Here is a 57,671-nt window from a genome sequence, read left to right as displayed (position 1 = left end):
AATACCATCTCTGCCCATAATATGCAAAAGCCGCGAGGCACTGGCATGGGTAGCAAGGCCGGAAGCAAAGGTATTCATAATCTGCCCACACAGGAAAACCGACTGAAAAAAGGCTCCACCTACATAAAGCACAATTTCTGGCAGGGCTTCACTCGGATTATTGAAACGGACATTGCTGGGAAAATAAAGCTGGATAAACCAAGATGCACTAATAAAGATCAAACCGCCAATAAGGGTGGTCATCAGTACCGCACGCGGGATATTCCGCTTCGGGTCTTTGGTTTCAGCAGATAATGTCGTGACTGCATCAAACCCTAAGAATGAAAAACACAAAATTGATGCGCCAGCGATAAGTGGTAAAAGCTCATGATCTCCATTCCATAAGGGCGTAAGAGTCAGAACATGCTCATAACCCTGAGAAGAGCCTATACCCTGAATTACCAGATAAACAAATATAACCATGAGAATAATAGGCGCAAAAACAAAAACCAGACTTAAGTTGGCTAATATGTTGATACGAAAACAATTCACCAGAGTGACAACACTTGCAGAAATCATGACCCAAGCCCAATAAGGAACATCTGGAATCAGGGCAGTGAGGTAAATGGAAGCGAGTAATACATTAATGAGCGGAAGCAGGAGATAATCCAGCAGCGCGCACCAGCCAACAAAAAAGCCGTATTGTGGACCACAGCTTTCAGCAGTATAGGTATATGCTGAACCTGCTTTTTCAGATTCACGACTAAAACGCGCATAACTCCATGCAGTTAGCACCATTGCAATTAATGCCAGTATATAAGCTAAAGGTACGTGTCCATCGGTAACACCCGAAACGATGCCAAAGGTATCAAATACCGTCATCGGAGTCATGTAGGCAATACCAATAATAATGACTTGCCAGAGGGTCAGTTTTTTTAAATTTACAGTAGTTTTTTCCATATTATAAAAGCCCTTATATTTCTGTTTGCTACCCTGCAATTTTTAAGCCAGTCAATGATATGTTGCTGATATAAATAAAATAAGCATAAAGAATATGTGCCCAAACTTTTAAGTTCAGGTTCTTGTAATTTATAAGGTGGCTTGGCTTCTAATCAGAGGCTTAATTTAAAGCCTTTACCCATAACTGGTTTAAAGCTATAAAACCAGTAGCTGCAAGGGCTGGGATGACCGCACAATTGTACTAGCCATAGGCGTATGTCTCACCAGAGTACCCGTGCGAAAACCTTTTGTGTTGGAGGTAATTACACGGGCTGTATCATTAATAATCACAGCAGCCTGCTTGATTTTGCGGAGGCCAGGCAGAAAAACCTTTTCAAGTGAAGAGACCAGTAAGTCAATAGCAATTACCCCTACAAACTGGCTTTGTACCATTACGGGATAGGCTGTGGTAATCGTGTAGGCACCGTTACAGATATAGTCGACATAAGGCCCCTGAATATAGGGCTGCTTGCTGCATGCTGGCTGTTGAAACCAGTCAAAGGAGCGGAAATCGAGAAAACGCTGGGCATTCTGGTAGTTTTCAAGTTTAGCCTGTTGCAGTTCATCACCTTTTTTAAACCACCATTCCAGTGTCCAGTAATCTTTTTCTTCCTGGTTTTCGGGAGTATATCCTGCAAAACCAATCCCATGTGTATAAGTCGATTTTCCTAATGCAGCCTTAATTTCATATTGTAAAGCTTGACGCTCCTCAGTCGACAGTTTAATACCGCGACCCGGATCTATCATACGTCGAGATAAAATATGGCTGGTCTGCTGGGCCAATTGCTGTGCAGTTGAAGTGGTCTCACTTATAACCTGCTCGAGTAACATCTGGAGCTGTTCTATATATAATTCTGTTTTCATTCCTTTATATCCTTGTCCTTGTTATTTCACCGTCTGGATAGGAACATGCAACGTTCCGGTATATCTATTCTTGTTATGCGATGGACAGTTTGTACTCGAGCATCTGGTCAGTCAGCATCGAGATAATTTTTTTGGTGTGCAGTGCTGCCTGAGCTTCATCTGCCTGATCTAGCAATGGCAATAATTGCTGATATTGCTCAACTACATCTGTATGAAAGTCTGTATCCTGATAAAGTATCGCAACCAGAGGGGCCCACTCTGCCTGAATGGAAAGCTCCTGATTGGCTAGTCTTGAAGACTGTGCAAACGAAGCTAGAGTTAACAGACAGCGCATATCGGTTTGTGCGCGGGTATCCGGTTGTGTAGCCTGTGCAAATAGATGGATCAGTTCCCTCATTTTTGAAAGATCTTGTGTTGTCGTGCGCTGGGCAGCCAGATATACACTATGGCCAAGAATGGCGCTATGGTATTCGCCCAGATCTGCCAGATAATCACTACTGGCCTGCCGCAAGGGATGCTGCTCTAGCAACAGATCAGGAGAAATTTCACAGATAAAACTTCCACCGTTACGTCCACGTCGCGTATCAATCAGGCCTTTTACTCTCAAGGTGTTTAATGCTTCACGAACCGTAATGGGTGATACCCCCATAAGGCGGGCCAAATCGGCCTCATTTGGAAGCTGTTCATTACTTTTGAGCAGACCAGAAATGATTGCATTTTCTAGCCGTCCTACCACCTGTTCCGAGCGCGTGGCCTGCTCGATAGGCGCAAATATAATGGTATGTGCTGTCATGGCTAACTCTCTTTAAAGCCAGGCATAAAATACCCGGCTCAGGAAGCGGCTAATCTTTAAAATACGCCATAGCGATGTACAGCCTGGTCATCTTGGGGAACTGGAGCAATTGCATCCCAGAGTTCAACGATTTTACCGTCTTCTACACGCCATAATTCAAAATAGGCATGACGTGTACCTGCAATACTTCCTTCAGAGTGGGTCAAGACAAACTGGCCATCGGCAATGGTGCGATGAATTTTCGAGTATAGCAAACCTTGACCTTCGTTACGGATTTTGTTGAGGAAATCGATCACTGCCACAGTACCGTCACCAATATCAGGGCTATGCTGCTGAAATAATTCGCCGTTAGCATAATCTCTGAAGCCTTCATAATCACCTTCGATCAGCGTACGGGTAAAAAATTCTTTTACCAGTGACCGGTTATGTTCTTCCTGACCAGTCTTTGCTACCTCAGTGGGCCCGTCAAGCTGGGTACGGCCACTAAGATTGGCTGCTGCTTCAGGGACTAATCCGTCCCAGTGTTCTACAATTTTGCCATCTTTAACCCGGTAAATATCAAAACCGACCAGTGGCTGTTCATCTAGCCCTTCAAAGCGTCCATGAATAGCGACCAGATCGCCATCGGCCAAGATGCGAACAGCTTCATGTTTAAGATTTGGACAGTCTTGTACCAGTTGACGCAAACCAGAAAGCCCATCTGCGACCAGAGGCGAGTGTTCAATAAAGTCTGCCGAGAAGTAACGTTCAAGCGCACTGGTGTCATGCAGGCTGAACAGTTCATGATGCGCAGTTCCGACCAGTGCTTTAATTTCCTGTTGATTCATGTTTGGCTCCAGCCTGACTAGTCATTTGAACTCATTACGTGCTTGATACGGGTATATTCTTCAAAACCGTAACCTGACAGGTCTTTACCATAACCTGATTTTTTGAAGCCGCCGTGTGGCATTTCAGCAGTCAGCGGAATATGCGTGTTGACCCATACTGTACCAAAATCAAGTTCGCGGCTGAGACGTGTAGCACGCCCGTGATCTCTGGTCCATACACTTGAAGCCAAGCCATATTCAACGTCATTGGCTTTATAAATGGCATCCGTTTCATCACTAAATTTTTGTACGGTAATCACTGGACCAAAAATTTCATTTTGAATTACTTCATCCTGCTGTTGCAGACCAGTAATAACTGTAGGTTCAAAATAATAGCCTGGACGGTCAGCATGACGACCACCAGTTTCAATTTTGGCATGTGAGGGCAGACGTTCAATAAAGCCTGTCACATGTTTAAGCTGGTTGGCATTATTGAGTGGGCCATATAAGGCATTTTCATCATCTGGTTCACCGAACCGAGTGTTCTTTGCAGCAGCCACCAGTTTCTGCACAAATTCGTCATGTACTGCTTCAGATACAATTACTCGGGTTGCGGCGGTACAGTCTTGCCCGGCATTAAAAAAGCCGGTCATGGCTATCATCTCAGCCGCTTTTTCGAGGTCGGCATCTTCAAAAACCAGAACCGGAGCTTTACCTCCAAGTTCCAGGTGAGCCTTGGCAAGATTGGCCGCAGCAGAGGCTGCCACCTGTAAACCGGCACGCACTGAACCGGTAATCGATACTAAGGCTGGAACTTTATGTGAAACCACCTTGGAGCCTACATCTGCCTTGCCTAACACCACGTTAAAAGCGCCTTTTGGAAAGAATGGTGCTGCAATTTCTGCCAGCAGTAAAGTGCTTTCCGGTGTGGTATCGCTAGGTTTAAGCACAACGGTATTGCCTGCAGCCAGTGCAGGTGCAATTTTCCAGACAGCCATCATGAGTGGATAGTTCCAGGGTGTTACCTGACCGACTACACCCACTGGCTCACGGCGGATACTGGACGTTAAGCCTTCCAGATATTCAGATGTTGCTGTCCCTTCCAGTAAACGTGCTGCGCCTGCAAAAAAGCGGATCTGGTCCGCACATATTGCTACTTCTTCAGAAGCGATCAGATGCTTAAGCTGTCCAGTATTACGGCTCTGTGCTTCAATTAGGCGGTCTGCATTGGTTTCAATAGCATCGGCCAGGCTTAGTAAAGCTTTCTGGCGTGCAGAGGGCGTAGTCCGTCCCCAGGTTTTAAATGCTTCTTTAGCAGCAGCATAAGCGGCATCTACTTCTGCTTCAGTTGCATTAGGCGACTGTGCATATAGTTCTCCAGTTACCGGACTGATCAGATCAAAATAATTATTGTCTTGCGGTTCAGAATATTCACTATTAATAAAATGTTTTAGTTTTACAGTCGTCATTTTTTACTCTTCCTTGGTTATAAAATATTACATATAAAACTATATGTATTATGTTTTATTTAAACTGTCAAATTATTTTTTTAAAAAGAAATAAAAGCAGGAGTAAGCAAAAAAATTTATCTAATTATTTTAGTAATTAGTAAGTAACTAAAAAGATTAACTTAATTTTTAAAAACCTAACATAACCTTGAAGGGAAAATAATTTTTTTATCTAACCTATTAAGATTCTCTATTTTTTATAGCAAAACAGATTGGCTCCTAAAGAAGAACAAGAAATGGCTCTCGTCAGAATGGGGTAAAAGGGTGAGATTAAAGCAGTCATCAGTCGTCAGACAAGCCTAGAGCAGGAACTGACGGTGCTTAAATAAAAATGAGGTACAAAAAATGGATTCTAAACATACTGATATTAACAGCCGCAAGCAGCAGGCCACTCCACGCGGTGTAGGCATTATGTGCTCATGGTATGTAGAACGTGCAGAGAACGCCACTCTGTGGGACATGGATGGGCGTGAATATACTGACTTTGCAGGCGGGATTGCCGTACTGAACACTGGTCATCGCCATCCGAAAGTGATTGCAGCAGTAACTGAACAGCTCGGAAAATTTACTCATACGGCATACCAGGTTGCGCCTTATGAAAGTTATGTATCTTTAGCTGAGCGTATTAACCAGCGTGCGCCTATTGAAGGGCCGGCAAAAACAGCTTTCTTTACCACAGGTGCAGAAGCTGTAGAAAATGCAGTCAAAATTGCCCGGGCTGCCACTGGTCGTTATGGCATTATCACATTTAGTGGCGGTTTTCATGGCCGTACTTTTATGACTATGGCAATGACGGGTAAAACAGCACCTTATAAACGTGATTTTGGTGTCATGCCGGCAGGTGTATTCCATGGCCGCTATCCATCGCAGTCACAGGGAATCAGTGTGGACGATGCAATGGAAAGCATTGAAAATATTTTCAGTACTGACATGGTACCTCAAGATGTTGCCGCTATTGTACTTGAACCGGTGCAGGGGGAAGGTGGTTTCAATGTCGCACCTCAGGAATTTCTGGTGCGTTTGCGTGAGCTCTGCGACCAGCACGGTATTTTACTGATAGCCGATGAAGTGCAGACCGGTTTTGCCCGTACCGGACAACTGTTTGCTATGCAACATTACAGTATCAAGGCCGATATGATTACTATGGCTAAAAGCCTCGGCGGTGGCTTCCCGATTTCTGGCGTAGTGGGTCGTGCCGAAATAATGGATGCACCGAACCCGGGAGGACTGGGCGGTACTTATGCCGGTAATCCGCTGGCTGTAGCGGCTGCACATGCAGTAATTGATGTGATCGAAGAAGAACAGCTTTGCGAGCGTGCACATGTACTGGGTTCACAGCTCATCAAAACCCTGGAACAGCTTAAAGTTACCAGCTCCATGATTCAGGATATACGTGGTCTGGGTTCTATGGTCGCGGTAGAGCTTGAATATGCTGAGCAGGCAAAAGCGATTCAGGAATATGCCATGAGCCAAGGTCTTTTGCTGCTGACTTGTGGTAAATCAGCGAATGTTATCCGTTTTCTATATCCACTCACTATTCCGGCTGAACAGTTCCAGAAAGCTCTGGATATTCTGAAAGCCGGTTTCACAGCAGTCACCCAGCAAAATCTGGAGCGCTCTGCATGATCCAGCAAAATTTACAGTATTTACTGGACCATCCCGACATCACTTTTACCCAGCCTTCAGCTGATCATTATATCTGTGTACAGGATGCTGCTACAGGAGAACAGCTGGCTTGGGTCAGAACTTATGACCGTGCGGCTATAGAAAATGCTATTCAACGTGCTGAACAGGCACAGGCTGTCTGGAAACAGCAGACTGCCCTGCAAAAAGCTGATCTACTGTGGAACTGGTACCGCCTGATGCTCAAGCATCAGGAGGATCTGGCACAGATCCTGACTGCCGAACAGGGTAAACCGCTGTCAGAAGCACGGGGCGAGATTAGTTATGCTGCATCTTTCATCCGCTGGTTTGCTGAGCAGGCTCGTCGTGTAGATGGAGAGGTTTTGACATCATCTCAGGCACAGCAACGGTTACTGGTAATTAAACAGCCAATCGGAGTAACAGCGGCAATTACACCCTGGAACTTTCCGGCCGCCATGATTACCCGCAAGGTAGGACCAGCACTTGCTGCGGGTTGTTCAATGCTGATTAAGCCAGCAGAACAGACGCCACTTAGTGCTTATGCACTGGAGGTTCTGGCATTACAGGCAGGTATTCCAAAAGATGTCATGATTACACTGAGCGGCGAATCAATTGAAGTTGGCCAGACTTTATGCGAAAGCGACGTTGTCCGCAAGCTGAGCTTTACCGGTTCAACCGAGGTCGGCCGCATTCTCATGAAACAGTGTGCGCCAACAATTAAAAAGCTGTCACTCGAACTTGGGGGGAATGCGCCGGTTATTGTATTTGATGATGCCAATCTGGATCAGGCTGTAAAGGGAATAATGGCTAGCAAATTCCGTAACAGCGGCCAGACCTGTGTATGTGCAAACCGTATTTATATACAGGAAGGTATTTATGATGCAATCAGTGAACGTGTGATTGCTGAAGTTGCCAGGTTAAAAGTGGGTGACGGCCGACAGTCTGAAATAACACAAGGCCCACTGATTGACGAAGCTGCAATTGAGAAGGTCCAGTCGCACATTGAAGATGCCGTTAGCAAAGGTGCAAGCATCCGTACAGGCGGCAAACGGCTAAATCAAACCAGCACATTTTTTGAGCCAACCGTTTTAACTGGTGTCACTCAGGAAATGAAAATTTCTCGTGAAGAAACTTTTGGTCCACTGGCTCCATTATTCAGTTTTAGTACTGAAGAAGAGGTAATCCAGATGGCAAACAACACAGAATTCGGGTTAGCTGCTTACCTGTTTACACAAAGTACAGCCCGGCAGTGGCGTGTGGGGGAAGCGCTGGAATACGGCATGGTAGGCATCAATACTGGCCTGATTTCAACAGAAGTTGCTCCTTTCGGTGGTATAAAACAGTCAGGGCTGGGGCGCGAAGGCTCGCAGCATGGGATTGATGAATACCTGGAAATGAAATATTTATGTGTTGATATAAGTAACTAAAATTCAAAAATATCACATAGCCTGAGTGGTGGAAAATTTTTTCATCTCTCGGGCTATGTTGATATATGTTAAAGGTTCTTCACTTCTATATAGAAGTCCACCACTATAAGAACTTCTCCCATGCACATTAGAATTTCCTGAAGGAAACAGTTATGTCTAATCTTTCTTATATTAATGAAGAGGCAGGCGCCTGGAATACCTATCTGGCCCAGATTGATCGGGTGGCTCCATATCTGCAACATCTTGCTGATTATATTGATACTTTAAAACGTCCCAAACGTGCTCTTATTGTCGATGTGCCCATTGTAATGGATGACGGAACCATTCGGCATTTTGAGGGCTACCGGGTACAACATAATCTGTCCCGCGGTCCGGGGAAAGGAGGTATTCGTTACCATCCAGATGTGGATCTGAATGAAGTCACCGCGCTGGCTGCCTGGATGACCATTAAAACAGCTGTAGTCAATCTGCCTTTTGGTGGTGCCAAAGGCGGGATTCGAGTTGATCCGCGCGCTTTATCAACCCGTGAACTGGAACGGTTAACGCGTCGTTATACCAGTGAAATTGGCCATATTATTGGCCCACAAAAAGATATTCCGGCTCCTGATGTGGGCACTAACCAGAATGTCATGGGCTGGATCATGGATACTTATTCATCAAATAAGGGCTATACAGTGACAGGTGTAGTTACGGGCAAACCGGTCCATTTAGGGGGGTCGCTGGGACGTGTCAAGGCCACTGGCCGTGGCGTGTATATTACCGGACGTGAGGCTGCCAAAAAAAATAATCTGGCGATTGATGGTGCTAAAGTCGCCGTACAGGGGTTTGGTAATGTGGGCAGTGAAGCAGCAAATCTGTTCGCACAGGCAAATGCCAAGGTGGTATGTATTCAGGACCATACCGGTACGATCCTGAATAATAATGGTATTGATCTGGACGCTTTACGAATTTATATGGAAGAGCATCCAGGTGTACTCGGTTTTCCAGGTGCTACGCCTATAACTAATGACGAGTTTTGGGATGCTGAAATGGATATCCTGATTCCGGCAGCGCTTGAGGGACAAATTACTGTTGAACGTGCTGAAAAATTAAAAGCCAAGCTGGTTTTGGAAGGCGCAAACGGTCCGACCTATCCTGAAGCTGATGACGTGTTGCTGCAACGGGGCATTACGGTGGTGCCAGATGTTATCTGTAATGCCGGAGGGGTAACTGTCAGTTATTTTGAATGGGTACAGGATATTTCAAGTTACTTCTGGACTGAAGAAGAAATTAATCAGCGTTTGGATAAACTGCTTATTCAAGCAATTCATGATGTCTGGAATACTGCTGAGGCCAAGAAATGTACTCTGCGTACCGCTGCCTATATTCTGGCATGTGAACGAATTCTGATTGCACGTAAAGGTCGCGGCATCTTCCCGGGTTAACTTTTAACCGGTAGATAAATGCTAAAACCATTGTGAGAAAAACCCAAACAGGATCTATAGATTGATCAGGTTTGGGTATTTAACAGTAAAAAACTATTTGTAAATTAGTATATAAATAAGCAAATAACTTTACCGTTTTAAGATTCAAATTAATTCTCTGTATGCCTGAGCTGACGAATGAGCTGCTCGGCATTAAAGGCACCGGTTAGCCGAAGCTCACGTTTTTCTTGCCCATCCGGCTGTAAAAATAGAACCGTTGGAGGCCCCAGAATTTCCCGTTCAGATAAAATCTCATCCTGAGAAGGCTGATAATGAGACAGGTCAAGTTTGATTCTTTGCCATGATTTTAATGCTCCTTGTACATCTGCACGTGGCGTAATATCGCGCTCGATAGGCTGGCAAGCAACACACCAGTCCGCATACACATCAATCACGATAGGACGCTGAATTTGACGAGCTTTGGCCAGTACTTGATTTAATTCTTCAGCATTTCGTACTATCTGCCATGCATGAAGTTCAGAGGCATGTTGTTCGGCATTTAAAGATGACAGAGCATTTTTTATATTCCATCCACTTACGCCAATCAATAACGCTGCCAACAAGCAGGTCAAAATCTTGGCTTGCCCCTTGTTCTGCTTTCGGGTGATCCAGCCCAGATAAAGTGCGAGGGCCAACAGTAAACCTGCAAACAGAGAATAATATAATGTCAGAGAGAGTAGAGGCCGGATAAAATATACTGCCATCATCAGCATAATAAAGCCAAAGCTGAATTTGAGACGCTCCATCCACAGTCCGGGTCTAGGCAGGAAGCGGGCACCAAATACTGCAGCAATAAATAATGGCAGACCGATACCCAGGCCGAGCATAAACAGGTACAGACCGCCCAATAATGGACTTTGTGTCTGTGAAACAAATAAGAGTGAACCAGCTAAAGGCGCACTCATGCATGGGCCAACAATCAGGGCTGAAAGGACCCCCATCACAGCAGCGCCGTAAATGGTTCCGCCAGTCTGCCGGTTCTGGATACGGTCCAAACGCTGCAAAATACCTTGGGGTAGAGACAGCTGAAACAGGCCAAGCAGATTGAATGCAAATACTACAAATAGCAGTGCAAAGCCAATAATCACCGGTGGACTTTGAAACCAGCGCTGAAAACTGTAACCAACCCCAGCCACCAGCATGCCCATTAATGCATAAACCAATGCCATACTGACAACGAATGCTGTAGCGATAGGAATAGCCCGGTAACCTTTTTTACGCTGCACGATAATGCCTGACAGAATCGGAATTAAAGGTAAAGAACAGGGCAGGAAAGCCAGAAGTATTCCAAAAATAAAAAAGATCAACAGATTAAGTAGCCAGGAATCCTGCGAGAAAAGATTTAAAAATACCTGATCATTATTCCATTGATTTGACCAGAAAAAAGAGCTATCTGAAGTATTTTTAGAACTAATAGATTGATCTGTATTGGTATTTATAACTTCTAGCTGTTGAGCTTTATAAGTTGAGGACTGCCCTGCATCAGAAGATGAATCAATATCCTCACGGCTAACAAGCGTCGGATTTTGTTGTGCCGGTTCGCTACCTGTAAATGAAGCCTGAGTATTACCAAGCTGTAGCAAGCCGTTTTTTTGAGACTGTAACTGCGGAAAAAGTCCATCCTGATCAGTGGTCAAGGTAGTGCGTTGTACCGGATAACACAGCCCGTCTGCCGAGCAGCCCTGCCAGCTGATCTGATAACTGGTCTTTGGCTTCACCTGAATTTTAGCTGCAACCTGATGATAATGAACCTCTGTAATTCCAAAGGTTGGATCATTTTTCTTTGTACCTTTAGGCAGTTCAATGTTTAATGGCTGCTGGCCAACCATAACCTTGAACTGGTTATGATACAAATAATAATGTGGTGCAATATTCCATTGTAGCAGGGCTTCTTTTTGTGAAACTGATTCAGCCTTGAGCTGGAAGGCCTGTGCGGCAGGCAGAAAACTAGCATTTGCCAAAGCGCTAGTACTGACTATGCTCACAAAACAGGAGAGTAAAATTTTTCTAACGTGCACTTCTATTCATAGGGGAGGCTAAATATTTAATTGTATTATGCCTGTCTTAAAAACAAGACGCTATGAACAGTTTTGTTATTCATTTTCAAGCAAACTAGTCATAAAAAACGAATAAACTCATTATAAATTTCTATTTATTCCAAGTTTTATTAAAAAAATAGATATAACAAATATATAGGAAATTATTAAGATTTAATAATTGATTAAAATATATATTTATATTATATAAAAATATATATTGTTATTTGGTGAATCTATGATTCAGGACTATTGGCTTGCCCTACTTGGTGGAGCATTACTTGGCTGTTCGGTGATCGGCTACCTGTGGGTCAATGGCCGGATCGCTGGTATCAGTGGGCTGATTGCACAGGTACTTGATCCCGCTACTTTATGGAAAACACCGGCTCTCTGGTTTTTGCTGGGCCTTATATTAACGCCTTTTCTATATAGCTTATTTGTAGTACCAGAGATTGAATTGAATGCTTCGCCCTGGATGATGATTATCGCCGGGTTATTAGTGGGCTTTGGTACCCGTCTAGGTTCTGGCTGTACTAGTGGTCATGGTATCTGTGGTATTAGCAGGCTTTCCAGACGCTCAATGGTTGCTACATTAAGCTTCATGCTCGCAGGTTTTATCACGGTTTATCTGCTTCGGCACGTTCTGAGAATACAGTCATGAAAAATATTTTGGCCTTTATATTTGGTAGTATTTTTGCGCTTGGGCTGAGTATTTCAGGAATGGCTAATCCTGAAAAAGTACTGGATTTTCTGGATATCACTGGTACATGGGACCCAAGTCTGGCTTTTGTGATGATAGGTGCCATTTTAGTAGCCATTATTCCGTTTCAGAAAGCGCTACGTTCTGCCGAGCCTAAAACTGTATTCCATGAAACAATAGAACTACCCACCAATCAAAAAATTGATTCTAAACTCATCATGGGTGCGCTGATTTTTGGTATGGGCTGGGGTATAGCTGGAATTTGTCCTGCACCAGGACTGACCCTGATCGGTCTTGGCCATTATGAATCACTCTATTTTATTTTAGCGATGCTGGCCGGTGTATTTGTTCATCGCAAATGGTTTGGATAGGAGAGCGAATATCATGACAATAAAACCTCTGGTTAAGGCATTTTTTGATAATGATACCAATACTTTCAGTTATGTAGTTACTGATCCTGTCACAAAGCACTGTGCTGTCATTGACAGTGTGATGAATTATGATGCAGCTTCAGCTTCCATGCATTACCAGCAGGCTGATGAAATTCTGCTTTATATTAAACAGCAGGGCTTAACGGTTGAATGGATCCTTGAAACACATGTGCATGCTGATCACATGACAGCTGCGCCATATATTCAAAGTAGTGCAGGTGGCAAAATTGCCATGAGCAGAAAAATCTCTGTAGTGCAGGAGACTTTTAGCAAAATTTATAATTTTGAGCCTGAATATTTTAAGGTTCATCATCCTTTTGATTATCTGTTTGAAGATGGTGAAAAGTTCAAAATTGGCGAACTTGAAGCCTACAATATTCCGACGCCAGGGCATACACCTGCCTGCCTGAGTTATGTCATCGGTGATGCTGTTTTCGTAGGAGATACCTTATTCATGCCAGACTACGGTACAGCACGTTGCGACTTTCCAAACGGCAGTGCTGAACAGCTGTTTGATTCGGTACAGGCTTTATATCAATTACCTGATCATACCCGGGTATTCTTGTGTCATGACTACAAGCCAGAAGGCCGGGATGAGTTTGTACATGAAACGACCATTGGTGCGCAGAAACATGGCAATGTCCATATTCAGGAAAATACCCGCAAACAGGATTTTGTAACTATGCGCACCCAGCGCGATGCCAAATTATCTATGCCTAAACTAATCTTGCCAGCGATTCAGATCAATATGGATGGAGGACAATTACCAGAACCGGAGGCAAATGGGGTACGTTATCTGAAAATCCCTCTTAACTTCTTTAATTAATTTTGCTCAAGAGCTCTACCTATAACAGGAAGAAACTCGTAAAGAGTAGTAATGCCAGAACTTAAACTCATCTGAAAATTCTGGTTCTGGCCAGGCAGCATTAAAAATTTTTTTATTACATTTCATGTTTTATATTAGCCTTAAAATTCTAAAAATATCTTTTATAAGAAACACATAGTGACTCGATTGAGGTTTGGTACAAAATTTGTCTTAGTTAGTCTAAAAAAAATATTTCTAAAAAAAATTATGAAATAATTGTTAAAACAACCATATTTAAACATTGAAGAGAAACCAAGCCATTAAAAGGTTTAAGCGTTTATCAGGGAGTGTATTAGTGCAATTAAAAAATTCTGGTTTATTTAAACAACAGGTATTTATTGATGGTCAATGGCTAGAAGCAGAGCAGAATAAAAGTTTTGCCGTAATAAACCCGGCTACTGGTGAAACCATTGCTCATGTACCTTCTGTTAGTGAACAGCAGGTAGTAAAAGCAGTACAAGCAGCTGATCAGGCACTACAAAGCTGGAAACAGACCACTGCAAAAGAACGTTCAATCCTGCTAAAAAAATGGTACCAGCTGATGATTGAACATCAGGAAGATCTCGCAATAATTCTAAGCACGGAACAGGGTAAACCAATGACCGAAAGTCGGGGGGAAATTCTGTATGGCGCAAGTTTTATCGAATGGTTTGCTGAAGAGGCTAAACGCACTTACGGTGATGTGATTCCCCATGATAAGCAGGGACGTCGCCTGCTTGTGATTCGTCAGCCAGTTGGCGTAGTAGCTGCAATTACACCTTGGAATTTCCCCAATGCCATGATTACCCGTAAAGTTGGTCCGGCATTGGCGGCAGGCTGTACTGTCGTGATTAAACCAGCTTCTGAAACTCCACTTTCTGCACTAGCTCTGGTCGCTCTGGCTGAAGAAGCCGGAATTCCAAAAGGTGTAATCAATGTAGTGACTGGCAGTGCCCGTGAAATAGGTGGAATCCTGACTCAGCATCCTCTGGTGCGTAAGGTATCTTTTACCGGTTCGACCGCCATTGGTAAATTACTGATGCAGCAATGCTCTTCAACCATGAAAAAAATCAGTATGGAATTAGGTGGTAATGCACCATTTATTGTCTTTGAGGATGCAGATCTGGATAAAGCAGTTGAGGGAGCGATAGCATCAAAATTCCGTAATAGTGGCCAGACCTGTGTATGTACCAACCGTATTCTGGTTCAAAACAGTATTTATGATACTTTTGTTGAAAAGCTTGCCGCTGCTGTAGCAAAACTCAAAGTTGCTCCTGCTTTTGAACCGGGTGCAGAACAAGGCCCGCTGATTAATGAAAAGGCAGTTGAAAAAGTTCAGCAACATATTGATGATGCAACCTCCAAAGGAGCTAAAGTCATTTATGGTGGGCAGCGGCATCAATTAGGTCAGACATTTTTTGAGCCAACCGTCTTAACTGATGTAACCCCAGATATGCAAGTCGCACAAGATGAAACCTTTGGACCACTAGCACCAGTTTTTAGATTTACCGAAGAAGCAGAAGCTATCCGTATGGCGAATGATACTGAATTTGGCTTAGCTTCTTATATTTATACGCAAAATCTAAGTCGGGCCTGGCGTGTAAGCGAAGCTCTTGAATACGGTATGGTCGGTATAAATGAAGGTTTAATTTCTACTGAAGTTGCACCTTTTGGTGGAATAAAGGAGTCGGGTTGTGGCCGTGAAGGTTCTAAATATGGGATCGAAGACTACCAGGAACTTAAATACTTGTGCATGGGTATCTAGTCAGTTTCTGGCAATTTCTTTGAGAATGTAATCGTATAGTTTTATGATAGCCTGATATTTCATGATGAAATCATGAGTATAAGGCCTGTCCAGGAAACTATTTAACGTTACAATAACAGGGAGAAATTAGACTGAACGTTATGAACACAATTAACACAGCCCCTGTTATTGATACTAAAGCCTTTCGCCGGGCACTGGGTAATTTTGCAACCGGTGTCACTGTAATGACTGCTCAGAATAGTCAAGGTGAAAAAGTTGGCGTAACAGCTAACAGTTTTAACTCTGTCTCACTTGACCCAGCATTGATTCTATGGAGTATCGATAAAAACTCTTCAAGTTACCGGATCTTTTCACAAGCCAGTCATTTCGCGGTCAATATTTTATCTGCGGCTCAAATTGAATTTTCCAATAATTTTGCCCGCCGTGCAGAGGACCGTTTTGCTGGAGTCGATTTTGACATGGGTGCCGGTAAAGCACCTTTATTAAAAAACTGTTCCGCTGTGCTGGAGTGTGAAAAATTTGATATTGTTGAAGGGGGTGATCACTGGATCATTCTGGGTAAAGTGGTTAAGTTTCATGACTATGGCCGTTCTCCTTTACTTTATCATCAAGGTGTTTATTCTGCGGTACTGCCTCATCCGAGTTTGAATACGCCTGTTGAGTCCAGAGAAGATAGTTTTCCTGGCCGTTTATATCATAACATGTACTACTTGCTAACTCAGGCAGTGCGAGCCTATGAAAGCGACTATCAACCCAAACAGCAGGCTACAGGTTTTCGGACCAGTGAAGCACGTTTATTACTTGTATTGGACAGTAAAACTGCCAGTAGTAAAAGTGCACTGCAGCATGAAGTCGCTATGCCGATTGCCGAGGTTGAACAGGCAGCCGAGATTTTAGCCCAAAAAGGTTTGCTTATTGAAACCGAGACTACTTATGTACTTACGGAACACGGAAAGAGTGTGGCCAATATGCTCTACCGGATTTCTGAAAGTCATCAACAGGAAGTATTTTCAAAATATACAGAAGAGCAACGCGAACTCTTTAAAGAAATGCTTAAAGACCTGATTGAACTTTAAAAAGTTTTTAATTTTATATTTAACTTGTTCTGTTATTTTGTCTTATCTGAATTATGAACAGTTTAGGTAAGATCTTCACGTCTTTATAATAGCCTAAGCATACTGACCTTATTAAAATTTAATAATTTATTTTAAAATTTAATTACATTATTTATAATAAATTTATGCATAATGTAATAGGTCCAACGCTTAAATAAAAGGTATTTAAATAATAAGATGAATTAATTTAAATCCTAAAATAAGGATATTAAAGCAAAAGTGATTTATTTTGAAATCTGGAAAATTTTTATCAATTCTTAAATTGCTCAATTTAGTAATTTTTATAACACTAACCAGGATGGTAGTATGAATACTCATGTCATTATTAACGGTGAGAATATTCAAGGATCAGCAGAAACTTTTAAAGTGCTGAATCCAGCTAATGAAGAAGTAATCACGGAAATAGCCAGTGCAACCCCAGAGCAGGTCAATCAGGCAGTTCAGGCTGCTACTGAAGCTTTCAAGCAATGGAAAAATATTTCTGATAAGGAAATTAATAACAGTTTTAGTAAAATTGCGAATGATATCCGTCAGGAAAAAAAAGAAATTGCCCGGTTAATTACCTTGGAGCAGGGAAAGCCATTAGGCTTGGCAGAGTTTGAGGTAGAAGCAGGTGCTAGCTGGATTGAATACATCGCCAGTCTTGAAATACCAGTTGAAACTATTCAGGAACCTGGTGGTAAAACTATTCAGGTTTATAACCGCCCACTTGGTGTGGTCGCATCGATTACACCATGGAACTGGCCGTTTATGATTGCAGTCTGGCATCTGTTTCCGGCCTTAAAAACTAAAAACTGTATTGTCAATAAACCCTCAGAATATACTCCTTTAAGTACAGTCAAACTGGTAGAAATTATTAACCGTCATGTACCAAAAGGCGTGTGTAGCGTAGTACTTGGCACAGGTAAAGTCGGGCAGGTTCTCAGTGAGCATCCTGATATCGCCAAAGTTACATTTACCGGTTCGACACGTACCGGGCAGAGTATTTTGAGCCATTCGGTTAATACACTTAAAGGTGTAGTACTGGAATTGGGTGGTAATGATGTAGGAATCGTACTAGACGATATTGACGTAGATAGCACGGCCGAGAAAATTTTTGGCTCGGCGTTTTTAAATGCTGGCCAGACTTGTGCCGCATTAAAGCGCTTATATGTGCATGAAAATATTTATGAGGACTTAATACATAAACTGGTAGAAATAGCTGAACGGCAGGTTGTGGGTAATGGACAAGAAGAAAACACAACTTTTGGTCCGGTACAAAACCGTATGCAGTTTAATAAAGTTAAGGCGCTTATTGAGGATGCGATTGCTCAGGGTGGAGAACTGCTTACTCAGGCACCAGTACTGCCAGAAAACGGCTATTATATTGCACCGACTTTGATTGCAAACCTAAGAGAAGGTGTGGCACTGGTAGATGAAGAGCAATTTGGTCCGGTTTTACCTATTATAAAGTTTAGTGAGATAGATGATGTGATCCAGCGCGCCAATCAAAGCTCTTTCGGGCTCGGCGGTTCAGTCTGGAGCCAAAATATTGAAAAAGCTCAAGAGATTGCCAATCAGCTAGAATGCGGTACGGTGTGGATTAACAGTCATGCTGACCTGTCACCTGCTGCACCATTTGGTGGTTGGAAACTTTCCGGCTTGGGTTATTCATTTGGATTGGATGGCCTACTTTTATTTACCAAGAAACAGGCAATCCATATCAGTCGCTAAAATGTTAAGGTGCCTCTTAGCTGATAAATGAGATAAGAGGCATTTAACAGTCTGTTTTAAACGTGCAAGGTCAGGTTATATTCAAAGAATATAAGTAATTCTATTCTTCAATTATTCATGCCTATAGTTATGTTTAATTCTAAAAATCAAAGCAATAAATTTTAAAATATAAAAAATATTAAGCCTGGTTTTCATATATTAAATCGGTACCTTAACTTGATGATCAGAAATATAAATTGGCTCCTGACAAATTTTAAAAAATGGTACTCGCAGGCTCTGGATAAACACGCCATATTGTTTAGGTCGATAGGGCCAGATGTATTAAAACAAGTGGTGGCGAACGTACCATGTACATGAGTAAAAACTTGTACTTGCAGAGAATATTAAATAATGAATCTAAAAAATAAAGTCAGAAGCAAAGATTGAATGCTGTTTGGCAATATCGAGTATTTTTAGTGTGGTGGCGGCTATAGTTTAAGTGACACGAGCTAAATACCTCTGATTTTTAAAGTAAGTCTCTAACCTGACTATAGTTTCCTTAAACTCTAAAGCTAATGTGTATAAATAAATCTGATTGATCAAGATCATTATTCATTTTAATTGCTGGCTATAAACTCTGGACTCTTCAATTCAAGCAAAACAATTTCGTAAGGTGTAGATATGGCATTTTTATTTCAGGACTAATGTACAGTTTGCTGAATCTTGAAATTTTTTAAGTCGCTATCTATTTGCAACCATTAAAAAATTCATGGAATGAATACAAGATGCAGATAAATAAAAAAGAATCTTCGAATCAGTTAAGTGATTCATTAAAAACCAGACACCTCACCATGATGTCAATTGCCGGTGTTATTGGCGCTGCTTTATTTGTTGGCTCAGGTAGCATTATCGCAGCAGCTGGTCCGGCAGTAATACTGGCTTACTGTGCCGGTGGAGCTCTGGTGGTATTTATTATGCGCATGCTGGGTGAAATGGCGGCCACCTCACCCGATACCGGTTCTTTTTCGACTTATGCAGAACGTGCCATCGGGCGCTGGGCGGGCTTTACGATCGGTTGGCTGTACTGGTGGTTCTGGGTGCTGCTGATGGCGTGGGAAGCTTATGTGGCAGGATTAATCCTGCATGAATGGTTTCCCTTACTCAGTGTAAATGTATTTACCCTGATGATGACGATTACTCTGACTGCCATCAATTTTATGCGGGTGAGTAAATATGGTGAGGTAGAGTTCTGGTTTGCTCTAATTAAAGTGATTGCAATTGTCCTGTTCATTGTTTTGGGTATATTGGCAATTTCCCGGTTATGGCCAGTGGGTGGCGTCAGCGGCTTAAGCAATCTTAGCACTCATGGCGGCTTTATGCCCAATGGTTTGGGGCCGGTCATTGTTGCTTTACTGGGGGTCATGTTTTCATTTTTAGGCGCAGAAATTGTAACGATTGCCGCGTCAGAATCTAAAAATCCGGTAGAACAAACCAAGCGCGCTATTAAATCTGTAGTCTGGCGGATCTGCCTGTTTTATATTGGCTCAATCTTCTTGATTGTCTGTATTGTTCCATGGAATGATCCTTTGCTTAGCCAGACAGGTTATGGAGCATACCGCCGTACTTTTGAAATATTAGGTATTCCTGCAACCAAGTGGATCATGAACTTCGTAGTACTGACATCGGTCAGCAGCTGTTTTGTTTCAGGTCACTATACCGCATCACGCATGTTGTATTCGCTTTCAAAGCGAGGAGATGCACCCACCCTGTTTCAAAAAACCCGTAAAAATGGTACACCAGTATTTGCTGTATTGGCCTCTTGTGTAGTGGCATTTGCTATTGCACTGATGAATTTTTTTGATGCACTTAAACCCAGAGAAATTCTGGATATACTCATGAACACCACGGGTATGATCGCGATGCTGGTTTATCTGGTGATTGCTATTTCTCAGCTCAGACTACGCCGGAAAATGGAACGCGAAGGTCAGGAAATCAAACTCAAAATGTGGTTTTTTCCGTGGTTAAGCTATCTGGTGATTGCTTTTATTGTTGCATCTTTAATTGCCATGACTTTTATAGAGCAATATCGTGTTCTGGTTATTTCTACAGGTGGAGCGGCATTAATCGTTATTTTTATTGGGATTACACTGCAGTTTAAAGCTTACCGGAGAAAACTGGCAGCCCAGCGTCCACTTAAACGAAGTTATTTCTAGTATATCAATTCATCCATGCCTTAAATCTTTTTTAAATTTTTCAGGTTATAGCTACTGTTATAGATGCTATAACCTGATGATTTTTTAATCATACATTTTAATTTAAATACTGTTTTACTAGCTTATAATCTGCTCATTTCTCTCATTGCTTAATATAAAAATTATCTCTTCAGCACATTTTGGTGCAGTTTTTGCATTTTTCCAGATGATCTTATTAAAAGTTTTAAGAAAATGCAGTTTTTGAATGAAGATAAGCCCGATGAATCTGCTCGCTGGTTTGCACGTCTGGAATTGGGTTTTAAAGCAGCACAGGACCGCACTATTTTACAGCATCGTTGGCATTTTGGACCAATTAGGGTGCAAAAAATGTTATGGCCAGAAAAAACTGGAGTGTGTCATGTCATTATTGTGCATCCGCCTGCAGGAATTGCCGGGGGCGATCATCTGACTTTCAAGATTCATGTGGATGAAGAAGCACATGCCTTGGTTACTACTCCTGGTGCCGGAAAATGGTACAAGACCAATGCGAAACAGGCTTTCCAGCATATTCAGATTCAGGTTGAAAATAATGCAATTTTTGAATGGGTTCCTCAAGAAACCATGCTGTTCAATGGAGCATGGGCACACACTGAAACCACAGTTCAACTAAAGAACAATGCCAGCTTTATTGGCTGGGATATGCTGGTGATTGGGCGCCAGGCGCGAGATGAACGGTTTACTGAAGGCCTGTTTCAGAACCGCTTTAAACTGTTAAGAAATGAGCAGTTACTGGTCGCAGATAGCCTGAACTTTAAGGGGAATGACCGCTGGCTTAGCTCGTGTCTGGGAATGAATAATCGTGCAGCTATGGGAAGTTTCTGGGCTATAGCACCTGAAAAATTTAGAACCAGCTTTTATCTGGATCAACACCTTGATCTGATCCGTGAGCTGATGATGCGTATGGATACACCAGTAACTTTAACTCTGCTCAATGATGTGATTTGTGCCCGTTATCTGGGGGATGATGTCCGTCAGTGCCATGATGCCTTTGCGGCAATCCGTGCCCGGCTGCGACTTTACTGGTTTGACCTGAATGAAGAGTTTCCACGAATCTGGAAAACCTGACAGTTAAATAATCTTCAAGCCTGCGCATTCTAAAAAAACTTGCATATATATTGCATGACATTTGTGAAGAATTTTAGGAAAGAGATATGGAACTCAACCCTACTGAAAAAGACAAATTATTGATTTTTACTGCTGGCTTGGTAGCAGAACGTCGTAAGGCACGGGGGGTAAAGCTGAACTATCCTGAAGCAATTGCTTTTATTTCAGCAGCATTACTTGAAGGTGCACGTGACGGTATGACGGTAAGTGACCTGATGCACTATGGCACTACCTTGCTTACACGCGCAGATGTCATGGAAGGTATACCGGAAATGATCGCGGAAGTGCAGGTAGAGGCAACGTTTCCAGATGGCTCCAAGCTTGTGACTGTCCATCAACCGATTGTCTAGGAGAGCAATATGATTCCGGGTGAAATTTTTACCCCTGACCTCGACATTGAAATGAATGTCGGTCGTCAGACCTTGAAAATCACTGTAGCAAATGCCGGAGACCGTCCAGTTCAGGTGGGTTCACATTTTCATTTTTATGAAGCGAATGATGCATTGCAATTTAACCGGGAAGCCACAAAAGGCTACCGGCTCAATATTGCTGCGGGTACAGCAGTGCGTTTTGAACCCGGTCAAAGCCGCTCTATAGAGCTGGTTGCGCTGGCAGGCAAGCGTGAAGTATACGGGTTTGCGGGTCGTGTAATGGGCAAGCTGGAAGAACAGGAACACAAAAAATGAAAATGTCACGCCGTGCCTATGCGGAAATGTTTGGTCCAACACTCGGTGACCGGGTTCGTTTGGCGGATACCGAACTGTTTATTGAAGTCGAACAAGACCTGACTACCTATGGCGAAGAGGTCAAGTTTGGCGGTGGTAAAGTCATTCGTGATGGAATGGGGCAATCGCAGCTGCTAGCAGAGGAGGTGGCCGATACCATAATTACTAATGCGTTAATTGTCGACTGGTGGGGAATTATTAAGGCTGATGTCGGTCTAAAAAATGGCCGGATCTGGAAAATTGGTAAGGCTGGTAACCCGGATATTCAACCCAACATTACTATTCCTTTAGGAGCAGCAACTGAAGTGATCGCAGGTGAAGGGCAGATTCTGACTGCAGGGGGAGTTGATACGCATATTCACTGGATTTGTCCGCAGCAGGTAGAAACTGCACTCATGTCAGGTATAACCACTATGATTGGTGGTGGAACCGGGCCTGCAGCCGGTACTTCGGCAACTACTGTTACTCCAGGGCCATGGCATATCTCGACCATGTTGCAGGCCATTGATGATTTGCCCATGAATATTGGTTTACTGGGTAAAGGTAACTTAAGCAAACCGGAACCAGTTGCCGAGCAGATCCAAGCCGGTGTGGTGGGCTTAAAACTTCATGAGGATTGGGGATCAACGCCAGCGGCCATCGATAACTGTCTAACTGTAGCAGAAAATTATGATGTACAGGTCGCCATACATACCGATACTTTAAATGAAAGCGGATTTCTGGAAGAGACCCTGGCAGCATTTAAAGATCGTACGATTCACACTTACCATACCGAAGGTGCGGGTGGTGGACATGCTCCAGACATTTTAAAAGCAATCGGGCAGCCGAATGTTCTACCATCCTCTACTAACCCGACCCGGCCTTATACGGTAAATACTATTGATGAGCATCTGGACATGCTGATGGTCTGCCATCATCTCGACCCGGCTATTGCTGAAGATGTAGCCTTTGCAGAAAGCCGTATCCGTCGTGAGACCATTGCAGCAGAAGATATTCTGCAAGACTTGGGCGCAATTGCTATGATGTCATCAGACTCGCAAGCCATGGGTCGTGTAGGTGAAGTTATTATCCGTACCTGGCAAACCGCGCACAAAATGAAAGTACAACGCGGTACACTAGAAGGCGATAATGCCAGTCATGACAATAACCGTGTAAAACGCTATATTGCCAAATATACAATTAATCCGGCAATTACACATGGATTAAGCCATGAAATCGGCTCAATAGAAGTCGGTAAGCTGGCTGATCTGGTACTGTGGAAACCGGCATTTTTTGGGGTGAAACCTTCCATGATTATTAAAGGGGGCATGATTGCTGCTGCGCCCATGGGCGATATTAATGCCTCTATTCCAACTCCGCAGCCTGTACATTACCGTCCAATGTTCGGGGCATTTCCACGAGGTGTGCACAATACCTGTATTACCTTCTTGTCACAAGTAGCGATTGAGAGAGGTGTACATAAAAAATTGGGACTAAAAAAGCTCATCAGTCCATGCAAAGAAACACGTAACCTCACTAAAGCGGATATGAAGCTAAATACTTACTGTCCTGTGATGGAAGTAGACCCGGAGATTTACGAGGTACGGGCAGATGGGAAATTACTGACGTGTGAACCTGCGGAAGTGTTACCAATGGCGCAGCGTTACTTCTTGTTCTAAATGATAATTTAGATCAATATGCCATCTTTACTATTAAAATAATTGAGGGTGAAGATGGCTTTTAAATTTGAAAGTCAGGAATTTAAGCTTAAATTTGATCAAGTCGAATCACTGGCAAGGAGCATAATAGAAGATGACACGTACGCAGAAAGTATTAAAAACTTAGCCAACCATTTTCTAACTGCAACCCGCGTTTTTAACACGAATCTTGATTTAAGTGATTATGATCAATATATCGAATATTCGAGGAAACAACCTGTATCTGATTTCGTAAAAGTCATAGATCAAGCCCTCAAGAAATATAAAGATAGTAATTTAGAATCTGATTTAATCTATCTATTCGAAATCAGTTTAAATTTAATTAATATCTATTTTTCTGAACTAACTTTTATTCTAGGCGGATTGAATAATTCAATTTCTTTGGAAGTGGGCAGTGTTATTGACTTTGTTAGTACCAAATATTCCAATGATCCCAATTTTAGACACTATGTTAGATTTGCTGAAAGAGATTTGCCATTCCAAATTTTTAAAGAGTTATTTCATTCAAATGAAATTAAAAATGTAGTGGAATTAAATATTAAGTTAAATGAAGCTAATAATGCTATCAACACTTGGAATAGTACATTCGAAACTAAGCGAGATGAAGTAGAAAATTTAGAAAATAAACTTGAAGAATATAAAATTAAATATGATTTTGTTCTTTTAAATAAGGGGTTTAAGCAACTCTATGAACAGAAAAAAGAGGAGTTGAAAAGTAGGAGAGAAGGATATTCTGCTTTTGGTGCAATGTTATTTTTTACGCCGTTATGCTCAATCGCACTTTTTATATTTTTATATTTCAGTTTAGGTGAGCAAGGACTTAAATTTATTATTTATTTATCATTACCCGTTACTACATTCATGATTATTGTTTTTTATTTTGTGAGAGTAGGACTACAGCATGTTCGTTCGGTTCAATCTCAAATGATGCAACTTGAACTACGAATGGCGCTCTGCCAATTTATTTATAACTATGCAGAAGACTCTGAAAAGTTACATAAGAAAAACTCATCTGGTTTTGAAAAGTTTGAGAACATAATCTTCTCACCACTTGTGTCTTCTGACGATAAAATTCCGACTACATTTGATGGAATGGAACAACTTGCTAAATTAATTGGGGAGTTCAGGAAATAAATGCACCAATAAAAACCTTATTGGCACGAAAAATGCTTAATTTTGAGGCGTAAAACTACTGACAGTTGATATGAGAATCATGAAACATTCAATTGTTAGGGATCTTTGCTTTAAAAAGGATAAGCATGAAAATCTATACCCAGCGATTAGAGACTATTCAACATAACAGTTCCTTTGAAATTGTTGAGCTGACATTTGATACCCGTCAAAAAAGCCGTTTTCGTGCGACCTTAAATTCAGGTATCGATATTGGTGCAGATTTACCTCGTACAGGTATTTTAAGAAGTGGTTCATTTATTGCCACAGAGCAGGGTGATATTTTGCGTATAGATGCCAAACCTGAACATTTGATGCAGGTGATCGCCCAGAGCGACTTTGATTTGGTAAAAGCAGCCTATCACCTAGGTAACCGTCATGTTCCGCTGATGCTCACACCTAGCGCTTTATATTTTGAACCTGACCATGTGCTGGCAGAAATGGTTACAGGACTGGGTCTAACCGTTGCTGAGATCGAGCATCCTTTTGAACCAGAAAGTGGTGCCTATGCACAACACAGTCATGAACATCGTCTAAGTCCAATTAAAGCTTTACATGCTCATGGCCATCACTAATGCCAGCCAGCTTCTCAAACTGCTAACACTCTCTTCTACAGCCTTGCCGGTAGGCGCTTACTGCTATTCGCAGGGGGTGGAAAGTGCGATTGATCAGGGCTTTATTCATGATGAAGTTTCTAGTATTGCCTATTTTGAAGAAGTACTTGAAATGCTGCTAGTACGCTTTGAATTGCCCGTACTTCAACGCCTGATACAGTTTTACGCCAATGAAGAGCAATTTTTATACTGGGCAAACTTATATCGTGCCAGTCGTGAAAGCAGAGAATTGCTGGCGGAGTCACAGCAACTGGCGTTTTCCCTAAATGCCTGGATACGAGATGTTCTAAAACTTCCAGTAACTGTTAAAAAACAGTTTGGTTTTGTTCCGGTATATGCCCAGTTATGTGGCCAACTACAACTAAATATAGCTGATGTCTTAACTGCTTATAGCTTTAGTGTTCTGGAAAATCAGGTACTGGCAGCAGTCAAGACTATTCCACTTGGACAGATGAGTGGCCAGCGCATTCTATGGCAGCTGCATAAACTGATCCCGCAGGCGGTAGAGCAGGCTTTAACACTACAGGATGATGAACTGAGTAGCAGTTTGCCGCAATATGCCATGCTGAGTATGGCACATGAAACCCAATATTCACGTTTATTTAGGTCATGAATGAAGCGCTGGTTTAAAAATTCAAAGTAAGTTGTGAAATTAAAAAGGAAAACAAGATGACAGAACGTAGTCCATTAAGAGTAGGCATTGGCGGACCGGTGGGTTCAGGTAAAACAGCTCTTACCTTGAATCTATGCCGTGTCTTACGGGATAAATACAATATGGCCGTGGTCACTAATGATATCTACACCAAGGAAGATTCAAACTTCCTGACCCGTCATGAGGCTATGAGTCCAGATCGTATTGTCGGGGTAGAGACAGGAGGCTGTCCGCATACCGCTATTCGTGAGGATGCTTCAATTAATCTGGCAGCGATTGATGATTTATGTGAGAAGTTTGATGGACTGGAACTGATCATTATTGAAAGTGGTGGAGATAATCTGGCCGCAACGTTTAGTCCTGAACTTTCTGATCTGACACTATATGTCATCGATGTTGCAGGAGGAGAAAAAATTCCACGTAAAGGCGGGCCGGGAATTACTAAATCTGATCTTCTGATTATCAATAAAACTGATCTGGCGCCAATGGTTGGAGCAAATCTGGACGTTATGGACCAAGACGCCAAACGTATGCGTGGTGAAAAACCATTTTTATTTTCCAACATGAAAACCCAAGATGGTTTAAATGAAATTATAGAATTTATTGAAAAACAAGGACTATTTAAAGCCTGAGGACACTTATATGAAAAATATCATTCAAAGAGCCAGTTTAATAATGCTTGGCCTGATACCGGCAGTCAGTCAGGCACATCCGGGGCATGACCATCACTCAGGTTTTAGCGCGGGTTTCCTGCATCCTTTTACAGGCATGGACCATATGATTATGGCACTGGCGTTGGGCGTTTTACTTTGGTCCGCAGCCAGACAGTGGAAAATACTTGGCATGGCCAGTATGGCTACCGCACTGGTATTTGGTTTCGTGCTGGGTCAGCAACAGTTATTTTCGAGCAGTCTTGCCGAGTATGGCATTATTGCCTCACTGTTGATGGTTACTCTTGCACTATGGTCAAAATCCAGAATAATTTTACCTGTGGCTACAGCATTACTGGTGACTTTTCATGGTATTGCTCATGGTAATGAGCTCGGTCATTCAGGCCATATCGCCGGACTTGTTTCAGGTATGATAATAGCGATGTCTTTGATTTATACCGCAGGCTTGGGCCTTGGAGCATTGATTACACGCTATATTCCTTATGGCAAAAAAATTGTTGGGGCGTGTGCAGCAATTGTGGCCCTGATAGGCCTTGCTTAGTTTTTCTTATTTCCTGCTGTTTAAGAGCTAAATACTTGTTTGGCTCTTAACTCTTCTGAAATTCTATGGATACAGGCAGCTATGCATCTTGCCTTGTATCAAGTTAAGGCATGAGTAATCAGCTTTAGAAAATTAGCATTATCTATATCAAGTTAATTATCGCTATAGTCTAAAGTAGCTGAAGAATTTAATAATAGAGATGTTTAATTATTCAAATATAAGATATTTCATTTTTAATTATCATTAAATTTAAAATAAGAGTGAATTAATTATTTTAAAAGATTAATAATAAATACTTCGAAATAAATTAATCAGTACAAAATATTAATATCTGGCAATAAAAATAGGCTTCTAAATAGAAGCCTGATGTATGATTTTATTATTTTCTTTATTTTTATTCTTGTTCTCTTATATTTATTATTTTTCCATTGTTTTGCACAAAGAACAGATCACTCCACTGTGCCGATGCGAATACATCACATCTGGCCGTTCATAATTTTCATTACATGCTACACAGTGATAGACAGTTGCTACCGGTGTCCCTTCTGTATCGTAGCGTGCCTCTTTCAGGCCATCATTAGTATTTTTAATATAGTATTTGCCCTTGGTCAGTAAACCCATCAGGGGCGTCAGGATAAAAGCTACCAACAGTGCAATCAGAGGGGAATAAGGTGCCAGAAATTCACCAAGCAGGCCAAAGAATGCCGCAATAGATAAACCAGCCGCTACCAGAAATGACACCATGCCTACCGGGTTAATGTTATAAAGCATGTCACGGCGGTATTCAGGCTCTTTAGGAGAAAGCTTTAGTACATATTTATTAATAGCAATATCAGTCGCGACCACCACTACCCAGGCTATTGCAAAGTTAGAGTAAAAACCTAGGATTTTACCTAAAACTGCAAACATATTGCCTTCCATCAGTGCCAGTGCAATGGCCAGATTGACCATCACAAAGATAATCCGACCCGGATAATGCTTGGTAATACGGGTATAAGCACTCGTCCAAGCCAGTGATCCTGAATAGGCATTGGTAACATTGATTTTGATCTGTGAAATTACCACCAGAATGACAGCAAGACTGAGAGCCAGCCAGCCTGGTAACATGTCATGGAATGCTGCATTGAACTGTTGCACAGGTTCAGTACTGTTTACACCTGGAATTTTTGTAAGAAGATAAAAACCTAAAAATGCCCCAATAATTTGCTTGATTGCACCCAAAATGACCCAGCCCGGACCTGCAGAAATTACTGCGATCCACCAGGATTTACTATTTTCCTTAGTTTTAGCGGGCATAAAACGCAGGTAATCAATCTGTTCACCAATTTGCATGATGAGTGAAAGACAGATTCCTGCACCCAGCATGATTGCTGCCATGTCTAATACTGCAAATCCCTCATTTCCGCCATAAGCAGCAAACTGGCTTATCAGATCAGGTTCCTGATAAATCAGATAAGCGACCGGTCCGATCATCAGTATCAGCCAGATTGGGGTAGTCCAGACCTGTAATTTAGTGAGAGCTTTCATACCATAAATAACTAGTGGAATAACCAGCACGGTAGAGACCAGATAGCCTGCCCAGAGGGGAATACCTAAACCCAGTAACAAGCCTTGCGCCATAATTGATCCCTCAAGCGCAAAGAAAATAAAGGTAAAACTGGCAAAGATGATACTGGTTAGCACTGAACCAAAGTAGCCAAATCCAGCTCCACGTGTAATCAGGTCCAGATCAATATTGTAACGTGCTGCATAATAAGCCAGTGGAATACCTGTTAAAAAAATAATGAGCGCCGCAAATAGAATTGAAAACACTGCATTTGTAGTACCATATGCCATGCCGATACTGGCACCAATAGAAAAATCTGCCAGATAAGCAATTCCGCCTAATGCTGTAATGGCTACTACCTTTGGACTCCAGCGTCTAAAACTGTGAGGCGCATAACGTAACGTATAATCCTCTAGGGTTTCATTGGCGGCAGAAGAAGGACTATTCTCTAGTACATCTGTTGCTGATGAGTTATGCATCACAAACACTCCTGTTTTTATTTTGTGTCTGTCTAAATGCTTAGCAAAAGTAGTGCCAGTTTTCTAAATAAAAAATAAAATATATTAATTTGCTGAAAAATATAAATTAATATTTAAATAAAATTCTTGATCTAATTTAAAATTTATGTAAATTTTTAGAAATAGAACTAATTTAAGCCCCAATATAAAGCGGCCTTAGAAAATTATATATATTCGATTGAAATCTATTTTTATATAGTTTTATTATCTTTATGTAAATTAAAATTTATAAATGGTATAAGGTAATATATTTTAATTATTCTATTTTGCTTAAGAAATAAATTTAAAATTTATATTTATAAGAAATTAATAAGTATTAACCTATATTATTTAAATTAACTTAAAGCTAATATCTATACATTTATATCTTTAGTATAAAAGTCTAATAGATTTTATTAAAATTTTAATTATGTAAAAAATTAAACTATGAAGCTGGATCAGGGCCAGATTGATTTAATTCTAATTAAAACCTTCTTGGAGCTAGATTTCAGCAGATAAAAAATGGTAAAACTGAATCAAGATTACTTTCTAAAAACAAAAAATAGGCAACTAATGTAGAAAAATGGTGAATTAAGGTAGTTTGTTATAATAATAAGGCTAGGGATAAAGCTAGAATGTAAGAGAGCCAAGGAGGTTAGGGATTCTAAATGAATAACAATTGTGATGACCACGATACTTACCATATTTTTAATCTGATTGGTCAGCATACTGAACTTCATCTTATTTTAAGCGCGGCAAGTACCTGGCTAGAGTCCCGCATTTCAAATGTTCTTGTAGCAATTATGCTTTATTCTGAACAGGAACAAATTCTGAAATTTACTAGCGGCAAGCAGAATTTTTCTAAACAGTATGGGGAGACCATAGACAATATAAATATTGCACCAGATGAAAGAACATGTGGCAGGGCAGCATATTTGCGTAAAATGGTCGTCAGTGAAAATTTATTGAAAGATATTTACTGGACTCCCTATCAGGCCTCGATCAAGCTCGAAAAGCTTTATACCTGCTGGTCGACGCCTATTCTTAGTGCACGGGGAACTCTTTACGGGACGTTTGCAACTTATTATCGGACATTAAGAAAACCTACTGATCATAATATCAAGTTATTAAAACAGGCTGCGGCCATGGTTGCCTTGGCAATCGAACTTGACCTTGAACGCAAGCAGAGAATTGCAATAAGCGAAAAATATAGTTCTTTTTATACTTATCACCCTGATGCAATTTTTGAAATTGATACGCAAGGTATCATGGTGAGTACAAATATTGCCTCTCGTAAAATTATTGGTTTTTCTGATGAGCAAATCAGGGGAAAGCATTACAGTTCATTTTTACCTGCTGAATATCGTGATATTGCAGATAAAGCGTTTAAAGAGGCAATGCAGGGAAATGCACAATACTATGAAATTCCGGCTTATCATGCTTCTGGTGAAATGATCTGGCTCAATCTGACTAATTTACCGATTAAACAAAATCATCAGGTAACGGGAGTATTCGGTATTGCCCGTGATATTACATTACGGCGTAAAAATCAGGAACACTTGCGGTTATTAAAACGTGGAGTGAATGCCAGTCCTAATGGAATTATAATTACGGATGCTACCGCCGAGCGAAAAATCGTTTATGTTAATCCAGCCTTTTTACATATGACGGGTTATACCGAAGAAGATGTTATGGGCAAGACATGCCACTTTTTGCAAGGGCCGGAGACAGAAGCTGAAAAGATTGCTTTAGTACAGCGGGCTTTAAAGGAACACAAAGAAATACAAGTAACCGTTAAAAATTATCGTAAAGACGGGAGCTGGTTCTGGAACCGTTTAATGTTGGGTCCGGTTTTTGATGAGGCAGGTAGATGTACACATTTTTTGGGAATTCAGGAAGATATTACTCAACAGCGTATTCATGAAGACTATATTACCCATCAGCATAGTCATGATCATTTGACTGGTCTAGCTAACCGGCAGACCTTTGAAACCAACTTACAGCAGGCCTTCAAAACTCAACATCATAGTTCTAAGCCCTTATTCCTTTGTTATATTGACCTAGACGATTTTAAGCCGCTCAATGATAGTCTGGGGCACCTGATTGGTGACCAGATTATTAAAAGTGTAAGCGATCGCCTGCAAGCACTTTTACAAACTGGCGATTTCCTGGGCCGTTTTGCAGGTGATGAGTTTGCGTTATTAATGGTGAATCGAAATAAACGGTCAGAAGTAATTACAACTGCTGAAGAGATTCTAAAACTCTTTACACAACCTTTTCAAATTGATGAGCATAAAATCCATCTGAGTGCCAGTATTGGTATTGTCGCTGATGACTGTTCTATACAGCGTTCGTCAGAACTTTTATATCATGCTGTTTTAGCCATGAAAGAAGCAAAAAGACAAGGTCGTAATACCTGGCACTGGTATGAAGAAGCCAATAAAAAAGTTATGCCAGTAATTGACTACGCGCACTTACGCCTAGAGCTGATGGAAGCTTTAAACGATAATCAATTTAACCTCTTTTACCAACCCTTGATTAATCCTGCAACAGGTCTGGTCAAAGGCGTGGAAGCACTCATCCGCTGGAATCATCCACAGCGGGGATATATTTTTCCTGATATTTTTATTCCTTTAGCTGAAAGAACGGGACAGATTGTTGCAATTGGACAATGGGTGCTCAAAAAAGCCTGTATGGATATTGCTGAATGGAATAAGACTCATCAGAGTCAGCTTACTGTTTCGGTTAATATTTCGCCTTTACAGTTTCGTAGAGCAGGTTTCTTGCAAGAACTGGAACATGCACTGGAAATTAGCAAATTAACACCTGAGCTTCTCAAAATAGAAGTCACTGAGGGTATGGTAATTATTGGCGCTGACCGTGCTATTGAAATTTTAAAATCTATACGAGAGCTAGGGGTACAGGTATCTATAGATGACTTTGGTACAGGTTATTCCAGTTTGAGCTATTTACGACGTTTACCAATTAACCAGATCAAACTGGATCGAAGTTTTATTGAGCATCTTACAGAGAGTGACCAGGATGCTGCGATAGTTCAGTCTATTATCCATCTGGCTCATCAATTAAACCTGGAAGTTGTAGCCGAGGGAGTCGAAACCCTGAAACAGGCGGCCTTTCTCTACCAGCAGGGCTGCGATCTTTTACAAGGTTATTTTTATGCCCGTCCTGCGCCTATAACTGAATTAAAAACTATCTATATTTCATCATTAGGTTAATATGTACTGCAGAAGAATAAGGTCTGAAAAATAAATTACATAATACACCTATGACAAGAGCATCGCTGTTTCTCATGCAGGTCAAACTGTATCAAGAGCTGAATTAGTTAATACCCCATAGTTGCTACTCATGAGTAATGACATTTGTTACAAATAACACCAGCAATAGAATTATTAAATACGGATAAAAATTGGAGTCTATTAAAAGGCATTTGCAGAGTCAGAAAATTCTGGCTGTTGTGGGTTGATATAATTTTTACAGTACTATAACTAAATAAAAAAACTTTTGGCTAAGAATTTGATGAATTCAATCTATTGTTATTAGTTTATTATTTTCTAAACTCTAAGAAGTCATATTTAAATATTCAAATAACAGTTGACTGATAAATAAAGCCCTTTTTGAATTCTATCACTTCACAGGCTGATATATTTTCAATTTAACTTGAGTTTTACTCATTATAGTGTTGTTTTAATCAGCACATATTAATATAAGATTTTGTTTTTTATATTTATAATTTATTTTAAGGTTGTTTTTTGAGCATTCGCTAAAGTGAATAAAATTGTATTTAATGAAAATATATTGAATTTTATTAATATTAAGGCTGATTTATGAGCAATACTTCTCCTCAAGCCCGAAAGCTATATGCTGGCTATAAAGCTGATCATGTGGGCAGTTTCCTACGTCCTTTACGACTAAAAGAAGCACGTCAAGCTGTTGCTGATGCCAAATTGAGCCAAGCTGAACTTACTCAGATCGAAAATGAAGAAATATTAAAGATTATTGCGTTGCAAAAAGAAAATAATATCAAGGCAATTACTGATGGCGAATTACGTCGTGCTTGGTGGCATTATGATTTTATGGAAAACCTGATCGGTGCTGAAGGGTATGAGGATAGTGTCGGTTTAAAGTTTCATGGTATCGAGACCAAGCCCCATAATGTACGTATTGTAGGCAAACTCGATTTTCCAGAAAATCATCCACATCTGGCGCATTATAAATTTTTGCATGATGCGGTAGGCACTAATGGTATGGCCAAAATGACCATTCCAAGTCCAAATATGATGATGCGGCCTAAATTACGTTTTAATAATACGTATGGTGAAGATATTCAGCAATATGTGGTTGACTTGGGACTGGCTTACCGCAAAGCAGTACAAGCATTTCATGACTTGGGCTGCCGATATTTGCAGATTGATGATGTATTCTGGGCGTATTTGATCAGTGAAGAAGACCGTGCGCGTGAGCAAGCCGCCGGGGTCGACTTGGACCAGTTAGCTGACTTTTGTGTTCAGACCCTGAATATTGCCCTTGAAAATAAACCCGAAGATCTGGTGGTTGGTCTGCATATCTGTCGTGGTAATTTTTCTTCTACCTGGCACTACCAGGGTGGATATGAATCCATAGAAGACTATATCTTTAAACATCTTAAAAATATAGACCGCTATTTTCTGGAATATGACACAGAGCGCGCAGGTGGTTTTGAACCTTTAGCTAAACTACAAGGCAGTAATGCAGAAGTTGTTCTCGGTCTGATTACTTCGAAGGTAGAAGAGCTGGAAAATAAACAGGCCATCATCGCACGTATTCATGAAGCTTCCCAATATTTACCACTTGAACAGCTCGCACTTAGTCCACAATGTGGCTTCTCTTCAACCGAAGAAGGAAATAGAGTCCCTTACGACGCACAGTGGCGCAAACTTCAATTAGTGAATGAAATTGTGGCAGAAGTATGGGGAGAGTAATTTTATAATTAACTCTATTGGATAGATATTAAGCATAAAACTGGATAAAAAATCCAGTATTCTAAAAATAATAATAAAAAATTAATTATAAGAGAAACTTTATAAGAAAGTTTTTTAACTTATTACAAGTAGCCAGTTTTATAAAAAAGTTAATTTTAATAAAATTAAAAACTGGGTCATTATTTTTTAATTATAAACTTAAAATAAAGAATTATTCTAACAGCTTTAATATTCTTGCAGCTAAAAACCAAAGCTAAAATATAATTTGAAAATATATTTTAATTTAATAGATTAATTTTTAAAATTCTTTATTTATTTTTGACAGTATAAATATCAGGTGATGTTTTAAATGAAGATTAGAAATACGTTTTTATTCATTTTCGGTCTTGCTACAGTCTCTACAGGCAATATCCTTGCCGAGCCTTTGAAGCTACCGGCAGAATGGACACAAAGTATAGAGCCTTTCAGGATTACTGGCCCTATCTACTATGTGGGTACGCGTGGTTTAGGCTCGTATCTTCTTGTTTCTGGTTCTAAAGCTATATTAATTGACACAGGCCTAACTGAAAATACTGCTTTAATTGAGCAGAATATACTGAAACTTGGGCTAAACCTTTCAGATGTAAAGATTATTTTGGTCAGCCATGCACACTAGGATCATGTTGGAGCTTTAGCACAAATTCAGAAGAATACAGGTGCTAAAGTATTTGCTATGGATAAAGAAGTTACAGCTTTAACAACAGGTAAGCCTACAGGAGACAATATTCTTCAGTCCTTTTCTTATACTCCGGTTAAAGTTGACCATATATTAAGAGATAAAGAAGTCATTAAAATGGGAAAAATACATCTTAAGGCAACCTTAACTCCCGGCCACACTCCTGGGTGTACCACCTGGTCAACCAGTTTAAAAGAACATGGAAAAACCCTGAAAGTAGTATTTCCATGCAGCTTATCTGTTGCCGGAAATGTATTATCGAATAATCAGACTTATCCAGGTATCGTACAGGATTATCAGCTGAGTTTTCGCCGCTTAAGCAAAATGCCTGCTGATATTGTACTGACCAGCCATCCTGAAGCAGCCGATCTTATGAACCGAAAAGCGAAGTCTGAGGCAGGACAGCTTGATGCTTTCACAGATCGGAAACTCCTGGAAAAAATTATTAAAGATGCTGAATTTTCTTTTAATCAGTCTCTTGATAACCAGAAAAAATAATATATTAAAAGAGCCTCTCTCATAAAGACGGCTCTAATTTTTCTTAAATTAATACTAGCCCATTCAAACTATAACCTTACTTTCACTTTATTAAAGGTTGCCCCGAAATAATTAATGATCATGGCTATCTGGTTGCTCAGTCACACGCTCTTTCGATGTGTGATCGGTTTGAGCATCATAGAGAATCTTGCCATTAAACATAGTCATTAGAACCTGTGCATTTTCCAGTTCCTCAGCCTTTTCCAGTTCCTCAGCCTTAAGCTTATATAAATTATGGCTCATTACAACCAGATCAGCAGCCTTACCTACCTCAATTGAACCAGTTTCGTTTTCAGCAAAAATTGCTTCAGCGCCGTTGATTGTATGGCTGGCAAGCATTCTGCTTAAAGGGATGCCAGATTGAACAACGGCAGAGATTCGTGTCATCGGATAGAATTCACGTACTGGATAATCACTAGATGAACTAAGCTGTACATTGGTATCGAAAAATGCTTTAGGTAAGGGATGACCATCTGCACGGATACCTAATGAGAGAAAGCGCGGTATAGTCGGGATAGCCTCATCACTGACGTGTGTAATCATGTGGCGTGCATCGCGCTTGCCATTCTGTTTTTGGGCATACTCCAAAGCATCAAGCATAAGGTTGTAAGTACTGGTTGGCCCTATATCATGAATATAGATGCGGAATTTTTCACGGTCCAATGCAGCTACGGTTTTTTTCAGAACTTTCTGATCCCAGACGACTGAACCATATGTACTGCTTGCACCTGTGCCAAAAATTTTGATTGAATCTGTCTTGAAGAATTTGCCATGATATTTTGCACGGCGTTCTACGAAACCTGGAATCTGTTCAGTACCACGTGTTTCATCTGCCCATTGTAATAAATCATAACGCACGGTTAATTCACCTTCAGTATCTAGAGCTTTTATAGCCTCCAGAAAACTGTCTGTTGGATAATGCAATGGCACAAGAACAGAAGTCACACCACGCTGTGGCGCCAGATTTTTTTTGAAATGAAAGTATGGCAGCTTTATATTCGGCTACTGTAAAGTCAGGTTGGGGAAGTGTACTAATAACCAGATTTTGTGCTCCAAACTCACGGAAGATTCCGGTTGGGGTACCTTGGCTATCGCGGTCAATAAATGCTCCCACCGGGTCTGGAGTAGTTGCATTGATACCTGCATTTTGCATGGCTCGGGTATTTGCCCATACTTCATGGTGTCCATGAGTAATAAATACAGCCAGAATATCTTTACCCACAATTTCATCCAGCAGTTGTGCTGGCGAACGTCCTGCTGCTTTTGCCTGTGCCAGTACATAGTTCAAGTTCCATCCGACACCACGTACCTGCTTGGCTTCAGGCTGCTTTGCAAGAAAATTCTGGGTAGCCGCTTTATAAGAGTCCAAAGAAGGGGCTTCCAGATTTACCCAGTATATATTTTCTGCACGTAAATAAGCATGATTATGCGTATCTACAAAGCCAGGGAGCAATATTTTTCCCTTCAAGTTTATTATTTGGGTGTCCTTGCCACGCCACTCTTTTAGTCCCGTATCATCACCTACATAGACAATTTTACCTTCTTTGACTGCTACCGCTTCTGCTTCTGGCAATTTGGGGTCCATGGTATAAACTGAACCGCTTTCAAAAATCAGATCCGCTGAGCGTATCTGCTCATATTTATCATCACCACAAGCAGCCAAGGTGAGGGCTAAAGTGCTTGCCAGCGTAAGCTAAAAAATATGCGGTGTTTTTGAAACAGAATAGGGTCGTCCTTGTTATTATTTCTGGGTTACTACCTGAAAATAATTTAATAAAAGTTTTCTTGATTAATAGTCTTGATCTGAAATGTTACGCCGCATAACTTAGGAGATAATATGAAATGAGTCAAAAACCTAAGCGGTATATTATTATACCTTTAAAGGTATAATTAAAATATAAAGGTCTAAACTTATAATATAATTAAAAAATATTTTTAATATTTCATTCTAGAGATTTTATAATCAGTTAAATATAGAATATCTTGATTGATTAATCATTTTATTTCGAGAATACAGAACTTAAAGAAATATATTTTATCGAGAGCTGCCTTTAGAATTGAGCAGATGAGATAGAGGGTAGAAAAATTATTATGGTTAAATACTTAATTAGTGCGTGTCTGGTTGGTGAGAATGTGCGCTATAACGGTGGAAACTGCTTGCAGGAAAAGCTGAAATATTTAATTGAATCGCATCAGGCAATCAGTTTCTGTCCAGAAGTAGCAGGAGGGTTAAGTACACCACGATTACCTGCTGAAATTGTAGGTGGTCAGGCACAAGACGTATTTAATCAGCAGGCAGTAGTCTTAGACTCATCTGGTCAGGATGTCACACAGGCTTTTATAAATGGCGCCTATCAAACTTTGAAAATGGTACAACAGCATCATATCAGCCATGTCATTCTAAAAGCAGATAGTCCATCTTGTGGTTCAAAACTGATTTATGATGGCTCATTTACCGGAAAGAAAATTCCAGGCGAAGGAATGACTGCTATTTTACTTAGGCAGCATGGAATCATCGTGATGACTGAAGATGAATTTATGGAACAGCTTAATTAAACTCTTATAGAAAAATTCTGATGCTATGTCAGACCTTATTTATTCTTAATAGAAGAGCCATAAAAAAAGCCTTTATCTCTAAGATAAAGGCTTTTTAAATTTTGGAGCGGGAAACGAGACTCGAACTCGCGACCCCAACCTTGGCAAGGTTGTGCTCTACCAACTGAGCTATTCCCGCAATATGCAGCGTATTATAAGGCCTGTTCCGGGCTTGTCAATTAGCTGTTGTATCAACCGATGGTATTTTAAACTTTTTCACAACTCTATAGAGATATTTTTCAGTGTTATTTCCGAGAAATATACAGTAAAACAGGACAAAAACTAAAAATAGTCTTTGTCCGGCTTGTTTAATCTGCACGTCGCCATAAGGTGCCCTGACGGGTATCTTCAAGAACCACACCTTGGTCCAGCAGATTTTGTCGAATGGAATCTGCTTTGGTAAAGTCTTTCGCTTTTTTCGCATCTACACGCTGCTGAATAAGCTCTTCAATTTCACTTTCAGACAATCCAAGTGCTTCCTGACCAATATCAGATCTCAAAAAGTCATCTACATTATGCTGAACCAGACCTAAAATATTGGTCAGATGACGCAATGTGGAATAAAAAACTTTAGCCTGCTCAGCATTTTCTTCTTTCAGGGCACGGTTGAGTTCCTTTGCAAGTTCAAACAGAACAGCCATTGCTTCCGCGGTGTTAAAGTCATCACACATTGCTGCATTAAAGCGTTCAAGATGTATTTGACTAAAATGATCTGTCAGTTCTTCATTAAACTGCTGCTGGTATGCTTTAAAAGCATGGTAAAACCGGGTAAGGGCTGTTTTAGCTTCTTTAAGTGCTACATCAGAAAAGTTCACCGGACTGCGATAGTGTGAAGACACGATAAAATAGCGAATAACTTCTGGATGGAATTTCTCCATCACGTCACGAATAGTAAAGAAGTTGCCGAGAGATTTTGACATTTTCTCGCCGTCTACATTAATAAAACCGACGTGCATCCAGTAATTTACATATTGTTCACCAGTTGCGGCTTCACTTTGTGCAATCTCATTTTCATGATGTGGAAATAGCAGGTCACTGCCGCCACCGTGGATATCAAAATGATTGCCGAGGCAGCAGGTCGACATGGCCGAGCATTCAATATGCCAGCCTGGACGTCCTTTGCCCCATGGAGAATTCCAGAAAGGCTCATTTTCTTTGGCATGTTTCCAGAGAACAAAGTCAAAAGGATGTTTCTTGTCGACTTCCACATCAACCCGATCAGAGGCTCCGGCTTGCATGTCATCAAGTTTTCGGCCAGAGAGACGGCCATATTTATTGAACTGTTCAACCTGAAAGTAAACGTCACCATTTGTTGCCGGGTAAGCACTACCATTGTCTACCAGCTTGCCAATCATGTTCTGCATCTGGTCGATATATTCAGTTGCGCGTGGTGCTTCATCAGGTTCAAGACAGCCAAGGCGATGCGCATCTTCATTCATGGCCTGAATAAAACGGTCGGTCAGAGCCTGGATTGTTTCGCCATTTTCGTTGGCACGTTTGATAATTTTGTCATCAATATCAGTAATGTTACGTACGTATTTGACTTCCCAACCCTGACTACGCAAAAAACGGATAATATAGTCAAACGCAACCATGACCCGTGCATGCCCAATATGACAGTAGTCATACACGGTCATGCCGCAAACATACATGTCGATATGGCCCGCTTTACGCGGTACAAATTCAACTTTTTTACGTTGCTCCGAGTTGTATAAAACAAATGGCTGCATACAGGTCTTCACATGCTCAAACAAAGGTAGTTCATCATAACTGAAGCGATATATTTCATAAAGTTTTATGCATTAATTTTATAGACTTGTGAAAAGTTCAGATTTAGAAAGCGGACTTTTACAGACCTATGTTAAAATAGTGAAAATTTTTCTCCTGATATTATTCAACTCTTAAAGAGTTAAGGTAAGTTGAGCTTGAATTCATCCAATATGACGCAGCAGATTGATTTTCAAAAAGTTGCTCGAGAAACATTACAGATAGAACAGCAGGCTTTAGAGATTCTGGCTGCACAGATTGATACACGCTTTGAACGCGCCTGTGAAATCATCTTGCAGTGTAAAGGCCGTGTTGTGGTTACAGGTATGGGCAAGTCAGGACATATCGGCCGTAAAATGGCCGCAACTTTTGCTTCAACCGGAACGCCTTCATTCTTTATGCACCCGGGTGAAGCAGGGCATGGTGATCTGGGCATGCTGGTCCGTGGAGATGTACTGATTGCAATCTCTAATTCTGGCAAAAGCGATGAAATCATGATGCTCATGCCTTTGATCAAACATCTGGAAGTGCCTTTAATTACTATCAGTGGTACTGAAAGTGGCCCAATGCCACAGAATGCTGATGTTGCATTAACGCTTGGCGAGTTAACAGAGGCCTGTCCGCTGGGTCTGGCGCCAACCTCAAGCACTACTGCTACATTGGCCCTAGGTGATGCACTTGCGGTCGCGCTGCTAGAAGCACGTGGCTTTACGGCAGATGATTTTGCCCGTTCTCATCCGGCTGGGGCATTAGGCAAACGTTTACTTTTGCATGTAAAACATTTGATGCATAAAGATGATGAGCTGCCAAAAGTCAGTCCCGATACACCGATGAATCAAGTTCTCTATGAAATTTCCAATAAACGCTTGGGTTTAACCACTGTTGTAGATACACAAAATACTTTATTGGGTATTTTTACCGATGGTGATCTGCGTCGTCTGATTGATCGTCAGCAGGGTTTTGATGTAAACCTGCCGGTATCGGAAGTAATGATCAAAGATCCGTATACCATTTCTCAGGAAGCGCGTGCTGTTGAGGCACTTGAATTATTACGTGATAAAAAGATCAATCAGTTTGTGGTCGTAGACCAGTCAAATAAAGTTATTGGTGTTATCAGTATGCATGATCTGATTCAGGCTGGAGTGAATTAAAACTATGGCATCATATGTTTTACTTGAACAGGCTCGACATATGCAGGCCCTGGTTCTGGATGTTGATGGAATTTTAAGTGATGGTTTTGTTACTCTCACCAATAGTGGCGATGAAATCAAGTCTTTTGATATTCGTGATGGTCTGGGAATGAAGCTGGTGCAGCAGGCGGGTATGAAAGTCATCATCATTACCGGTCGCAGCAGTAATATCGTACATACCCGTATGTCCAGTCTGGGTGTTGATCTGGTTTATCAGGGCCGTGAAGACAAAGGGGTAGCATTACGTGAAGCCTGTGCGCAGCTTGGCCTTTTACCAGAGGACTGCCTGTATATGGGAGATGACTGGCCTGATCTCTCTGCTTTTGCGATTGCTGGTATGAAAGTTACTGTACCTAATGGTCATGTGGAAGTACGCCGCCGTGCAGATCTGGTCACCCAGTCAATGGGCGGTCGCGGTGCAGTACGGGAAGTATGCGATATATTATTAAATGCAAAAGGTGTTTACCAAGAACTTCTTGAAAAATATCTTGCTGTACCACATTAATAACAGATGTCCTGATTTAAAGAACTTAGAACCACGCTTATGGATACCCGAGTTTTATACGTTGTTGCGATTTTAATAGCAGCCCTAAGCGGTGGTTATTATTATTTCAGTGGAAAGGGCAAACGGCTTGAGGTGAATTCAGGGCGTAACATGACTTATTCCGCAAAAGGCATTCATCTTACTCAAACAGATGAGCAAGGTAATCTGTATGTAAAAGCCAAGGTTGACCGTCTGGAACAGGATATGCAACAAAAAACGTCCAGGCTTGATAATCTGGATGCTTCTATGTATGAGGACGGGACAGTTAATGCCACTTTCTTTGCACGTCAGGCCAATAGCTTTAATGACAATGAAAAAATTGTCTTATCGCAGGATGTAGTGGCTACCCGTTTAGGCGCACAGGGGCCTATGGAGTTTCGTACCGATAAATTGACAGGTTATCCCAAGCTAAAGCAGCTGGAAACTGACCATCAGGTTATTGTGCAGTCACCTCAGGCAGAATTTGTAAGTCAAGGTTTAAAAGCCGATTTAAATAAAGGTCAATACGAATTCTTTAATATTCGAGGAAAGTATGTCCCAAACACTTAATTATAACCGAACTTCAACTTTCCTGAGACAGGCTGTACTTACTGCATTGCTCGGAGTAACTTCTGTAGCTGCTTTGGCTCTACCTTCTGACCGTAATCAGCCGATATCACTGGTTGCTGACCGCGCAACCTATAATGAAAAAACTGGTATAACCACTTATACCGGTAATGTCATTATCGAACAGGGTACTATGAAGCTTCAAGCCAACTCAATTGTGGCTCAGCTTAATAAAAGGCGCCAGATCAGTACGATTACTGCTACAGGCAAACCTGCCAAGTTCCAGCAGCAGCTCGATACCAATAAAGGTCTGGCTCGTGGCGAAGCCCAAAAGATAGTTTACAATGCTGAAACTGGTATTATTACGCTTTCTGGTGGAGCTTATCTCTATCAGAATGGAGCAAGTATTCGAGGAAATACCCTGCGCTATAGCATGAATAAAGGCGATATTGAGGCTGTTGGCTCATCAAACAGTACAGGTTCATCGACAGGCCGGGTACAGATTATTATTCCACCATCAGCTTCAAAAAATTTCCCGGGAGCACGTGATTAATGGAGCAATCACTAAGCCAGCCACAAACTCTTACTATTAAGCATCTGGCAAAAAACTACAACAAACGCTGGGTTGTGAAAGATGTGTCTTTTTCCATGCAGAGCGGTCAAATTGTTGGTCTCCTGGGTCCAAATGGAGCCGGTAAAACGACCAGTTTTTATATGGTGGTCGGCTTGGTCCGTATGGATAAAGGTGAAATCCATCTGGATCATCTGGATCTTTCAGATCTGGCCATGCATGAGCGTGCGCGTAAGGGAATTGGCTATTTACCTCAGGAAGCATCAATTTTTCGCAAGCTGACAATTGCTGAAAATATCATGGCGATTCTGGAAACCCGTAGAGACCTGAATAAACAGCAACGTCAGCAACGTTTGAATGAACTACTGAATGACTTCAAAATTACTCATATTAAAGATTCATTAGGTATGAGTGTTTCTGGCGGTGAACGCCGTCGGGCCGAGATCGCACGTGCTCTGGCTGCTGATCCGAAATTTATGCTGCTGGATGAACCCTTTGCAGGCGTTGATCCGATTTCAGTAGGCGATATTAAAGATATTATTCGTAATCTGAAAGAACGTGGCATCGGTGTACTCATCACTGATCATAATGTTCGTGAAACACTGGCTATTTGTGAAAAAGCTTATATTGTCAGTGAAGGTGCAGTGATTGCAGAGGGTACACCACAAGAAATCTTGGAAAATGAAACAGTGCGGCAGGTCTATTTAGGTGAGGATTTCACAGTTTAATTAGACAGTCTTTTTTTTGATCCTACTTCTAAACTGCTCATAAGCTCTTTTATTTTACTGAGATTTAAAATAAATCTTGTGAGCTTTTTCCTTAATTACAATTTTAAAAACCAGTAAAACTATTTAACAAAAATTACGGTTCAGTTATTAAAAATATGTAAAATGTAAAAGTTCCAAATTATACCTATAGCAAAGCGTTCAACACTGTAACCCTTTTATGAAGAATAAAGTAATTAATAAAAAAGTTAATGGATTAATACCTGCGGTTCTATATTTAACCCTAGCACCTTTAACTACCTTAAATGCCGCCACTCCTGGTGAAAGTTACCATACTTTAAAAAACAATCTTGTCCAGTTGTTCTCACCTCAGCAGAATGAATCATATCGACAGGTAAATATTGCAGAACTTAGCAATTTTCAGCTGGATCGGTCTGCTATTCAGGAGTTGCCTGTAGTGGGTTCAGCTAGTCCGGCGTCTGTTTCGACTCAAGTCTCCACAGAGCTTTCACTGATTGAAGCGGTGCGACTGGCTGTGCAGCGTAATCCGCAAATTACTCAGAGTATTTCGTCTGTTGCTGCACAAAATGCCAATATTGATGTGGCCAGGGCTGGCTATTATCCACAGCTTTCAGGTGGTTTAAGTACGGGTGATATGACCACAGGAGAGCGGGGCAGACAGTTGCTGAGCCTGAATGCCATTCAGATGCTCTATGATTTTGGTAAGGTCCGCTCCGGTGTGAATACTGAACAAGCCCGATTACAGGCTGAACAGGCCAATGTGCTGGTCAGTATTGATGAGATTGCACTTGAAGTTGCTAATGCCGTGATTAACATTAAGCGGTATCAGGAGCTTAGCCGGATTGCCCAGCAGCAGATCAGCGGTATTCAATATATTCTGGAGATTGCTAACCTGCGCGCTAAAGCAGGTATCAGCAGTCAGGCTGATCCGGTACAGGCCCAGTCTTATCTTGAATCCGCCCAGGCAAATCTAATTGCGCAGCAGTCTTTTCTGCGGCAGTATCAGCAACGGCTGCGTACCTTGCTGGGCTTTGAAGTCAGCCACACTGGCTGGATCATACCAGAAACACTGGTAGCCCGATCAGCGTTATATGAAGAGCCACAATTTACTACGATCCCGCAGATGATGGTTGCTCAGGCACAGGTCGAAATTGCAAAATCGCAAAGAGAACAAACCCGGTTAAGCCGTTATCCAACCTTAAATGTTAGAGGTTCACTGAGCCAGGCAGTTAATGGCCAGAATCCCAATAATAATGAAGATGATGGGCTCTACAGCTCTGTCATGCTAGAGGCTACCAGCAACTTTTATCAGGGCGGGGCAGTAACTTCGCAGACACGTGCAGCGGGTTATGCGGAACAGGCAGCCCGGGCCAGAGTTAATGCAGTTTATCTTGATGTGCTGGATCAGGTACGGACCACCCGTGAACAGGTTGAAAATAAGCAGAGACAGATGCAGGTACTCGTTGCAAGACAGGCTACCACTGTGCGGACAAAAGAGCTCTATCAGGAACAGTATAAACTTGGAACGCGGACGGTAGTGGATTTGCTCAATGCCGAACAATCCATCCATTCCTCGGCTTCAGAGATTGAAATCGCCCGTTATGACATTTATGACAGTATTGTTCAGAATATCGCGGCAACAGGACGTTCACGTGATGTCTATGACTTAAATAATATTTCGATTCAGGGATTTGAAATTCAGCCATGAGTACAAAAATAAATTACCAGCCTTGGCTACAGGGCGTAATGACGGTTGCCCGACATTACCGTATTGAAACCTCTGAAGAGCGCATTCGTTTGCAGCTGGACTGGAACCAGATCCAGACTCTGGATGAGGTTCTGTTATTGATGACCCGTCAGGTAGGTTTAAGCTTACGTAAGAGTAAATTTACGCCCGATATACTGAATCCCTGGCGTTTGCCGGTTCTGGTTGAATTCCGAAATGGACAGGTGGGAGTGATTGACAAGGCCGACACCGCCGGTAATGTCAGTATACAGCTGAGTGGCGATCAGGGCCTGGCGCAAAGTTTTAAAGTAGATGAGCTACAGCCAGTCATTAAAACTGTTTACATCCTCCGGCCTGAGAGTTCGGTACCTGATGCGCGGATTGATGAATATATCAAGCCTTATGAAGCTAACTGGTTCTGGAGCATTGTCCTCAAGGACTGGAAACGTTATATCGACATTATGTTTGCCTCTCTCATGGCAAATATTCTGGCACTGGCGACTATTATCTTTTCCATGCAGGTTTATGACCGGGTCGTACCTTCCCAATCCATTCCAACTTTATGGGTTCTGGCTGGAGGGGTACTGATTGCTGCGATCTTTGAATTTATCATGCGGGTAGCCCGGGTTTACCTGTCCGATATTATTGGCAAACGTGCTGACCTTAAAGTTTCAGATCGGGTATTTGGTCATGCATTACGGATTAAAAACAGCGAACGTTCAAAATCAACCGGAACTTTTATCTCCCAGATACGTGAACTCGAAGGTGTAAGGGAACTGGTCACCTCAACCACAATCAGTGCCATTGCCGATTTACCTTTTTTCTTTCTGTTTCTGGTTATCTTCTGGATCATCGGTGGCAACCTGTTCTGGGTGATGCTGCTAGTGGTACCGCTGATGATTATTCCCGGTATTCTGGCCCAGAAGCCGCTGGCCAAGCTTGCGCAGGAAGGCATGCGTGAATCCTCTATCCGAAATGCCATACTGGTTGAAGCCGTACAGGGAATTGAAGATATCAAGCTGCTACGGGCAGAATCCCGCTTTCAGAACCAGTGGAACCATATGAATGAAGTCTCTGCCGATGTCAGTATGAAACAGCGCAAGATTGTCGGCGTAATGACAGCCTGGACTCAGAAAATCCAGGGACTGACTTATGCCATTGTAGTGCTGGTCGGTGCTTTTGCTGTAATGGAAGGTGACATGACTACTGGTGCACTGGTAGCCTGCTCAATCCTGTCTTCACGTATGCTGGCGCCAATTTCACAGATTACAGGTGTGCTGGGACGTTTGCAGCAGGCTAAAGTAGCTAAACAGAGTCTGGATGAGCTAATGAAAAAACCGGTAGATCAGCCTGAGCGGGCCAGTCTGATTCACCGGCCTGTACTATATGGCAATTATGAACTCAACGGCATAGTCTTTAAATATGGTGAAGATGACCCGAAACCCAGCCTGATGATTCCAAAGCTCAGTATCCGTGAAGGTGAAAAGATTGCCATACTTGGCCGCAATGGTGCCGGTAAAACGACTTTGCTACAGTTGCTGGCCGGAATGCAGGTTCCCCTGCAAGGGAACATTGACCTGGATGGATTAGACCTGAACCTGATTGACCCGTCAGATGTACGCCGCGATGTAGCTTTGCTTAACCAGAATGCTCACCTGTTTTATGGTACCATCCGCGAAAACCTGACTTTAGGTGCGCCTCTGGCCAGCGATGAGGATGTGTTAAAGGCACTGGCAATTACCGGTGCATTGCATTTTATTAAAGAGAAAAAAGAAGGCTTGGACCATATTATTCTGGAAGGGGGAATCGGGTTTTCGGGTGGGCAGCGTCAGGCATTATTATTAGCCCGGTTACTGATTCGCCAGCCTAATATTTTATTGCTGGATGAACCTACTGCTTCTATTGATGACGTTTCAGAAAAACAGCTGATTGACCACCTTAAGGGCTGGCTGTCACACCGTACCCTGATCGTGGCAACCCACCGGCGTGCAGTGCTGGAACTGGTAGACCGGATTATTATTATAAATGAGGGCCGGATCATGATGGACGGGCCGAGAGACCAGATCCTGCAGCAAACTGTAGCAGTACAGCCCCATAAGACCCTTCAAGGAGGCCAGGCATGAGTGATCACAAACCTGAACTGCAACGTTCTATGACAGTCTCTTACCGGGAGCCTCCCTTACCCAAATCAAGTCTGGTAATCTGGATTGTCGGCTTATGTCTGCTGGTACTGCTGGTCTGGGCCTGGTTGTTTAAACTTGAGGAGGTCTCAACCGGAACCGGAAAGGTGATTGCGTCATCGAAAGAACAGGTAATTCAGTCCTTGGAAGGTGGCATATTGACCCGTCTCAACGTTAAGGAAGGTGATATTGTCGAGCAGGGACAGGTACTGGCCCAGCTTGACCCAACCCGCTTTGCTTCCAATGTAGGAGAGTCCGAGTCGCTGCTGGTTTCGGCACAGGCAACTGCGGCACGCTTACGCTCTGAGGTAAATGGTACGCCATTATCATTTCCAGAAAGTGTACGTAAAGTACCGGCACTGGTTCAGGAAGAAACTGCGCTCTATTATTCAAGGCGCAGCAATCTGGAACAGTCCATGTCGGGACTTAAACAGGCACTGGAGCTGGTCAGGCAGGAACTGGTTATGACCGAGCCGCTAGTTGCTAAAGGGGCAGCCAGCGAAGTTGAAGTCCTGCGTTTAAAGCGTGAAGCGAATGATCTGCAAAACCAGATGAATGATTTGCGTAACCAGTACTATGTAAAAGCACGAGAGGAACTGGCCAAAGCCAACACAGATATTGAAACCCAGCAGCAGGTGGTCAAAGGTAAATCTGATACTCTGCAGCGTACCACTTTCAAGGCGCCGGTCCGTGGAATTGTAAAGGAAATTGATGTAATGACCCGCGGTGGAGTAGTGCCGCAAAATGGTAAGCTGATGACGATTGTTCCCCTGGATGAACAGCTCTTGATCGAAGCACGCATCTCTCCCAGGGATATTGCTTTTATTCGGCCGGGACAGGATGCGCTGGTAAAAATCACGGCCTATGACTATTCAATTTACGGTGGACTCAAGGGGAAGGTAACCGTAATTTCACCGGATACCATTCGTGATGAAGTGAAGCAGGACCAGTTCTACTACCGGGTTTACATCCGTACCGATACGGACAAGCTGATCAATAAGGCCGGGCAGAGTTTCGGAATTACCCCGGGGATGGTGGCAACGGTAGATATTCGTACCGGACAGAAAACAGTATTGGACTATCTGCTTAAACCATTTAATAAAGCTAAGGAAGCTCTACGGGAACGTTAAGAAACTTACTTTGAAAAGCCTCCTGAGGGAGGCTTTTTTATTTTTAAAATTAAACCGGTTATACTTAATATTTGTTGCAACATGTGATGGTGATATGCCGTTTACAATTTCCTCCCCAGTGCAGTTTGAAGAAGAAATCAAGAAGAGTCGTTTCCTTGCAATTGCTGCGCCTGTAGATAATGAACAGGCAGTAAAAGATTTTCTTGAAACTTATAAAGATCATAGTACTACTCATCAGTGCTGGGCTTGGAAAATTGGGCATCAAATCCGTTTTAACGATGACGGGGAACCTTCAGGAACAGCAGGCCGTCCTATTTTTGCCACTATTGAAGGGAATGAACTTACCAATGTTATTGTCTTGGTTAACCGCTGGTATGGTGGAATCAAGCTGGGCACAGGAGGGCTGGTACGGGCTTATGGTGGATGTGCTGGACAGTGCCTGCTGCTGGCAGAAAAGGTTGAAGTAATTGAGAAAAAACAGGCTTACTTCTGCTGTCATTTTAATGAATGGGCTATATTGCAATATGAACTTAACCAGCAGCAGATTGAGTTTCAGGAAAATTATACAGCTACAGGAGTAGAAGTAGAGTTACTTTTGCAAGTGCATCAGATTCATTCCTTTAATTTAAAACTTCAAGATATTAGCCGGGGACGGGAACAGCTAAAATTACAGGAGCAGGAGCATGCCTGAACAGGATCCTTTACTAAAATATAGAGATCAGCATAAGCACCGCTTGAATTATATGCCTTGGCTGTACTATACGTTAAAGCCCCATCATCGGGCCTGGGCCGAAGCATGGCAGCAGGAATATCAGGCTTATCTGATGGAAATGGAAACAGTAGAGATTGGTAAAAACTGCTTTATTTCACCACTTGCCCATATTTTTGCCGAACCGGGACGCAAGATTATTATTGGCGATCATAGCTTTATTGCAGCAGACTGTACCTTACATGGTCCAATTGAGATCGGGCAGGAAGTCGCGATTAATCACCATTGTATTTTAGATGGTGGTCGTGCTGGAATCCGTCTACATGATCAGGCCAGGATTGCCGCTTATTGTCATCTGTATGCATTTGATCATGGTATGGCACTTGAACAGGCGATCTACCAGCAACCGGTGCGTTCTCAGGGAATTGAGATTGGGAAAGATGTGTGGTTAGGTGCACATGTTGGTGTAAAAGATGGTATCAAAATAGGAGCACATGCAGTAGTCGGTATGAATAGTATGGTGACACATGATGTGGCTACCTGTGAAATTGTGGCAGGAAATCCTGCTAAACTGATTCGCTATCGGAAATAAAAACTGCATTCTAATATAGAATATTTATAAATGATTATTTTACTGGCAGGTTTTCCAGTTTAAAAAATTAACGCATAAAGTACTTGCTTTGTGATAGCTTAAGTTATGACATTAAAACATATTGGGCGTTAAGACCTAAAGAGAGGCGTAAAATGAACCGTGTAATTGCATGTATTGACTCATCTCCATGTATCAATGCAATTGCTGAGGCAGCTGCCTGGATAGCATCGAAAACACAACGAGAACTAGTGCTATTACAGATTCTGGATTATTACCCTGCCAGTTATCATTTGGGAGAAATTAGTGGCGTAATTGGCTTTGAAAGTAATGCCATGCTCTTGAAAGAACTGGCAGAACTTGAACAGAAACAAAGTGAACTTGCCATGGATTATAGTAATAATCTGCTTAAACATATTTCCAATCTGATTCAAGAAAAATACGGTATTACCTGTACTAAAATTCAGGAAAAGGGAGATTTTCTGGAGCAGAGTTTCAATTTGCTTCATGAAGAAGATATTGTTGTGATTGGCCGTGTGGGTGAACGCTCTGCTGAACGTAACAAAGCAATTGGTAGTAACGTTGAAAACTTTATCCGTGGTGTAAAAAGTACGGTAATGACGGTAGGTGAAACGTTTAAGCCACCAACACGGTTTATTTTTGCCTATGAGTATTCACCGACCTGTCTTGCCATGATGCGCCGCATTGCAGTGAGTGACCTGCTTAGACAGTTGCAGTGCCATTTGCTTTATGTAGGTGACCAACCGGAGGTTCTAAATGAGCCTACTCAGTTCTTGAAGAATGCAGGACTCGATGTTGTAGTAGAATATCGCTATGGAGATGTAGCAGAAAATATTTTAGATTATCAGCGTGAACATGGAATTCAGATCATTGTTCTGGGAGCCTTTAGTCAGAGTAAAATTCGGCAATTTTTCTTGGGTAGTATCGCTACAACTATTTTCCGTAACGCGACAGTTCCGCTATTAGTAGCAAAATAATTGATCTTTAAAGACCAATCTATTTAGCCATTAATATATTTAGAATAAGTTGTAAAGTTTTAAATAGTATTAAAAAAGTCCATATAGTTATCCGCAATTACTGTGGATAACTATATGGACAGTATATGTAAAATAATGAAATTTAAAAATATTTTTATAGTGATTGTTTTTTATGCTTTTGAGTTTTTATTTTACAATAGCTAATGCAAACCCATCGTGACCTTTACTTCCGACTGTTTGTAGAGCTGTAGAAGATAGAAGTCGAGGATGACCTTTTAAGGCCTCAAACAAATCGCGGATACCCTCAATACTTGGTTTTTTATTTTCAGGATTGATGATTTCACCGGCACGTATGACATTGTCCATGAAAATTAAAGTTCCTGAACGTGAAAGGTTCAAGCTTAATTCCAGGTATTCAGAATAACTCTGTTTGTCGGCATCGATAAAAATAAAATCAAAAGGTTCGGCATTCTGTTTAATTAATTCATTTAAAATATCAGCAGCACGTCCAACTTTTAAATCAATTTGAGCAGCCAGTCCGGAATGCTCGATATTTTCCTGTGCGACAGCAGCATGAGCTTCACGGCCTTCGATAGTAAGCACATAACCTTCATCACCCAGTGCTCTGGCTAACCAGACTGTACTATAAGCAGCAAAAGTACCCAGTTCCAGAATTCGCTTGCAATTGTTCATCTGGATCAACATTTGCAGAAGCATTCCCTGATTAGGGGCAACTGCCAGATGTTCAGGCAGACCTCGACGTGCTGTATTATCTACAGTTCGTCCTAAACATCGATCATCGGGAATTAAATGTGAATCAATAAATTGGTCAACCTCTGTCCACATCTGCTGCATAATTTGATCACCTGTATTTTCATTGAGGCAATTGTAAGCCTTTCTAGTCAGAGTTCAATTTACCCTAAAAAGATTCGCTGGTTTTTTCTACAATTTCTGATTGTAAAAAAGGAGGCATAAGCCTCCTGTATCTGACAGAAATTCAATTAGAAATGACACATTGAACTGTTACGGGTCAGATCTGGTCCCCAAGTACGGTAACCATGAGTATCAATGTGAATTTGTCCAGAGGCATACAGGCCAAGACCCATATTAAAGCTTTGCCCATGCTGAGACCAGAATTGGCATAATTTAAATTTGGTATTTTCAATGAAAGCATAATCTTCAGGTTGAGGAAACTCTGGCCCTATACGAAAATCTATAGCTGAATTGAACAAATGGCGTGAAGAATTGGCCCCACCAGCACATTGATTTAAAGGTAAATCCCGATAGACTGAAGTCACTTCAAAATCGGTCAGAATTTTAGACGCTACCAGGTATTTAAATATACGTATGGTTGCCAGCTGGTTATTCCATAATTCACGATTTGGGATGGCATATTGTGAGCGGCCACATTTTTGCCAGTCACGGGCAGTACGCATGAGTTCAAAGCTGGGGATAATATTGCCGACGTTATTGCGTTCCAGAAACTGTTCATACTCGCGCACACGTCTAAGATTATCGCCTGAAGCAAGCCAGGTTTGGTAAGAATTAGGAACAACTTTAGGTGGAATCGGACGTTCAATAATCACGCGTTCCTGTGGTATAAAAATACGTTTTCCTTGTGGATGGGCCATATTGCCTTGTTGCGGCGCAGTAACACAACCACTCATCACCAAAGGCATAATGCCAATTGCCATTATACCTTTCAATAAATGCTTCATCGAAAAATCAATTACTTATAAATTGGATATCTATTCTAATTCAAAAATGTCGGGAAAAATGGGAAAAATTGCAATCTAATGTTTAATTTGAGTATAAAAAAAGATCAGCTTATGCTGATCTTTTCTCATTTTATTTCTCAAGATACTGGAGCTTGTCCGGTTTGCCATTCCACTCTTCACGGTCTGCTGGCTGTTCACCAATTTGAGTAATGTTTGGCCATTTTTGTGAAAGGTCTGCATTAAGTTCGATAAACACTTCCTGACCTTCTGGAAGTTCATCCTCAGAGAAAATTGCATTAGCTGGGCATTCTGGTTCACACAGAGCACAGTCAATACATTCATCAGGATTAATAACCAGGAAATTCGGACCTTCATAGAAGCAGTCTACCGGGCAAACTTCTACACAGTCTTGATATTTACATTTAATACAGTTTTCAGTGACAACAAAGGTCATGGCGACAGCTACCTAAAAATACGGTTCTAATGAGTAATGCGCTATTTTAGGCAAAAATCTACTCTACTAACAATTCCTTTTATTGATATTTGTTATTTATATGCATGAAATACAATTAGAATATTGATATTTAAACAGTACTAAGCAAAACAGTTCTATATTTCTTGAAAAATTTCATAAAAATAGCAATTCAAAAACAAGAGCATAACTACCAATAAAGAGTACAGGAGTAAATTTCGTCTAAAAATGAACAGTAAGATCTATAAAAAATAATGCCTTATTTATACCAATATTTTTTAAGATTAATTCTTGGCCGAGTTACTTTATTGTAGCTTGAAAATCTATTACTGATTCCAAGCTCAGGATTGATTGTTGTAATAGAAGTTAAGATTTATGAGAGAAGTTTAAATTCCTGATCAATTATACTGTTTAAGTGGTCAACTCAAGGAGTGTAAAAAAATAATCTGGAAATAGAACCCAAGATTCTTGGTCTTATCTGCATAAAGATGTCTGCATTTATCTTATAACGAGATAAAGATAAATTTAATTTTATAAATTATAGACTTGAAAATAGATAAGCTGTACAGAATGCAGGTAGAAACAGCAATATATAAAAATCGCACTGAATAGTGCGATTTTTATATTCAGATTTGTGGCCTGTTTTTAGCCTTTACTCATCGTCTGCTCAAGCTGATCTTTGAGTTTATAGAGCTGAGCCAAAGCTTCCCGTGGAGAAAGACTATCGATATCAAGCTGTTCTAAAGACTCTAGTACAGGAGAAGTTTTTTCAACCTCAGTTATCGTCTCCGTGACAGGAGAAACTACGAGGGGAATTACATCAAACAGATCATTTTGTACCACTGTCTGTAAATGCTGTTGCTGCTGCTTTTCCAGAATTTTGAGGCGTTTTTGTGCTTCTTTAATTACACTGGCGGGGATACCCGCAAGTTTAGCTACTTGTAAACCGTGACTCTGGCTTGCTGGTCCAGGCTGTACCTTGTGTAGAAGAATCAGATTGCCATTCATTTCTTTGGCTGTTACATGATAGTTATCTATACCAGCTTCCTGGCCAAGCTCGGTTAACTCAAAATAGTGGGTAGCAAACAGACACAGGCATTTAATACGTTTGGTTAAGTCCAGTACACAGGCCCATGCTAAAGACAGTCCATCATAAGTGCTGGTTCCACGGCCAACTTCGTCCATAAGCACTAAAGACTGACTGGTAGCGTGATGCAGAATCTGAGAGGTTTCTGTCATCTCTACCATGAAAGTGGATTTACCCGATGACAAATCATCTGCTGAACCGATGCGAGTAAAAATCCGGTCAATTGGTCCGAGTCGTGCAGACTGTGCCGGTACGAAACTGCCGCAATATGCCAACAGGCTGATTAGCGCAGTTTGGCGCATGAAAGTTGATTTACCTCCCATATTCGGACCAGTAATAATCGCCATGCGATGATTAAAATCCAGAGAAGTATCATTTGGGGTATAAGGGGTTTTACTTAAACTTTCTACGACTGGATGACGTCCAGCTATAATCTTGATCCCAACTTCAGGTGAAAACTCCGGGCGGTTCCAGCTTTTTAAGCGGGCCTGATAGGCAAAGTTGGCCAGCAGGTCTATCTGGGCTATAGCACTGCTCATAACTTGCAGACTGGCAATATCCTGACGCAGTTCTTCAAGTATTAATTCAAACAGGAGTTTCTCACGTGCCAAAGCACGCGATTCGCTAGAAAGTACTTTATCTTCAAAGCTTTTAAGTTCTGGGGTGATGTAACGCTCAGCATTCTTTAGGGTCTGACGACGAATATAATGCTCGGGTGCCTGCTCTGCCTGTGCACGGGTAAGTTCAATGTAATAGCCGCTGACCCGGTTATAACCAATCTTAAGCGTAGAAATACCTGTCTGCTCACGTTCCTGAATTTCCAGGTCGATCAGAAACTGGCCGGCATGGTCACGAATTTTACGTAGCTCATCTAACTCATGATCAAACCCTTCGGCTATTACATTGCCGTCACGTAATAATACTGGCGGATTTTCAACAATTGCTGAACTTAGGCGTTCAGATAAGACCTTAAAATCACCGAGCTCCTGATAAAGCTGATGAAGCATTTTTGATTTTTTACTATCAATTACTGGCTGTAATGCATGACGTAAAAAAGGGATTTGGCTACATGCCTGACGCAACTGTACCAGATCACGGGGACGTGCAGTGCCTAAGGCAATACGGCTTAATACCCGTTCGATATCACTGATTTCTTTTAAAACCAACCTTACAGGAGCTTCATGATAGCCCTTAACCAGTTGCTCAATGGCATCAAGCCGGGCTTCTAAAATGACTGTATCACGTATGGGCTGCATTAAGGTGCGGCTGAGTAACCGTGAGCCCATTGCAGTCTGACACTCATTAATGAGATGAAATAATGACGTACCATGCTCAAACAACGGATCAATAATTTCCAGATTGCGCCGTGTAACCGGGTCAAGCGCAATAAAATCACTGCTCTGTTCCAGACGGATAGACCGAATATGCGGCAGAGCCGTTTTTTGTGTCTCTTTCGCATAGTGAATGAGGGCGGCGGCGGCGGCCTTCGCTAGAGGTAGATGATCAATACCAAAACCGGACAAAGTGGACACAGCAAACTGGTCGCATAACGTTTTTTGCGCATTATTTAAATTAAAATCAACATTTGGACGTTTAGTGACTGGACAATCAATCTGTTTCTTGATTTGCTCAATAATATTGGCATCGACGAGATCTTCATCGACCAGAATTTCGCTTGGCATTAAACGGGAAAGTTCAATTGCCAATTGTTCTGCTCTGTATTCCTGCTGTTGAACTTTAAAGATACCCGCGCTTAAATCCAGTAAGGCGATACCCACTTGGTTCTGCTGAAAATATAAGGCGACCAGATTAGAGCTTTGATAAGAACTTAACAGAGCATCATCAGTTAGTGTACCTGGTGTTAAAATACGTACAACCTTACGCTCTACAGGACCCTTGCCTGTAACTTCACCCACCTGTTCACAGATGGCGACTGTTTCGCCAGCTTTAACCAGACGCGCCAGATAGCCCTCTGCAGAATGATAAGGTACGCCCGCCATCGGTATAGGGTTGCCGTTAGCTTTACCGCGATGGGTTAAGGTAATTCCAAGAAGTTTGGTGGCCTTATGAGCATCATCAAAGAATAATTCATAAAAATCACCCATACGATAAAATAACAAGGCATGGTTATGTTGCATTTTGACTTTTAAGTACTGCTGCATCATAGGTGTATGGGTGGAGAGGTCAGCCATTATTTCTGTGCTATTCATGTATGTAAATCCTTAAATTTATAAAATAAATTTAGTTTTCTAGGAATTTTGGCTGTCTAACCAATTCGATGCGTACCTGACCTGAACGAAGAGAAAAGTATATCTTCTTCTATATTAAAATTGAGTCAACAGTATGTGAGAGTACGAAGGCACTCTACGGGTGTCATATTAACAAATCCATATAGATTCACAAAAAGGATTGCTCATATGAGTGCGTAAATTAACAACAAAAAGTATGCTCTGTCAGTTTGTATCATAAATAACATGAAATTGAGTGATACTAATAAAAAGTCTTGGTGAAGATGGGTGAAGAGTTATTTAAGGAAAGATGAGAGTTAAAATTTTGATTTAATGCTATAAAAATAATAATTTATATAACTTTGTAAATATATCTCTAGTCAAAGTGCGCATAGGCGTATAGTGAGTAAAGGGATTATATTTCCAAGGCGCTTACTGTTCCTAAATTAAATGATTGATGAGTAAAAATAAATGTTAAAAGCTAATAGTAAAATATTTGTCTTAAATGATGTAATTAAGTTTTATTTAATAAAAATAATTGAAGACTAGGTTATTTTTGATAAAAGAACAGGAAAGTTAAGGCAATAAAAAAGATTACAAGTTCTGAAAAGATGATAGGAAGCAAAAGGAACGTTATATCTTAATTCAACTAAAGAATTTGATCTGGATAAGCTGAAAAATCTTTTGATAAAATGAAGAGAGAATAAACACTGCGCAATATAAGTATTGATTGGAGTATAAATAAAAACAACAGGAAACAACCTGAGCGCTAAATTAACTTGATTGACGTGATACTGCTTTATCTATTGTTTAGTATAAAATGTATTAGTTCAGACTTGATCGTACATTCTTCTTGAAAAAGAGAAAGTTACCCGTTTTGATAAAGGTGTCGAAATCTTAATTAAACAAAGGTAACTTTCTTATGTTGCATACTAACAATCAAATCATCAAACACAAAGTCGGCTTACTCAATTTAGCTGAAGAGCTTCAAAATGTTTCTAGAGCATGCAAAGTGATGGGTGTCTCTAGAGATACTTTCTATCGCTATCATGAGTTAGTACAGTCTGGTGACATTGATGCATTAATCAATAAGTCCCGTCGAGTACCAA

The 57,671-nt window shown here is 41.3% G+C and carries 48 protein-coding genes, 1 tRNA gene and 1 pseudogene (1 of these 50 running past the window's edge); 35 read left to right on the top strand and 15 right to left on the bottom strand.

Annotated elements, in window-relative coordinates; translation table 11 throughout:
• The 5 genes from N518_RS0107820 to N518_RS0107800 form a co-directional block, all read right to left on the bottom strand.
• Positions 1–939, bottom strand: partial view of an APC family permease gene (locus N518_RS0107820; RefSeq protein ID WP_005026666.1) — the 5' portion only. It extends 393 nt beyond the left edge of the window; only the first 939 of its 1,332 coding nucleotides appear in the window; it begins with the start codon at positions 937–939; its stop codon lies beyond the left edge, outside the window.
• Between the two features lie 195 nt (positions 940–1,134).
• On the bottom strand, positions 1,135–1,842 hold the full coding sequence (locus tag N518_RS0107815) for a cache domain-containing protein (protein ID WP_005026664.1): 708 nt from the start codon (positions 1,840–1,842) through the stop codon (positions 1,135–1,137).
• 73 nt (positions 1,843–1,915) lie between these two features.
• Positions 1,916–2,635 (bottom strand): FadR/GntR family transcriptional regulator, encoded by a 720-nt coding sequence (locus N518_RS0107810; protein WP_005026662.1) that lies wholly within the window; start codon positions 2,633–2,635, stop codon positions 1,916–1,918.
• A 56-nt stretch (positions 2,636–2,691) separates the two neighbouring features.
• Complete coding sequence (locus N518_RS0107805) at positions 2,692–3,462, bottom strand: nuclear transport factor 2 family protein (RefSeq protein ID WP_005026659.1); 771 nt, start codon at positions 3,460–3,462, stop codon at positions 2,692–2,694.
• Positions 3,463–3,479: 17 nt separating this feature from the next.
• Positions 3,480–4,910, bottom strand: coding sequence for a gamma-aminobutyraldehyde dehydrogenase (locus N518_RS0107800; protein ID WP_005026658.1), 1,431 nt, complete (start codon positions 4,908–4,910; stop codon positions 3,480–3,482).
• A 384-nt stretch (positions 4,911–5,294) separates the two neighbouring features.
• On the opposite strand from N518_RS0107800, the gene gabT reads away from it, so the two are divergent.
• The 3 genes from gabT to N518_RS0107785 all read left to right on the top strand — a co-directional run bounded on the left by gabT (position 5,295) and on the right by N518_RS0107785 (position 9,444).
• A complete protein-coding gene (gene gabT / locus N518_RS0107795; protein WP_005019631.1) occupies positions 5,295–6,575 on the top strand; it encodes a 4-aminobutyrate--2-oxoglutarate transaminase in 1,281 nt (426 codons plus the stop codon).
• Positions 6,572–8,020 (top strand): NAD-dependent succinate-semialdehyde dehydrogenase, encoded by a 1,449-nt coding sequence (locus N518_RS0107790; protein WP_005026654.1) that lies wholly within the window; start codon positions 6,572–6,574, stop codon positions 8,018–8,020. The genes gabT and N518_RS0107790 overlap by 4 nt, the downstream gene beginning before the upstream one ends.
• A gap of 152 nt (positions 8,021–8,172) precedes the next feature.
• Positions 8,173–9,444, top strand: coding sequence for a Glu/Leu/Phe/Val family dehydrogenase (locus tag N518_RS0107785; RefSeq protein ID WP_005026647.1), 1,272 nt, complete (start codon positions 8,173–8,175; stop codon positions 9,442–9,444).
• 149 nt (positions 9,445–9,593) lie between these two features.
• Here the strand turns inward: N518_RS0107785 and dsbD are convergent, their stop codons facing one another.
• Complete coding sequence (gene dsbD, locus N518_RS0107780) at positions 9,594–11,468, bottom strand: protein-disulfide reductase DsbD (RefSeq protein ID WP_005026641.1); 1,875 nt, start codon at positions 11,466–11,468, stop codon at positions 9,594–9,596.
• 289 nt (positions 11,469–11,757) lie between these two features.
• On the opposite strand from dsbD, the gene N518_RS0107775 reads away from it, so the two are divergent.
• From N518_RS0107775 to N518_RS0107700, 16 genes are all read left to right on the top strand, one after another.
• Positions 11,758–12,180, top strand: coding sequence for a YeeE/YedE family protein (locus tag N518_RS0107775; protein WP_005026639.1), 423 nt, complete (start codon positions 11,758–11,760; stop codon positions 12,178–12,180).
• A complete protein-coding gene (locus tag N518_RS0107770; protein WP_005019643.1) occupies positions 12,177–12,590 on the top strand; it encodes a DUF6691 family protein in 414 nt (137 codons plus the stop codon). Before N518_RS0107775 ends, N518_RS0107770 begins: the two co-directional genes overlap by 4 nt.
• A 13-nt stretch (positions 12,591–12,603) precedes the next feature.
• Positions 12,604–13,476 (top strand): MBL fold metallo-hydrolase, encoded by an 873-nt coding sequence (locus N518_RS0107765; RefSeq protein ID WP_026444113.1) that lies wholly within the window; start codon positions 12,604–12,606, stop codon positions 13,474–13,476.
• Between the two features lie 334 nt (positions 13,477–13,810).
• Positions 13,811–15,259 (top strand): NAD-dependent succinate-semialdehyde dehydrogenase, encoded by a 1,449-nt coding sequence (locus N518_RS0107760; protein WP_026444112.1) that lies wholly within the window; start codon positions 13,811–13,813, stop codon positions 15,257–15,259.
• Between the two features lie 140 nt (positions 15,260–15,399).
• On the top strand, positions 15,400–16,335 hold the full coding sequence (locus tag N518_RS0107755; protein WP_005026635.1) for a p-hydroxyphenylacetate 3-hydroxylase reductase component: 936 nt from the start codon (positions 15,400–15,402) through the stop codon (positions 16,333–16,335).
• 345 nt (positions 16,336–16,680) lie between these two features.
• Complete coding sequence (locus N518_RS0107750; RefSeq protein WP_005026633.1) at positions 16,681–18,087, top strand: aldehyde dehydrogenase family protein; 1,407 nt, start codon at positions 16,681–16,683, stop codon at positions 18,085–18,087.
• A gap of 764 nt (positions 18,088–18,851) precedes the next feature.
• Positions 18,852–20,279: an amino acid permease gene (locus N518_RS0107745; RefSeq protein ID WP_016801283.1), complete on the top strand. Its 1,428-nt coding sequence runs from the start codon at positions 18,852–18,854 to the stop codon at positions 20,277–20,279.
• Positions 20,280–20,510: 231 nt separating this feature from the next.
• On the top strand, positions 20,511–21,383 hold the full coding sequence (locus N518_RS0107740; protein WP_005026629.1) for an urease accessory protein UreD: 873 nt from the start codon (positions 20,511–20,513) through the stop codon (positions 21,381–21,383).
• An 86-nt stretch (positions 21,384–21,469) separates the two neighbouring features.
• Positions 21,470–21,772 carry an urease subunit gamma gene (gene ureA, locus N518_RS0107735; protein WP_005019651.1) on the top strand — a complete coding sequence of 101 codons (303 nt, stop codon included), beginning with the start codon at positions 21,470–21,472 and terminating at the stop codon, positions 21,770–21,772.
• Between the two features lie 9 nt (positions 21,773–21,781).
• Positions 21,782–22,108, top strand: coding sequence for an urease subunit beta (locus tag N518_RS0107730; RefSeq protein WP_005019652.1), 327 nt, complete (start codon positions 21,782–21,784; stop codon positions 22,106–22,108).
• Positions 22,105–23,805: an urease subunit alpha gene (gene ureC, locus N518_RS0107725; protein WP_017400971.1), complete on the top strand. Its 1,701-nt coding sequence runs from the start codon at positions 22,105–22,107 to the stop codon at positions 23,803–23,805. The genes N518_RS0107730 and ureC overlap by 4 nt, the downstream gene beginning before the upstream one ends.
• A gap of 54 nt (positions 23,806–23,859) precedes the next feature.
• On the top strand, positions 23,860–24,978 hold the full coding sequence (locus N518_RS0107720; protein WP_017400970.1) for a hypothetical protein: 1,119 nt from the start codon (positions 23,860–23,862) through the stop codon (positions 24,976–24,978).
• 125 nt (positions 24,979–25,103) lie between these two features.
• Positions 25,104–25,589, top strand: a complete 486-nt coding sequence (gene ureE, locus N518_RS0107715; protein WP_005019662.1) for an urease accessory protein UreE — start codon at positions 25,104–25,106, stop codon at positions 25,587–25,589.
• Positions 25,576–26,241 carry an urease accessory protein UreF gene (locus N518_RS0107710; protein WP_005019664.1) on the top strand — a complete coding sequence of 222 codons (666 nt, stop codon included), beginning with the start codon at positions 25,576–25,578 and terminating at the stop codon, positions 26,239–26,241. Before ureE ends, N518_RS0107710 begins: the two co-directional genes overlap by 14 nt.
• A gap of 56 nt (positions 26,242–26,297) precedes the next feature.
• A complete protein-coding gene (gene ureG, locus N518_RS0107705) occupies positions 26,298–26,912 on the top strand; it encodes an urease accessory protein UreG (RefSeq protein ID WP_005019668.1) in 615 nt (204 codons plus the stop codon).
• Positions 26,913–26,922: 10 nt separating this feature from the next.
• The gene (locus N518_RS0107700) at positions 26,923–27,492 is read left to right on the top strand and encodes a HupE/UreJ family protein (protein WP_005026625.1); all 570 of its coding nucleotides are present in this window, start codon (positions 26,923–26,925) and stop codon (positions 27,490–27,492) included.
• Positions 27,493–27,909: 417 nt separating this feature from the next.
• Here N518_RS0107700 and N518_RS0107695 read toward each other — a convergent pair whose 3' ends face one another.
• On the bottom strand, positions 27,910–29,517 hold the full coding sequence (locus N518_RS0107695) for a purine-cytosine permease family protein (protein WP_005026624.1): 1,608 nt from the start codon (positions 29,515–29,517) through the stop codon (positions 27,910–27,912).
• A gap of 686 nt (positions 29,518–30,203) precedes the next feature.
• Here N518_RS0107695 and N518_RS0107690 point away from each other — a divergent pair.
• The 3 genes and pseudogenes from N518_RS0107690 to bla all read left to right on the top strand — a co-directional run bounded on the left by N518_RS0107690 (position 30,204) and on the right by bla (position 35,727).
• Positions 30,204–32,771 (top strand): EAL domain-containing protein, encoded by a 2,568-nt coding sequence (locus N518_RS0107690; protein ID WP_026444111.1) that lies wholly within the window; start codon positions 30,204–30,206, stop codon positions 32,769–32,771.
• 609 nt (positions 32,772–33,380) lie between these two features.
• A complete protein-coding gene (locus N518_RS0107685; protein ID WP_005026622.1) occupies positions 33,381–34,514 on the top strand; it encodes a 5-methyltetrahydropteroyltriglutamate--homocysteine S-methyltransferase in 1,134 nt (377 codons plus the stop codon).
• A 349-nt stretch (positions 34,515–34,863) separates the two neighbouring features.
• Positions 34,864–35,727, top strand: a pseudogene (gene bla / locus N518_RS16150) (putative subclass B3 metallo-beta-lactamase).
• 111 nt (positions 35,728–35,838) lie between these two features.
• On the opposite strand, the gene N518_RS17450 reads toward bla, so the two are convergent.
• Both N518_RS17450 and N518_RS17445 read right to left on the bottom strand, forming a co-directional pair.
• Positions 35,839–36,711, bottom strand: coding sequence for an amidohydrolase family protein (locus tag N518_RS17450; RefSeq protein ID WP_080592100.1), 873 nt, complete (start codon positions 36,709–36,711; stop codon positions 35,839–35,841).
• The gene (locus N518_RS17445) at positions 36,638–37,429 is read right to left on the bottom strand and encodes an amidohydrolase family protein (protein WP_005026618.1); all 792 of its coding nucleotides are present in this window, start codon (positions 37,427–37,429) and stop codon (positions 36,638–36,640) included. The genes N518_RS17450 and N518_RS17445 overlap by 74 nt, the downstream gene beginning before the upstream one ends.
• Before the next feature lie 428 nt (positions 37,430–37,857).
• Between N518_RS17445 and N518_RS0107665 the strand changes: the two genes are divergently transcribed.
• A complete protein-coding gene (locus N518_RS0107665; RefSeq protein WP_026444110.1) occupies positions 37,858–38,322 on the top strand; it encodes a DUF523 domain-containing protein in 465 nt (154 codons plus the stop codon).
• Between the two features lie 102 nt (positions 38,323–38,424).
• On the opposite strand, the gene N518_RS0107660 is transcribed toward N518_RS0107665, so the two are convergent.
• Both N518_RS0107660 and cysS read right to left on the bottom strand, forming a co-directional pair.
• Positions 38,425–38,500: transfer RNA gene (locus tag N518_RS0107660), tRNA-Gly, on the bottom strand.
• Positions 38,501–38,669: 169 nt separating this feature from the next.
• Positions 38,670–40,091, bottom strand: coding sequence for a cysteine--tRNA ligase (cysS, locus tag N518_RS0107655; RefSeq protein WP_005026613.1), 1,422 nt, complete (start codon positions 40,089–40,091; stop codon positions 38,670–38,672).
• Positions 40,092–40,301: 210 nt separating this feature from the next.
• On the opposite strand from cysS, the gene N518_RS0107650 reads away from it, so the two are divergent.
• The 11 genes from N518_RS0107650 to N518_RS0107600 all read left to right on the top strand — a co-directional run bounded on the left by N518_RS0107650 (position 40,302) and on the right by N518_RS0107600 (position 51,057).
• Positions 40,302–41,279: a KpsF/GutQ family sugar-phosphate isomerase gene (locus N518_RS0107650; RefSeq protein WP_005019693.1), complete on the top strand. Its 978-nt coding sequence runs from the start codon at positions 40,302–40,304 to the stop codon at positions 41,277–41,279.
• Between the two features lie 4 nt (positions 41,280–41,283).
• Positions 41,284–41,823 (top strand): KdsC family phosphatase, encoded by a 540-nt coding sequence (locus tag N518_RS0107645; RefSeq protein WP_005019694.1) that lies wholly within the window; start codon positions 41,284–41,286, stop codon positions 41,821–41,823.
• Positions 41,824–41,862: 39 nt separating this feature from the next.
• Entirely contained in the window at positions 41,863–42,411 is a 549-nt protein-coding gene (lptC, locus tag N518_RS0107640) for an LPS export ABC transporter periplasmic protein LptC (protein WP_005026609.1), read from the top strand.
• Entirely contained in the window at positions 42,395–42,961 is a 567-nt protein-coding gene (gene lptA, locus N518_RS0107635; RefSeq protein WP_017401170.1) for a lipopolysaccharide transport periplasmic protein LptA, read from the top strand. Before lptC ends, lptA begins: the two co-directional genes overlap by 17 nt.
• The gene (gene lptB, locus N518_RS0107630; protein ID WP_005019697.1) at positions 42,961–43,707 is read left to right on the top strand and encodes an LPS export ABC transporter ATP-binding protein; all 747 of its coding nucleotides are present in this window, start codon (positions 42,961–42,963) and stop codon (positions 43,705–43,707) included. Before lptA ends, lptB begins: the two co-directional genes overlap by 1 nt.
• Before the next feature lie 217 nt (positions 43,708–43,924).
• A complete protein-coding gene (locus N518_RS0107625; RefSeq protein ID WP_017401171.1) occupies positions 43,925–45,433 on the top strand; it encodes a TolC family protein in 1,509 nt (502 codons plus the stop codon).
• Complete coding sequence (locus N518_RS0107620) at positions 45,430–47,574, top strand: type I secretion system permease/ATPase (protein ID WP_010700220.1); 2,145 nt, start codon at positions 45,430–45,432, stop codon at positions 47,572–47,574. Before N518_RS0107625 ends, N518_RS0107620 begins: the two co-directional genes overlap by 4 nt.
• Positions 47,571–48,761: an HlyD family type I secretion periplasmic adaptor subunit gene (locus tag N518_RS0107615; protein ID WP_005026600.1), complete on the top strand. Its 1,191-nt coding sequence runs from the start codon at positions 47,571–47,573 to the stop codon at positions 48,759–48,761. The genes N518_RS0107620 and N518_RS0107615 overlap by 4 nt, the downstream gene beginning before the upstream one ends.
• 94 nt (positions 48,762–48,855) lie before the next feature.
• Positions 48,856–49,452 carry an IMPACT family protein gene (locus N518_RS0107610; protein WP_005026592.1) on the top strand — a complete coding sequence of 199 codons (597 nt, stop codon included), beginning with the start codon at positions 48,856–48,858 and terminating at the stop codon, positions 49,450–49,452.
• On the top strand, positions 49,445–50,062 hold the full coding sequence (locus N518_RS0107605) for an acyltransferase (protein ID WP_005026591.1): 618 nt from the start codon (positions 49,445–49,447) through the stop codon (positions 50,060–50,062). Before N518_RS0107610 ends, N518_RS0107605 begins: the two co-directional genes overlap by 8 nt.
• A 152-nt stretch (positions 50,063–50,214) precedes the next feature.
• Complete coding sequence (locus tag N518_RS0107600) at positions 50,215–51,057, top strand: universal stress protein (RefSeq protein ID WP_005019705.1); 843 nt, start codon at positions 50,215–50,217, stop codon at positions 51,055–51,057.
• A gap of 186 nt (positions 51,058–51,243) precedes the next feature.
• Here the strand turns inward: N518_RS0107600 and N518_RS0107595 are convergent, their stop codons facing one another.
• The 4 genes from N518_RS0107595 to mutS all read right to left on the bottom strand — a co-directional run bounded on the left by N518_RS0107595 (position 51,244) and on the right by mutS (position 56,544).
• Entirely contained in the window at positions 51,244–51,912 is a 669-nt protein-coding gene (locus N518_RS0107595) for an O-methyltransferase (RefSeq protein ID WP_005026590.1), read from the bottom strand.
• 146 nt (positions 51,913–52,058) lie between these two features.
• A complete protein-coding gene (locus N518_RS0107590; protein WP_005026581.1) occupies positions 52,059–52,775 on the bottom strand; it encodes a D-Ala-D-Ala carboxypeptidase family metallohydrolase in 717 nt (238 codons plus the stop codon).
• Between the two features lie 130 nt (positions 52,776–52,905).
• Entirely contained in the window at positions 52,906–53,229 is a 324-nt protein-coding gene (gene fdxA / locus N518_RS0107585; protein ID WP_005019709.1) for a ferredoxin FdxA, read from the bottom strand.
• Positions 53,230–53,892: 663 nt separating this feature from the next.
• Positions 53,893–56,544 (bottom strand): DNA mismatch repair protein MutS, encoded by a 2,652-nt coding sequence (gene mutS / locus N518_RS0107580; protein ID WP_017401174.1) that lies wholly within the window; start codon positions 56,542–56,544, stop codon positions 53,893–53,895.
• A gap of 940 nt (positions 56,545–57,484) precedes the next feature.
• Here mutS and N518_RS0107575 point away from each other — a divergent pair.
• A partial coding sequence (locus N518_RS0107575) for a helix-turn-helix domain-containing protein (RefSeq protein ID WP_026444109.1) occupies positions 57,485–57,671 on the top strand: 187 nt, incomplete at its 3' end.

The sequence above is a fragment of the Acinetobacter sp. UNC436CL71CviS28 genome (assembly GCF_000620525.1).
Lineage (GTDB): Bacteria > Pseudomonadota > Gammaproteobacteria > Pseudomonadales > Moraxellaceae > Acinetobacter > Acinetobacter radioresistens.
This window is presented reverse-complemented; position numbering and strand designations above follow the sequence as displayed.

Bases quoted from the DNA above. Each gene is read 5' to 3' on its own strand.
- N518_RS0107815 (WP_005026664.1), bottom strand. From the start codon at position 1,842: ATGAAAACAGAATTATATATAGAACAGCTCCAGATGTTACTCGAGCAG.
- N518_RS0107810 (WP_005026662.1), bottom strand. From the start codon at position 2,635: ATGACAGCACATACCATTATATTTGCGCCTATCGAGCAGGCCACGCGC.
- N518_RS0107805 (WP_005026659.1), bottom strand. From the start codon at position 3,462: ATGAATCAACAGGAAATTAAAGCACTGGTCGGAACTGCGCATCATGAA.
- N518_RS0107800 (WP_005026658.1), bottom strand. From the start codon at position 4,910: ATGACGACTGTAAAACTAAAACATTTTATTAATAGTGAATATTCTGAA.
- gabT (WP_005019631.1), top strand. From the start codon at position 5,295: ATGGATTCTAAACATACTGATATTAACAGCCGCAAGCAGCAGGCCACT.
- N518_RS0107790 (WP_005026654.1), top strand. From the start codon at position 6,572: ATGATCCAGCAAAATTTACAGTATTTACTGGACCATCCCGACATCACT.
- N518_RS0107785 (WP_005026647.1), top strand. From the start codon at position 8,173: ATGTCTAATCTTTCTTATATTAATGAAGAGGCAGGCGCCTGGAATACC.
- N518_RS0107775 (WP_005026639.1), top strand. From the start codon at position 11,758: ATGATTCAGGACTATTGGCTTGCCCTACTTGGTGGAGCATTACTTGGC.
- N518_RS0107770 (WP_005019643.1), top strand. From the start codon at position 12,177: ATGAAAAATATTTTGGCCTTTATATTTGGTAGTATTTTTGCGCTTGGG.
- N518_RS0107765 (WP_026444113.1), top strand. From the start codon at position 12,604: ATGACAATAAAACCTCTGGTTAAGGCATTTTTTGATAATGATACCAAT.
- N518_RS0107755 (WP_005026635.1), top strand. From the start codon at position 15,400: ATGAACACAATTAACACAGCCCCTGTTATTGATACTAAAGCCTTTCGC.
- N518_RS0107750 (WP_005026633.1), top strand. From the start codon at position 16,681: ATGAATACTCATGTCATTATTAACGGTGAGAATATTCAAGGATCAGCA.
- N518_RS0107745 (WP_016801283.1), top strand. From the start codon at position 18,852: ATGCAGATAAATAAAAAAGAATCTTCGAATCAGTTAAGTGATTCATTA.
- N518_RS0107740 (WP_005026629.1), top strand. From the start codon at position 20,511: ATGCAGTTTTTGAATGAAGATAAGCCCGATGAATCTGCTCGCTGGTTT.
- ureA (WP_005019651.1), top strand. From the start codon at position 21,470: ATGGAACTCAACCCTACTGAAAAAGACAAATTATTGATTTTTACTGCT.
- N518_RS0107730 (WP_005019652.1), top strand. From the start codon at position 21,782: ATGATTCCGGGTGAAATTTTTACCCCTGACCTCGACATTGAAATGAAT.
- ureC (WP_017400971.1), top strand. From the start codon at position 22,105: ATGAAAATGTCACGCCGTGCCTATGCGGAAATGTTTGGTCCAACACTC.
- N518_RS0107720 (WP_017400970.1), top strand. From the start codon at position 23,860: ATGGCTTTTAAATTTGAAAGTCAGGAATTTAAGCTTAAATTTGATCAA.
- ureE (WP_005019662.1), top strand. From the start codon at position 25,104: ATGAAAATCTATACCCAGCGATTAGAGACTATTCAACATAACAGTTCC.
- N518_RS0107710 (WP_005019664.1), top strand. From the start codon at position 25,576: ATGGCCATCACTAATGCCAGCCAGCTTCTCAAACTGCTAACACTCTCT.
- ureG (WP_005019668.1), top strand. From the start codon at position 26,298: ATGACAGAACGTAGTCCATTAAGAGTAGGCATTGGCGGACCGGTGGGT.
- N518_RS0107700 (WP_005026625.1), top strand. From the start codon at position 26,923: ATGAAAAATATCATTCAAAGAGCCAGTTTAATAATGCTTGGCCTGATA.
- N518_RS0107695 (WP_005026624.1), bottom strand. From the start codon at position 29,517: ATGCATAACTCATCAGCAACAGATGTACTAGAGAATAGTCCTTCTTCT.
- N518_RS0107690 (WP_026444111.1), top strand. From the start codon at position 30,204: ATGAATAACAATTGTGATGACCACGATACTTACCATATTTTTAATCTG.
- N518_RS0107685 (WP_005026622.1), top strand. From the start codon at position 33,381: ATGAGCAATACTTCTCCTCAAGCCCGAAAGCTATATGCTGGCTATAAA.
- N518_RS0107665 (WP_026444110.1), top strand. From the start codon at position 37,858: ATGGTTAAATACTTAATTAGTGCGTGTCTGGTTGGTGAGAATGTGCGC.
- cysS (WP_005026613.1), bottom strand. From the start codon at position 40,091: ATGCAGCCATTTGTTTTATACAACTCGGAGCAACGTAAAAAAGTTGAA.
- N518_RS0107650 (WP_005019693.1), top strand. From the start codon at position 40,302: ATGACGCAGCAGATTGATTTTCAAAAAGTTGCTCGAGAAACATTACAG.
- N518_RS0107645 (WP_005019694.1), top strand. From the start codon at position 41,284: ATGGCATCATATGTTTTACTTGAACAGGCTCGACATATGCAGGCCCTG.
- lptC (WP_005026609.1), top strand. From the start codon at position 41,863: ATGGATACCCGAGTTTTATACGTTGTTGCGATTTTAATAGCAGCCCTA.
- lptA (WP_017401170.1), top strand. From the start codon at position 42,395: ATGTCCCAAACACTTAATTATAACCGAACTTCAACTTTCCTGAGACAG.
- lptB (WP_005019697.1), top strand. From the start codon at position 42,961: ATGGAGCAATCACTAAGCCAGCCACAAACTCTTACTATTAAGCATCTG.
- N518_RS0107625 (WP_017401171.1), top strand. From the start codon at position 43,925: ATGAAGAATAAAGTAATTAATAAAAAAGTTAATGGATTAATACCTGCG.
- N518_RS0107620 (WP_010700220.1), top strand. From the start codon at position 45,430: ATGAGTACAAAAATAAATTACCAGCCTTGGCTACAGGGCGTAATGACG.
- N518_RS0107615 (WP_005026600.1), top strand. From the start codon at position 47,571: ATGAGTGATCACAAACCTGAACTGCAACGTTCTATGACAGTCTCTTAC.
- N518_RS0107610 (WP_005026592.1), top strand. From the start codon at position 48,856: ATGCCGTTTACAATTTCCTCCCCAGTGCAGTTTGAAGAAGAAATCAAG.
- N518_RS0107605 (WP_005026591.1), top strand. From the start codon at position 49,445: ATGCCTGAACAGGATCCTTTACTAAAATATAGAGATCAGCATAAGCAC.
- N518_RS0107600 (WP_005019705.1), top strand. From the start codon at position 50,215: ATGAACCGTGTAATTGCATGTATTGACTCATCTCCATGTATCAATGCA.
- N518_RS0107595 (WP_005026590.1), bottom strand. From the start codon at position 51,912: ATGCAGCAGATGTGGACAGAGGTTGACCAATTTATTGATTCACATTTA.
- N518_RS0107590 (WP_005026581.1), bottom strand. From the start codon at position 52,775: ATGAAGCATTTATTGAAAGGTATAATGGCAATTGGCATTATGCCTTTG.
- fdxA (WP_005019709.1), bottom strand. From the start codon at position 53,229: ATGACCTTTGTTGTCACTGAAAACTGTATTAAATGTAAATATCAAGAC.
- mutS (WP_017401174.1), bottom strand. From the start codon at position 56,544: ATGAATAGCACAGAAATAATGGCTGACCTCTCCACCCATACACCTATG.